This window comes from Streptomyces sp. NPDC020489, assembly GCF_044386545.1.
In the GTDB taxonomy this organism is placed as follows: domain Bacteria; phylum Actinomycetota; class Actinomycetes; order Streptomycetales; family Streptomycetaceae; genus Streptomyces.
Map to the genome: position 1 here is coordinate 57,208 of NZ_JBIRUZ010000017.1, position 55,912 is coordinate 113,119.

Consider the following 55,912-nt stretch of genomic DNA (forward strand, 5'->3'; position numbering starts at 1 on the left):
GCCGACCTCCAGGGCCAGACCCTCGGGCGCGGGCAGCCGGCGTACCTCGAAGCCCGGCCAGTCGGCGCGCAGCGCCTCCTCGACACCCCGGTCGCGGGCCAGGGCGAGCACGTGCTCCCGGTCGGGCGCCCGGTAGGCGATCCAGCCGCCCCAGGTGCCGGCGGCGAGGTCGCCGCCGGAGCCCTTGGGGTCGATCCGGGCGGTCGCGAGCAGAGCGAGCCGGAACCGGTCCTCGCGCGACAGCCGCAGCCCGCAGTACGACGCCACGGCCGCGACCGTCGCCACGGTCACCGCGCCGCTGGAGCCCAGGCCGTACTTGCGGCCGTTGTCGTGCAGGGTGCTGGTGACGGACACGCTCAACGCCGGGACGGGCAGGCCGCGTTCGGTGAGCAGCCCGGCCACGGTCTCGACGGCGGCGGCGACATAGCCGGTCGTCCCGTCGCCCCCGGTCAGCCGGCCGTCCTGCCACCGGTGGCGCACCGCGTGCGCGGTGAGGTCGGAGGCGATGACGACACCGGTGCCGTCGGCCTCGGTCACGGTGACGGTGATGTACCGGTCGACCGCGATCAGGATCGCCGTGCCGCCGGGTTCGACGACCGCGTACTCGCCCGCGACGTACAACTTGCCCGGCGCGTGCCGTACGACCGTGCGCGGGGAGGTCATCGTCCGCCCCCGGTGAGCAGGCGGGCGCCCGGGCCCGGTCCGGCGGTGTGCACCGCGACGTCGGGGGCGGCGGCGCGCACGGCGGCGGCCACCCGGTCGGCGTCCGCGCGCCGGCACAGCACCTTGACGTTGGGCCCGGCGTCCATGGTCACGTAGGCCGGGACGCCGTCGCGCCGCAGCTGCGCCACGCTGTCGAGGACCGTCAGGGACGCCGGTGACATGTACCGCACGGCGGGGCGGGCGGCGAGCATGGTGGCGTGCATGCCGAGCGCGTTGCGCTCCGCGATCTCGCCGACCGCGTCCAGGTCGCCCCGGCGCAGCGCCGCCCGCATCTCGACGAGGTCGGCCTTGCTGGAGTCGGCCCACGGCTCGAACAGCGGCGAGGTGTCGACGGTGCGGCGCATGGCCGTACGGCTGGACACCTCCTTGGGGCCCGCGTTGACGACGGCGACGACGAGCGCCGGGTCCAGGTCGGCGGCGGCGTCGACGGGCTCGGCGTAGGAGCTCAGGTCGTCGGTGCCGGCGTGCCAGACGGCGAAGTCGGCGAAGATCGACCGGGACGCCGAGCCGGAGCCGCGCCGGGCCAGCCGGGACAGCGACCGCGGGTCGCCGTCGAGTCCGTAGACGGCCGACGCGGCGACGGCGAGGGCGGCGAAACCACTGGCGGAGGAGGCGAGGCCGGCGCCGGTGGGCACGGTGTTCTCGGTGTCCACGACGGCCCGTGCCGTACTGCCCGCCCGCTCCCGCACGAGGTCCAGGAAGGCGCTGATGCGCCGGGCGGCCTCACCGGTGGCGCGCTCGCCGTTGAAGGTGATCGCGTCCTCGCCGGCCCCCGCGGCGAGCCGCACCCGGGTGGTGGTCGGGAAGATGTCCAGGGTCATCGACAGGCTGTCCGTGCGCGGCAGGAACAGCCGCTCGTCGCTCTTGCCCCAGTACTTGATGAGCGCGATGTTCGGGTGCGCGACGGCGGTGGCGTCCGTCACGGACCCGGCCTCGGCGCGCGGTCGCGCGAGCTGTTCAGTGCTCATGGGTGACGAGCCTCCTCAGCGGTACGACCCACGTCTGGACGGCGCCGGCCTCGTGCAGCCGCCCGGCGACCTCCCTGGCCTGCTCGGGCTGGGTGAGGGCGAGGACGCAGCCGCCCAGCCCACCGCCGGTGATCTTGGCGCCGAGGCTGCCCGCGTCGAGCGCGGCGGCGACCATGGCGTCGATCCGGTCCGTGCTCAGACCGGCCGCGCGCAGCAGCTCGTGATAGTCCGTCAGCCGCGCGCCGAGCTCCTCCGGCGAGCCGTCGGCGAGGGCCCGCCGGGCCTCCTCGACGAGCTCGGCCGCACGGCCCAGGAACCGCTCCTCGGCGCCCGCCTCGCGCCTGAACCCCTCCCGCAGCAGCTCCACGGCCTCCTTGGTGCTGCCCGCGGTGCCACTGTCGGCGATGATGAACAACCCGTCGCAGCCGATGGCCAGTTCCTCGGCCCGGCCCGCCTGGAACAGCAGCGGGCCCGGCGCGCCGACGGCCATGGCGTCGACGCCGCTGGCCCGGCCGTGCGCCATGTTCTCGGCCGTCTGCACCAGGTCGAACGCCGTGGACTCGGGCAGCTCACGGCCGAACAGGTCGGCCAGCGCCAGGACGATCGCCCGCGCGTTCGCGGCACTGGAACCGAGCCCGCGCCCCGGCGGGATCGCGCCGTCGAGGATGACGTCCAGGTGCGGGCTGCCCGGCACGCCCATGCGCTCCTTGAACGCCGAGGCCAGCTTCTGCAGACCGTCCGAGGCCAGCGTCACCACCGCCCGCGAGGCGGAACCGGTCATGGTGAAGGACAAGCCGCCCGGGGCGTCGGCGGAGTGGGAGGACCATCCGGCGTTCGCCGTGGCCGTCAGCTGCGGGATCGGCAGCGCGAGCGCCGGGGTTCCGTACACCACCGCGTGCTCGCCCAGCAGGATGGCCTTGGCATGGGCGCGACCGATGCCGACCGAGCGAGCCCGATGGTTGTCCGAAACCCCCTCCACTGAGGTCGGTAGAGTCAACGCACTCACTCCCCTTGTCGTTTCACGAAGTTCTTCGAGACGGGCGGTTGGATTTTCTGGCGCGGAGCAGAAGGCGGTGCGGGGGAATGGGACACCGTCACCGGGTTTCGGTACGACGCCTCATGGCGATCTCCGTGAGTTCCTCGATGTCGAACTCCGAGCGGCAGTTGGGCGCGCCATAGCGGGTGATCTTCCCGCGGCTCACCCATTTGCGGATCGTCGCTTCCGACACCCCCACGGCGAGTGCGGCGACATTCGTGGGAACAAGCCGGTGGCGTGGCGGTTTCGTCATGCCGAGACACCCTTTCGCTGCCGCTCCATGAGCTGCCGCAGAGTCAGCCATTCGTGCGTTTCCCAGGAGTGGCCCGCCGAGCAGGCGATGCTCCGGCTCCCCGGCTTTCCGGTGTCCTTCGGCGAGGCGCTGATCGTGCCGGCGCACCCGTCCACCACGCACTGCCGGATCAGGCTCTGCAACGCCCCGGGTTCGGGGTCGATCATGCCGCGCAGCTCGGCGACGAGGGCCTCCGCCTCGCTCGCGAAATCGGCGGCCGGGGGCTGGGCGGCCAGCCACTCCAGATGCCGGGTCAGAAAACGGGCCAGCTGCGGGACGGTGCGGGCCGGCGCGGTGACGCCGAGCTGCTCCACGACGATCTCCGCCCAGGACTCCAACGTCGCGAGGATGTTGTGACGGGCGTCCAGCACCGAGATGTTCAGGTGATCCCGCCGCCGACTCCCCGACACCCGGGTGGGATTGCTCCGCCGATGCGTCGGCGACACATGGTGCAACGACTCCTGGTGCAGTGCGGGAATGATGCGCAGATCACGTTCCACCTGGCTGATACAGGCGGCACAAAGGACGAAACCGGGGACGGCGCTGCTCTCATGAGTGTGATTTCTGGAGCACGGGTGAACCATCGACGAATCTCCTTCATGAGGCGGCTCGCCCTCCGCGACCGTGTTGCGCGAAATGGCCGGGTCGATCCGGTGACGCCTTTTTCCCGAACGTAGCGAGCGGTGCTGGAGTCCCGATACAGCCCCGTTCGCGGCCCGCCGGAGATGGCATGACACCGCCTGCCCGACAGTCGCCGGCCAGGGCCTCGGCAATTCCTCCAGCGGCTTTCCATCAAGGGCCGAGCAAGCGTTGAGCGCCTGCCCCGACCGTGGCGGAGGAAGGAGGCATTGTGGACGGTACGCATGGAGGCGGACGCGCAGTCGGCGTCGGACTCACCGCAGGGCCGCTCGAAGAGGCGGCCAGTCAGTTTGCCCAGGGCGATCCGATGCCATTCGGCTATCCGGACCCCCGGCAATCCACCCAGTCCGCCCGCGGAGACGGGGCGGCGCACCTGGAGGTCTGCCTCGTCGGAGCCGGCCCACGAGGCCTCTCCGTCCTGGAACGGCTGTGCGCACAGGAGCGGAAGTCGCCCCGCTGGGACGCCGTCACCGTGCATGTCGTCGACCCGGACCCGCCCGGCTCGGGACGGGTGTGGCGCCCCACCCAGTCCCGGCACCTGCTGATGAACACCGTGTCCTCGCAGGTCACGGTCTACACCGACGCCAGCGTCCGGATCGACGGACCGCTGGAGGAGGGGCCGAGCCTGTACGAGTGGGCCAAGGCGCTCGTCTCGCGCACCCTCGACGCCGTCCCGCCGGGCGGCTACGACGACGGGGTCCTCGCCGAGGCCCGCCGTCTCGGCCCCGACTCCTACCCCACCCGCGCCCTGTACGGCTGCTACCTGACCTGGGCCTTCCAGCGGGTCGTCGCCGGTGCGGCGGCACATGTGACGGTGCTGACGCACCCGGTGCGGGCCGTCGCCCTCGAGGACGACGGGCCGGCGGGGGAGCAGACCGTCGAGCTGGAGGACGGCACCCGGCTGACCGGACTGTCCGCGGTCGTCCTCGCCCAGGGCCACGTACCGGCCCAGCTCTCCGACACCGAACGGGAGCTGACCGAGTACGCGGAGCAGCACGGCCTGACCTACCTCGCCCCGGCCAACCCCGCCGACGTGGACCTGTCGGGCATCCGGCCCGGCGAGCACGTCCTGCTGCGCGGGCTCGGCCTCAACTTCTTCGACTACCTCGCCCTGTTCACCCACGGCCGGGGCGGCGTCTTCACCCGCGTCGACGGACGTCTGGTCTACCGGCCCTCGGGCCGCGAGCCCCGTCTGCACGCCGGCTCCCGGCGCGGCGTGCCCTACCAGGCGCGCGGCGAGAACGAGAAGGGCGCGCACGGCCGCTACTTCCCGCGGCTGCTGACAGCCGGATACATCGCCGCCCTGCGCGCCCGCGCCCCCCACCACGGGGCCATCGACTTCGCCGCCGACCTGTGGCCGCTCGTCTCCAAGGAGGTGTGCAGCGTCTACTACGCCGCGCTGCTGGAGTCACGCGGTGAACTCCCCGACACCGTCGAGGAGTTCGTCGAGGCCTATCTGGAGGCCGAACCGGGCGCGGACGAGGACGTGCTGCTCGACGCGGCCGGCATCGGCAGCGCCGAGCGCTGGGACTGGAAGCGGGTCGCCCGCCCTTACGGCGACCGGGTCTTCACCGACCAGGCCGCCTTCCGCGCCTGGCTGCGCGGCCACCTCGACGACGACGTCCGGCTGGCCCGCCAGGGCAACGTCAGCGGACCGGTCAAGGCCGCCCTCGACATCCTGCGCGACCTGCGCAACGAGCTGCGGCTCGCCGTCGACCACGCCGGACTGACCGCCGCGTCCCACCGCGACGACCTCGACGGCTGGTACACCCCGCTCAACGCCTACCTGTCCATCGGCCCGCCGGCCTCCCGCATCGAGGAGATGGCCGCGCTCCTGGACGCCGGCGTCCTCGACGTGACCGGCCCCGGCATGCGCGTCACCCCCGACCCCGACGACCCCTACGGCCCCTGTTTCACCGGCACGTCGAGCGAGATACCCGACGTGCGGGTGCGGGCCACGGTCCTCATCGAGGCCCGGCTGCCCGAGATCGACCTGCGGCGCACCGCCGACCCGCTGATGAACCACCTGCGGGCCACCGGCCAGTGCCACCCCTACCGCATCCCCGCCGGGGACGGCACGGGCGGCTCGGACTACGAGACCGGCGGCCTCGCCGTGTCCGAGCGGCCGTACCACGTCATCGACGCGCACGGCGTACCGCACCCACGGCGCTTCGCCTACGGGGTGCCCACCGAGTCCGTGCACTGGGTGACCGCCGCCGGCATCCGCCCCGGCGTCGGCTCGGTCACCCTGGAGGACTCCGACGCCATCGCGGCCGCGGTCCTCGCCCTGCCCGAACTGCCGCACCCGGTCACGGAGTCCCAGAACGCGAACGCGAGGGCGGGCGTATGAGCACGGTGCACACACCCCCGTGGGCGACAACCCTGCCCGACCACCTGGACGCCGGGCTGCTGTCGCCGGTCCGGGCGGGCACCCCCGTCGAGGCGGCCGTCGGCGACAGCGCCTGGCTCCAGGCGATGCTCGACGCGGAGGCGGGCCTGGCCCGCGCCCAGGCCCGCTGCGGCACGATCCCCGCCCAGGCGGCCGCGGCCATCACCGCCGCCGCCCGCGCGGAACTGCTCGACGTACGCGAACTGGCGCTGGCCGCGCGGGAGACCGCGAACCCCGTCGTGGGTCTGGTCAAGGCGCTGACCGCGGTGGTCGCCGAACGCACCCCGGAGGCCGCCGAGTACGTGCACCGCGGCTCCACCAGCCAGGACGTCCTCGACACCGGCGCCATGCTGGTGGCCCAGCGGGCGCTGCGCCTGATCGTCGCCGACCTGCGGGCGGTCGCCGAGGCGCTGGCCGGGCTCGCGGCCGCCCACCGCGACACGGTGATGGCGGGCCGCACCCTCGCCCTGCACGCCGTGCCCACCACGTTCGGGCTCAAGGCGGCCGGCTGGCGCGCCCTGGTGCTGGACGCCGTCGAACGCCTGGAACGGCTCGCCGACGGCGGGCTGCCGGTGGCGCTCGGCGGCGCGGCCGGAACCCTGGCCGGCTATCTCCAGTACGCCGGTGCGGACGCGGACCCCGCGGCCGTGCTCGACCAGCTGGGCGCCGCGTTCGCCGACGAGACCCAGCTGGCCGTCCCCGTCCTGCCCTGGCACGCCCTGCGCACCCCCGTCGCCGACCTCGGGGCCGCGCTCGCGCACACCACCGGGGCGCTCGGGAAGATCGCCGCGGATGTGCTGGTGCTGACCCGCACCGAGATCGGCGAGGTGGCCGAGCCCGCGGTCGCCGGGCGGGGCGCCTCCTCGGCGATGCCGCACAAGCGCAACCCCGTGCTCGCCACCCTGATCCGGTCCGCCTCCCTCCAGGTCCCGGCGCTGGCGGCCGTGCTGTCGCAGTGCCTGCCCACCGAGGACGAGCGGTCGGCCGGGATGTGGCACGCGGAGTGGCAGCCGCTGCGGGAGGCGCTGCGGCTCACCGGGGGCGCCGCGCACACGGCCGTCGAGCTCGCCCGGGGCCTGACCGTCCGCCCGGAACGCATGCGCGCCAACCTCCAGGCGACCGGCGGCCAGCTCGTCTCGGAGCGGGTCTCCGCGGTCCTGGCCCCGCGGATCGGCAAGACGGCCGCGAAGGAACTGCTGACCCAGGCCTCCTGGGTCGCCTCCCGCACCGGCCTGCCGCTGGCCGACGTCCTCGCCGACCTGCCCCAACTGTCGGGCGTGCTGACCCGCGAGGAAGCCGCCGCCCTCCTGGACCCGGCCGGCTACACGGGCGTCGCGGGCGCCCTGGTCGACCGAGCCCTGACCGCACCCCGACCCGGGCGGTCCCCGGCGCCCTGACGGCGCCCCGACCCGGGCGGTCCCCGGCGCCCTGACCGCACCCTGACCCGGGCGGGTCCCGGCGCCCTGACGGTGCCCTGGCCCGGGCGGTCCCCGGCGCCCTGACCGCACCCTGACCCGGGCGGGTCCCGGCGCCCTGACGGCACCCTCGGCCCGGGCGGGCCTCGGCGCCCTGACGGCGCCCTGACCCGGGCGGTCCCCGGCGCCCTGACGGCGCCCCGTTCCGGGCGGGTCCCGGCGCCCTGACGGCCGCCACCCGCCCGAGGGACGGCGGCGGACACCCTCCGCCGCCGCCCGCGGCGCCGGTCCGTCATCGGCGGTGCCGATCCGCTGTCCCCGGTGCCTGGTCCGTCGTCTGCGGGGCTCGGGCTGCTGTCCGCGGTGCCGGGCGCGTTCTCCGTCCGGTCGTGCCCGGCGCCCGATCCGCCGTCCGCGCCGCCGGTCCGTGGTCGGCGGTGCCCGTTCGCTGTCCGCGGTGCCGGTCTGTGGTCCGCGGTGCCGGTCCGCTGTCTGCGGGGCCGACCGCGTTCTCCGTCCGGTCGTGCCCGGCACCCGGTTCGCCGTCCGCGGCGCATGGTCCGCGGTGCCCGCACCCGGTTCGCCATCCGGGGCCCTTGATCCGTCGTGCCCGGCACCCAACCCCCCGCCCGTCGGCCCCCTTCCGCCCAATCCCCTGGTCCGGACCCTGGTCGCCCCTCGCGTGCCCCGCGCCCGCCCCACGCTCCACTCGAATCCCCCTCGCGGCCGTCTCGAATGTTGCTTGAGCCGGTGTCGAACCTGGTGGCTCGGGGCGTGGCGCGGCGCATGATGCAAGCACAACGCACTGGGGAGGCGGCCGAGTTGAGTCTGGACGCGCGTGTTGTGGAAAGGGGCGGGGGTCACGGGCACGGCCTGGTGATCGGCTCCAGCCTCGCCGGGCTCACCGCGGCCCGGGCGCTGGCGGGTTTCATGGACCGGGTCACCGTGATCGAGCGCGACTGGCTGCCCCGCGGCCCCGGTCGCCGCCGAGGGGTGCCGCAGGCACGGCACACGCACGGCCTGATGACCGCGGCCCAGCAGGGCCTGGAGCTGCTGTTCCCCGGCATCTGCGACGACCTCGTGCGCGCCGGAGCGGTCCGGGTGCGCATCCCGGAGGACATGCTGCTGCTCGGCCCGGCCGGCTGGCTGCCGCGCTGCGCCACGGACCTGTCGATGCTCAGCGCCGGCCGCGACCTGCTCGACTCGGTCGTACGGGACCGGCTGCGCGGCGACCCCAGGGTGACCTTCCTCCAGGAGCACGAGGTCGTCGCGCTGGAGCCCGGCCCGGAGGACACCGTCACCGGCGTCTGGGCGCGCCGCCGCAACCGCAGGGAGCCCGACGGCTGGAACCCCGAGCACCTCATCCGCGCCGACTTCGTCGTGGACGCCTCCGGACGCGGCTCCCAGGCCCCCGAGTGGCTCGCCGAGCTGGGCTACGAAAAGCCCGCGGAGTCGGTGGCGGCCACCGGGACGTCGTACGCCACCACCCTGTACGCGCCCCCCGTCGGCCATGTCGCCGACTTCACGAGCCTGTGGGTGATGGCCGCGCCCGGCGATCCGCGCCAGGCCGTGCTCAACCCCGTCGAGGGCGGCCGCTGGTCGGTGACGATCGCCACCGGCGACGGCACCCCGCCGCCCGCCGACCACACCGAACTGCTGGACGCCGCCGCGGCCCTGCGCCACCCGCTGCTGCGCGACCTCATCGCGACGGCCACCCCGCTCGGCCCCGTCTACAGCAGCGCCCGCACCGACAGCCGGCTGCGCCACTACGAGAGGCTGCGCCGCTGTCCCGACCAGTTCCTCGTGGTCGGCGACGCCCTCGCCGCCCTCGACCCGGCGCACGGCCACGGCATGACCCTCGCCGTGGAGTCCGCGCTGACCCTCCAGCACCTGCTCACCGCGCACGGCACCGCGATCGGCGTCAGCCACCGGCTGCGCCGGGCCCTCGCCCACCAGATCGCCCCCGCCTGGCAGGCGAGCACCCGCCCCCTGGGCGCGGCACGGGGACTGCGGGCCCGGTTCGGGCGGCGCTACGCGTCCCGGCTCGCGGCCGCCGCGACCACCGACCCGCACGCGGCGGCCCTGCTGCTCCACCAGGAGCAGGCCCTCGTGCCGCCCGTCGCGCTGCGCTCACGCGCGCTGCGCGTCGCTCTCGGCCCCCGGCAGGCCGTCACCGCCACGGCGCCGCCCAGCCTCACCCACGGGCCCGAGGCCCGCAGGCGCCGGCCCGTCCAGCCGCCGGTACCGGCCATCGGGGTCTCCACCGGGTCCGTCGCGCGGCCCCGGCCCACCGGCTCCTCGGCCCACTGGCCGACCGCGGCACCGGCCGGCGAACGGCGGGGGTCGTGAGCGCGCCGCGTTTCGGCCGAGTGGCGCGTAATACACCGTCGCGGCCGAAAACGTACCGCCATACGCTCGACGCCATGACAGCAGTGGATCAACTGACCGACAAAACGGCCTACTTGACCGCCGGCGTCCCACAACTCACTCGAGACTCGCTTGAGTTGCCACTTGAGTATCACTTGAGAGCGGTTGTTCTGTTTGCTGACGCGTGGATAGCGTTTCCACCGCTCCAGGGCACCGGCCGGCTTGCGCCGCGGCAGGCCACCTTGCCTGTGACAGCCGAGCGGCGAGGGGAGGGCGCGCGGGTATGAGCACGACCGAAAGGGCGCCGCACAGTGCGCGCACCGAACCGTCCAAGGGCGAACGAGTCGCCGACTGGGCGGACGGGCGGCTCGGGATCTACAACTTCCGCTTTCTGATTCGCAAGGTCTTTCCCGACCACTGGACGTTCATGTTCGGTGAGATCGCGCTCTACAGCTTCATCGTGCTGCTGCTCACCGGCGTCTGGCTCACGATGTTCTTCGACCCGAGCATGACGGAGACCGTCTACCACGGGTCGCACGAGCCGCTCCAGGGCATCCCGATGTCCCAGGCCTACGCGTCCACCCTGCGCATCAGCTTCGACGTGCGCGGCGGCCTGTTCATCCGGCAGCTGCACCACTGGGCGGCGCTGATCATGATCGCCACGCTCTGCATCCACATGCTGCGGCACTTCCTGACCGGATCGTTCCGCAATCCGCGTGAGGCCAACTGGCTCATCGGGTTCGTGCTGCTGGTCGTGGTCACCCTGGAGGGCTTCGTCGGGTACTCGCTCCCCGACGACCTGCTCTCCGGCACCGGTCTGCGCATCGCGGAGGGCGTCACGCTCGCCATCCCGGTGGTCGGCACCTACGCGACGATGTTCCTGTTCGGCAGCGAGTATCCGGGCCACGACATCATCCCGCGGTTCTACAGCATCCACATCCTGCTGATCCCGGGCATCGTGCTGGCGCTGGTGACGATCCACCTGATCCTGGTCTTCTACCACAAGCACACCCAGTTCCGAGGACCCGGACGCACCGAGAACAACGTGGTCGGCCAGCCCATGATGCCGATCTACGCGGCCAAGGCGGGCGGGTTCTTCTTCCTCGTCTTCGGCGTGCTCTCGATGATGGCGGCCATCGCCCAGATCAACCCGGTGTGGACCTACGGCCCCTATCGCTCCGACCAGATCTCCCAGGGCTCCCAGCCCGACTGGTACATGGGCTTCCTGGAAGGCGCCCTGCGGGCCATGCCCGCCTGGGAGTTCGTCCTGCCGGGCGGCTACACCGTCAACATGGGCGTCCTGCTGCCGGCGGTGATCCTGCCGACCGTCATGATGGCGGTGATCGGCCTGTGGCCGTTCCTGGAGGCCTGGGTCACCGGTGACAAGCGCGAGCACCACCTGCTCGACCGCCCGCGCGAGCGCCCCGCCCGTACCGCGTTCGCCTGCTCGTTCGTCTCCTTCTACCTGGTGCTGTTCTTCGGCGGCGCCAACGACGTCCTGGCCGAGCGGTTCCATCTGTCGCTGAACTCGATCACCTGGGCGGTCCGCATCGGCGTCTTCGTCGTCCCGGCGGTGACGTACGTCGTCACCCGGCGGATCTGCCTGGCCCTCCAGCTGCGCGACCGCGAGAAGCTGCTGCACGGCCGCGAGACCGGTCGGATCAAGCGGCTGCCGCACGGTGAGTTCGTCGAGGTCCACGCACGCCTCGACCGCGGACAGGAGTACACCCTGCTGTCCCGCGAGATCCCCGAGGTGCTGCCGGCCCCCGCGACCCACGACGAGGCGGGCGTGCCCAACCCCAACCTCCGCAAGGAGATGCTGCGGTACCGGTTCAGCCGCTGGCTGTACGGCAACCAGATCCCGCACCCGACCCCGCAGGAGATGCAGCACGCGCTGGAGCACTTCGACCACGCGCCGGCCGCTCTCCCCTCCGCCAACGGACACGGTTCCGCCAACGGACATGCCTCGTCCAACGGGCACGGCTCGTCCAACGGACACCGCGGCGCCGACGGCCAGGCGGCCGTCGGGGGACGGGAGTCGGACCAGGAAGTGCACTGACCCGGCGGCACCACGCACCACCGGGCCGGACAAGGCGGCGCGGGTGATCACAGGACGGTCACCCGCGCCGCCGTCGTTCCACCGCCGGCCGGGCACCCCGCCCGGCGCTCCCGCCGGAACACCCACGGAGGCCCGATGAACCGCACGTCATGGCAGCGGGACGCACCCGCGGCCGAGTCCATCACCGGGGCCCGCACCGGCCTGAGCCAGGACCTGCGCGGCCGTCAGCGCCGCTATGTCACCGCCATGCTGGTGCGCAGCGCCTGTGTGGTCCTGATGGCCCTCACCTGGGACCGCTGGCCCGCCGTCGCCGTGTGCGCCCTGGTCGGCGGCGTCGTCATCCCGTACGTCGCCGTGGTCGCCGCCCAGGCCGGCTGGCGCCAACAGCGGGGCGTACGGCCCGAGTTGGCCCGTATGGTCGAGGAGCCCGCGACCCGTGTCGTCCTCGAACCCACCCTGATCCTGCCGCCGGAGCCCGACCGGACGGGCTGACCGCCACGGCGGAGCGGCGGGTCACGCGCGCTCCGGATCGGCTGCGGCGCCGTCTGGGGGCGTCCCGGGCTTGGTGTGGAGGATCTCGCGGGCCTGCTCCGCGGCGCGGGCGATGCTCTCGGAGACGAAGTCGAGAAAGCGGGCGATGTTCTCCATGCGGACCGCGGCCGGGGTGCCCGGGCCGAGGACACCGACGCCCTCCCGCGCGATCTCGACGATCTGGGCCGTGGAGCGGGCGCTGGCCATCATGGACTGGTACCAGATGTCGTCGTCGACGACGTAGCGCTCGCGCCGGCGTTCGTCGCGCTCGCGGCGCACCATGCCCTGGCTCTCCAGGAAGGTGATGGCCTTGGAGACGGACGCCGGGCTGACGTTCAGGCGCTCGACGAGTTCGGCGGCGGTCAGGCTGCCGCTGTCGGTGAGGGTGATGCAGGTCATCACCCGGGACATCATCGTGGGCATGCCCGAGCCCATCATGACGTGGGTGAAGGTCTCCTCGTACTCGCGCACGGCCTCCGCGTCCCGCCCGTAGGTCGGCTGGGGTGCCCGCGGGTCCCTGGGGGCGGTCCGCCTGCGGCGGTGGGCGCGGCGTTCGGTGGCGCGGTGGGCCGTCTCGGCGCGGTAGGCGGCCGGACCGCCGTTGCGCATCACCTCGCGGGTGACCGTCGAGGTCGGGCGGTCCAGGCGCCGGGCGATCTCGGCGTAGGCGAGCCCGTCGGCCAGTCCCAGCGCGATCTGCTGACGTTCCTGCTGGGTGAGTCTGCCTCCGGGCATCGCGGGCTCCTTCGTGCTGCGTGAGGGCGCCAGCATAGCGTTCACGCCCAATCCATTGCAACGAACGCGCGAGGTGCGTTGCATTTGCCTGGAGGGTCACTGCAACGATTTAACGCCTCTGAACTGCTAGTTCTCTTATCTAGTGCAACAAGCTTGTTGCCTGACTTGTAAATGCAACGTAGCTTTTCACTCATCGGAAACAGCAACGACAAGCCGCAGGAGATCACCGTGCAGACCTTCGCCACCCCCGCCGCCGTCACCGCCGTCCTGGACATCCCGGCCGGACGCATCCAGCTCATCGCCGCCGACCGCACCGACACCACCGTCGAGGTCCGCCCCGCCAACCCCGCCAGGAGCCGGGACGTGAAGGCCGCCGAGCAGATCACGGTCAGCCACGTCGACGGTGTCGTGCGCATCGAGGCGCCGGAGGCCAAGAACGAGCTCTTCGGCCCCTCCGGTGCCGTCGAGGTCACCGTCCAGCTGCCCGCCGGCTCACACGTGAGGGCCACCGCCTCCCAGGGTGAACTGCGCGGCGTCGGACGGCTCGGCGACGTCACCGTCGACGGCGCCCAGGGCCCGATCAAGCTCGACGAGACCGCCGGCGCCCGCCTGACCCTCCAGGCCGGTGACATCACCATCGGCCGCCTCGGCGGCGACGCCGAGATCAGCACCCAGCAGGGCGACCTGACCGTCGCCGAGGCCGTGCGCGGCACCGTCTCCCTGCGCACCCAGTCCGGCGACATCTCGGTCGGGGCCGCGCGCGGCGTCTCCGCCGCCCTCGACGCCGGCACCGGCTACGGCCGTGTCGACAACTCCCTCAAGAACGACGGCGACACCGCACTGACCCTGCACGCCAGCACCACCCACGGCGACATCACCGCCCGCAGCCTCTGACCACCGCGCCCCTTGAGAAGGGACCCGACAAGACCGCGCACGCATCACGCGGCGCACGCAGCACAAAGGCGGCGTACCCCGACCCGGTGTCGGAGTACGCCGCCGTGTTCGTGCGAGGAGGCGGAGGGAGGCGGCTGGTTCAGCGCTTGGGCGTCTCCGTCGGCCGGTTCTGCCAGGGGCGGCACACGGCCAGGAAGCAGGCCATCGCCAGCAGCGCGCTGCTCAGCTGGACCACGGCCAACGGCGTCGCCGTCTCCTTGCCGGACATGCCCACCAGCGAGGAGGCGATCGCCCCCATGACGAAGCACGACGTACCGACCAGCGCGGACGCCGACCCGGCGGCGTGCGGAGTACGCATCAGGGCAAGGGCGTTGGTGTTCGGCACGATCAGGCCCAGCGACGAGATCATCACGAACATGCAGCTCGCGATCCCGATCGTGCCGGGCTCCCCGAAGACACCCGTCGTCACCATCAGCAGGGCCGTCCCGCCGGCCGCGAGCACCGCGAGCCCGCAGCCGAGGACCTTGTCCAGGCGGACCCGGCCCACCAGCAGCTTGCCGTTGATCTGGCCGAGCAGCAGCAGACCGAAGGAGTTGAGGCCGAACAGCAGCGAGAAGGTCTGCGGGGACGCCCCGTAGATGTCCTGGATGACGAACGGCGAGGCGGCGATGTAGGAGAACAGCGCCCCGTACGCGAAGCCGTTCACCATCAGGTACCCGGTGAAGACCCGGTCGATGAAGAGCCCTCGCATGATCCACAGGGCCCCGCGCACCCCGCCGTTCTGGCGCCGCTCGGGCGGCAGGGTCTCCGGCAGCCGGCGCCAGACCAGCAGCGTCAGACCGATGCCCATCGCCGTCAGGACGACAAAGATGCCCCGCCAGCTGGTGACGTGCATGACCTGGCCGCCGATCACCGGTGCGGCGATCGGGGCGAGGCTGGATATCAGCAGCAGGGTGGAGAAGAACTTGGCCATGGCGAGACCGTCGTAGAGGTCGCGTACGACGGCCCTGGCGATGACGATGCCGGCCGCGCCGGCCAGTCCCTGGAGCACCCGGAAGGCGATGAGCAGCTCGGCGTTGGGGGCCAGGGCGCACATCGCGGCGGCGACGACGTACACCATCAGCCCGGCCATCAGTGGTCCGCGCCGGCCCCATCGGTCGCTCATCGGCCCCACTATGAGCTGCCCGATGGCCATGCCGATCAGGCACGCGGTGAGGGTCAGCTGGACGGTGCCGGCGGTCGAGCCCAGGCTGCGGGTGACCTCCGGCAGGGCCGGGAGGTACATGTCCATCGACATTGGCGGCACCGCGGCGAGGGCACCGAGGAGGAAGGTGACCAAGACGGAGGTCCGGCGTGCCGACCTGTCGGCGCCGGCCGTGTCTCCTCTGGCCTTCGACGGGGACCGCAGCCCTGGGAATCGCCTGCCTTTGGCGGTGGCTTCCTCGGCTTGCTGAGACATGCGCCCTCCGCGTCAGTCGTTTCGTGGCTATGGCCGATGCTCGCAGCAGACCGCTACAGAAACGCCAGCGCGCGGGTGGCGCCTGAGGTGAGCCCATAGTCCGGCAAGGCCGTCGGTGTGCCGGGGTCGAGACTCGTCAGTGCGCTGCTCGAGTCTGCCTCGGGATGGCTCGGAACCCCTTGGAACGGCCTTGGCGCGGGAGTTCGGACGTGTCACTATTTCTGCACGCCTTCCCTGCCCAAAATCATTTCCGGGGCAGGGGATTGAGCAGGTGTCTTACGGTTCTGAACCGGTGAGACCGCGTCCGTGCCGAGTCCGGCACGGTTTCCTCTCGTATCGAATCCCCGCGCGCCGCGGTGTTTTCTCCCGTGTGCTGCGCTCTCTCCGGAAGCTGTGCGCGGATTCTTCACGTACAGAAGGCAGACTCTAGAGAAAGTAGAGCCCAGATATGCCCAGGCTATGCAAGCCCGCGGTGAGCGCGCCGGAACACATCATCACGATCGACGAGACGCTTGAGTTCGCTGCCCAAGCCCATGCGGGAAAGCCGCAGCTTCCCTTGGCGCTCCGGCTGATCAAGAACACCGGAGTGCTGAAGCGGCATATCGTCCAGCCCATCGAGAAGACCCTCAAGCACCCGGGCCTGACGGAGCGCAACCGCATCTACGAGGCCGAGTCCAAGAACCTCACCCCGCCGGTCATCGAAGAGGCTCTGCGCAACGCCGACCTGGCCGCCCGTGACATCGACGCGATCATCTACGTGTCGTGCACCGGCTTCAGCATGCCGTCGCTGACCGCCTGGCTCATCAACCACCTCGGCTTCCGCTCCGACACCCGCCAGATACCCATCGCCCAGCTCGGCTGCGCGGCCGGCGGCGCGGCGGTCAACCGTGCCCACGACTTCTGCCTGGCCCACCCCGGCAGCAACGTCCTGATCGTCTCCTGCGAGCTGTGCTCGCTGTGCTACCAGCCCGACGCCGACGACATCGGCTCGCTGCTGTCCGACGGCCTGTTCGGCGACGCGGTCGCGGCCGCCGTGGTGCGCGGCAACGGCGGTGTCGGCATCGAGCTGGAGCGCAACGCCTCCTACCTCATCCCGCACACCGAGGACTGGATCTCCTACGCCGTCAAGGACACCGGCTTCCACTTCCAGCTGGACCGCCGCGTGCCCGGCACGATGGAGCCGCTCGCGCCGGTGCTGCGCGAGTTCGCCAAGGACCACAGCTGGGACGCCGGCAAGCTCGACTTCTACATCGTCCACGCCGGCGGTCCGCGCATCCTGGACGACCTCGCCAAGTTCCTCGAGGTCGACCGCATGGTGTTCCGCCACAGCTGGTCCACCCTCACCGAGTACGGGAACATCGCCAGCGCCGTCGTCTTCGACGCGGCCCGCAGGCTCTTCGAGGAGGACACCCCGGTCCAGGACGCCACCGGCCTGATCGCGGGCTTCGGCCCCGGCATCACCGCCGAGATGGCGCTGGGCCGCTGGAGCGTCGACGGTCCCGAAGAGCTGGACTGACGTCCCACGGGCACGCACCGGCACCCTCACTCGAGTGAAACTCTGCGCGGACAAAGGAAGCTGACCACATGACTGGCCTCATCCTCCCGCCCGGTCAGGGGCGAAAGCTGATCACCAAGGCGCAGGAAGTGACCTTCAAGGCCACGAAGGAGCACGGCTCCTCGATATCGATATTCGAGGTGGTCGTGCCGCCCGGGTTCGATGTCGGTGCGCATGTCCACAGCGATGCGCAGGAGTTCTTCTACGTCCTGGAAGGGGAGCTCCAGCTCCTGGCCTTCGAGCCGACGAAGCGCACCGAACAGGACTGGCACGAATGGGAGTCGCCCGACGGGGACAAGGTCGTCCGCGCCACCGAGGGTGCCTGCATGTTCGTGCCACCCGGAACTCCGCATGCCTTCAGGAACGCCTCCGACAAACCGGCGCGCATGCTGTTCCAGTGCTATCCGTCACCCATTCACGAGCAGTACTTCGAGGAGATCGCGGAGATCTGGGAGAACGGCGGGATCAACCCCGACGCCATCGACGAGATGCGCAAGCGCTACGACGTCAGCCAGATCACGCCGCAGCGCTTCGAACCGCCTGTCCTTCTCGACTCCCTGTCCTCCGAATCGCGCGGAGCGTAAACAGAGATGAGCGACATCGAAAAGATCCCCCTCGTTTTCGCGAGCCTGGGGGAACAGGAACTGGCGGCGGTCGCCGAGGTGTTCGCCTCGGGGTGGCCCGCCGGCCAGGGACCCAAGGGCAAGGCCCTGGAGGCTCAGCTGAAGGAACGGTACGGGGCCGGTGACGCGGTCGCGGTGAGCAACTGCGGCGCCGCCCTGCACCTGGCGATGCTCGCGTTCGGCGTCAAGCCGGGCGACGAGGTCATCGTCGCCGACTACACCTTCCCCGCGCCCGCGCACGCGGTGTGCTACGTCGGCGGGACCCCGGTCTTCGCCGACGTGCGCCCCGACACCGGCACCGTCGACCCGGAGGCGGTCGCCGCCCTGGTCACCGAGCGGACCGTGGGCATCATCGCCGTCGACGTCGTCGGACTGCCCGCCGACTACACGGAACTTCAGGCCATCGCCGACCGGCACGGCCTGTTCCTCATCGAGGACGCCGCCTGCGGCGTCGGCGCCACCTACCAGGGCCGGGAGGCGGGCTCGCTCGCCGAGGTGGCCTGTCTGTCCTTCCACGGACGCAAGGGCGCCACCAGCGGCGAGGGCGGTGCCCTCATCGCCACCGATCCGGCCATCGGGGCCAAGGCGCGGCAGCTGGCGTCCTTCGGCATCGGCAGCATCTTCGACATGGGCCAGGTCATCGGCCTGCCCATCCCCGAGTTCACCGAGATCGGCTACAACTTCAAGCTCTCCGACATCGCCGCGGCGATCCTCCAGGTGCAGCTCGGCCGTATCGAGGAGCTGATGCAGCGCCGCAACGCCGTCGCCGCCCGCTACGCCGAACTCTTCGCCGACGAGGAGCTGCTGACGGTGCCGCACGTGCCGGCGGACCGCACCCACTCCTGGCAGTCCTACCTGGTGACCCTGGACCCGAGCGTGGACCGCGGCGCCGTCGCCACCGAGCTGCGCGCCCAGGGCATCGGCACCCTGCACGGCACCTGGGCCAGCCATGTGCAGCCCGCCTTCAAGTCCCGGCAGGTGTGCCCGGTCTCGGCGGACCTCTTCCAGCGCAACCTCGGCATACCCATGCACGCCGAGCTGACCATGAGCCAGGTCGAGCGGGTCTCCGAGGTGCTGCGCAGCGCGCTGCGCACCCACGCGAAGACCGGCCGAATCTTGAAGGGAGCGGCATGACGAACAACCAGCCTGCACCGGACGGTGTGATGAGGCTGATCAACGGCTACTGGAACACCGGTGTCATCGGCGCCGCGGCCACCCACTCCGTCTTCACGCACCTGGAGAACGGCGCGGGCACGGCCGCGGAGGTGGCGGCCCGGGCCCAGATCTCGGAGCGGGGCGCGCAGAGCGTGCTCGACGGCCTGGTCAGCGTGGAGCTGGTGGTCCTCGAGGACGGGCGCTACCGCAACACCCCCGCGGCGTCGGAGTACCTCGTCGAGGGCAAGCCCGCCTCGCTGGCCGGCTTCGCCAAGCTCAAGCTCCAGCACACCGGCAGCCTCGTCGACCTGCCGGAGGTGGTCCGCGTCGGCGGTCCGCTCGCCGGCGGCGAGACCGAGGTGGCCGACAACCCGCACTGGGAGGGCATCGTCCCGGCCATCGCGGCGGTGTCGGTGCCGGCCGCGGAGACCGGCGTCGAGGCGCTCGGCATCGCGGACGCCGGTGAGATCTCGATCCTGGACGTGGGCGGCGGCTCGGGCATCTACTCGTCGATCTGGCTGAAGGCCAACCCGGCGGCCCGCGCGACCCAGCTCGACTGGGAGCCGATCAACGCGATCGCCCACCGCCTGGTCGGCGAGCACGGTGTGGGTGACCGTTTCACCACCATCGACGGTGACTTCCACACCACCGACTTCGGCGACGGCGAGTACGACATCGCGGTGTACTCCCACATCGCGCACCAGGAGAACGCCGAGAGCAACATCGAGGTCTTCTCCCGGCTGCGCAAGGCCCTCAAGCCCGGCGGTGCCCTGGTGGTCGCCGACTACGTCGTCGACGACGACCGTGCCGCCCCGGCGTTCCCGCTGCTGTTCGCCCTGGAGATGCTCCTCAAGAGCAACGAGGGCGGCACCTGGCGGCGCTCCGACTACCGCGACTGGCTGATCAAGGCAGGCTTCGAGGACGTCTCCTTCCACGCCGCCGCGCCGGCCACGATGGTCATCGCCCGCTAGCAGCACGTCAGTCCGTCGTGCCGACAACCGAACGGTGGGGATATGCGGGGCAACACCGACCCGGCAGATCTTTCGATCATCGAGGAAGTCTCCCGACTGGTGGGGGTGGACTGCTCGCGTCAGACGGTCCGGTCGATCCTGGCCGCCTACGGGGACACCCTCGACCAGGCCGTGGCCGCCTTCCGGGTGGCCACGGGGGAGCGCAACGCCGGTGACCTCGACTGCCGTTACACCATGCTCCCGGCGGCCCTGGACCCGTACGCGGTCGCCGTGGAGCACGGGCTGGTCGAGGCGACGGACCACCCGGTCGGCAGCCTGCTGGGGGAGCTCCACGCGGGGTTCCCCATCGGGTTCAGCGGCATCGACTTCGGGGTCGTCGGCGGGTTCAAGAAGACCTGGTCCTTCTTCCCGCTGGACGATCTCAAGCCGCTGTCCGAACTGGTCGCGCTGCCGTCGATGCCGGCGGCCGCCGCGGCGAACCTGGAGCTGTTCACCCGGTACGGCGTGGCCGAGAAGGTGAGCCTGGTCGGCATCGACTACCGGCACAGGTCGGTGAACCTGTACTTCGGGGCGGCGCCCGCCTCGGTGTTCCGGCGCGAGACGCTCACCTCGCTGCTGGCGGAGGTCGGGCTGCCCGCGCCGAGCGAGCGGCTGCTGCGGTTCGCCGGCGCGGCGTTCGGCCTGTACGCCACCGTCACCTGGGACTCCCCGAAGGTCCAGCGGATCACCGTCGCCGCCATGATCGACGACCCGCTGTCCCTGCCGGTGCCGATCGAGCCGGACATCGAGCACTTCCTGAAGAACTCCCCGTACCGCACCGACGGCCACCAGTTCGTCTACGCGATCACCGTGGCGCCCGCCGGGGAGTACCACAAGCTTCAGTCGTACTACCGGTGGCGGTCCCAGGTGGAGACCACCCTGCTGGTGCCCGACAGCCGCTGACAGGTGACCGGGCGCCGCCTCCTCCAGCCGAATCCGTCGAAGGAAACCCTGATGAACATTGCCCTGTGGATCGTCGCGGGTGTGCTGGGCGCGGCCTGCCTGGCGGGCGGTCTCCAGAAGCTGGTCCAGCCCAGGCAGAAGCTGGCCGCGGCCGGCTACGGCTGGGTCGACGACTTCGGCTCCGGCACCGTCAAGACCATCGGCGCCCTGGAGGTGCTCGCCGGGCTGGGCCTGATCCTCCCGGCCGCTCTCGACATCGCGCCGGTACTGGTGCCCCTGGCCGCCACCGGACTGGTGCTGCTGATGATCGGCGCTGCCCTGACGCACCAGCGCCGCAACGAGAAGCAGGCGATCGTGGTGAACGTGGTCCTGCTCGCCGTCGCCGCCTTCGTGGCGTGGGGCCGCTTCGGCCCGCACTCCTTCTGAGGCGAACCCCAGGTCCTCGTACCCCGCACGGCCGGCGACCGCCCGAACGTTCACCGCCCATCACAGAAGGAGACAGCCCAGATGAAGGGCTCCGTGGCCTATCAATCGATACAGAAGCGCGGTCTTCACATCGGCCTCCTGCCGGAGATGGCCGCCGCCGTCAACCCGTCGACCCCGATCACCCTCGACCACGACCTGGGCGTCCTGCCCGAGGCCGGACGGCGTCTGACGGTGGCCCAGTACGCCGAGTACGTCGACGACCTGGCCGGCCGGCTGTGGGCGGCCGGGGTCCGGCCCGACGAGCGTGTCGTCATCTACAAGACGGCCAACGCCGACCACTGGATGCTTGCCGCCGCCGTCTCCCGCATCGGCGGCGTCGTCGTGAACCTGTCGCCGGCGCTGGACCCCACCACCGTGGGCGTCCTGCTGGAGCGGGTCGACCAACCGACCCTGCTCACCGACGGCGCCAAGCTCGACATACTCGCCGACGTGCCGCTCGACGACCTCACCCGGCGCGTCATCACCTCGGCCGACCACCGGCCCGGGTCGATCTCGCTCGCCGAACTCGCGGGCAGCCCCCGGGTCAAGCCCGTCGTACGGCCCATCGACGAGGCCGCCGTCATCACCCACACCTCCGGCACCACCGGCATTCCCAAGCTGGTCGTGCACACGCCCCGCACCCAGGGCATCCGCCTCGTACCGCAGTGGCGGCTGCTGTCGCTGATGCGGAAGAAGGAGACCGTCGCGATCAACGTGCCCTTCGTGCACTCGCGGATGGTCGCGGCGATGTCCCTGGCGCTGCTGAAGGAGTACCCGGTCCTGCTGATGCGGGAGACCGGCCCCGCCGAGGTCGCCGAGCAGTTCGTCAAGCACCGGCCCGCGTTCATCGAGGCGCTGCCCAACTCCCTGATGGAGTGGGAGGAGCTCGCCGACGACCCGCGCGCCCCGTTCGGCTCGGTGAAGGTCTTCAGCTCCACCTTCGACGCCATCCACCCCGGCACCATGAGCAGGCTCCTGAAGGCCTCCGACCGCCGGGGCGCCCTGTTCTTCCAGATCTACGGGCAGAGCGAGGTCGGCCCCGCCGTGGGCCGCGCCTACTTCCGCAACTCCGCGCACAAGGCCAACGGCCGCTGTGTGGGCTGGGCCATGCCGAAGGGCGCCGCGCGGATCCGGGTGGTCAGCAGGGACGGCAACACCCCCTCCGAGACCAACCCGGGCTACATCGAGGTCGCCTGGGACGGCATCGCCAAGACCTACTTCGGCGAGCAGGAGCGCTACGACGCCAACCGCGACGGCGAGTGGTGGCGCACCGGCGACGTCGGTTACCGCACCAAGTGGGGCTGTCTGCACATGCTCGACCGCGAGGTCGACATGATCCCCGGCGTCAAGAGCTCCCTGGAGATCGAGGACGTCGTGCTGGGCCAGCTGCACGAGCTGACCGAACTGGTCGTGGTGCAGGGCCCCGACTCCCGGCCCGTCCCGGTGATCTGCACCGTCGACGACAAGCCCCTGGACATGAACCGCTGGCGCGTCGCCGTCACCGCGTTCCCCCAGCTCGCCGACCCCGTCCAGATCCCGCAGGCCGAGCTGCCCAGGACCGCCACGCTGAAGGTGCAGCGCCTCGCACTGGCCCGGCGGTTCGAGGAGCAGCTCCAGAAGTCCGCGTAAGTGGTGATCGGCACGCCGTCACGGTCGTGGGGTCCGACGCCCTGACCCCCGGCCGGACGGCGGCCGAGCCGGCAGACGTGACGAAGACCGCCTGAACCGCCGCAGGCCGCGGCAGTGCCCCGTGAGCGGCGGGGCACTGCCGCGTTCACCGCATTCCCCTGTCCGTCCCAGTCACCTTGGAGAGTCATGTCCCGCCGCCTGTTCACCTCGGAGTCCGTGACCGAGGGACACCCAGACAAGATCGCCGACCAGATCAGCGACGCGATCCTCGACGCGCTGCTGCGCCAGGACCCCACCTCGCGCGTGGCGGTGGAGACGCTGATCACCACCGGCCAGGTGCACATCGCCGGCGAGGTGACGACCAACGCGTACGCCGACATCGCCACGATCGTCCGGGAGAAGATCCTCGACATCGGCTACGACTCCTCGGCCAAGGGTTTTGACGGTGCGTCGTGTGGTGTGTCGGTGTCGATCGGTGCGCAGTCGGCGGACATCGCGCAGGGAGTCGACGCCGCGTACGAGACGCGGGTCGAGGGCGACGACGACGAGCTGGACCGGCAGGGTGCGGGCGACCAGGGCTTGATGTTCGGGTATGCCACGGACGAGACGCCGAACCTGATGCCGCTGCCGATCGAGCTGGCCCACCGGCTTTCGCGCCGTTTGACGGAGGTCCGCAAGGACGGGACGGTCCCGTATCTGCGTCCGGACGGCAAGACGCAGGTCACCATCGAGTACGACGGTGACAAGGCGGTGCGCCTGGACACGGTGGTGGTGTCCTCGCAGCACGCGGCGGACATCGATCTGGAGTCGCTGTTGACGCCGGACATCCGGCACGAGGTCGTCGAGCATGTGCTCGCGCAGCTCGCGGATGAGGGGATCAAGCTGGAGACGGAGGGCTACCGGCTGCTGGTGAACCCGACCGGTCGCTTTGAGATCGGTGGTCCGATGGGTGATGCGGGTCTGACGGGCCGGAAGATCATCATCGACACCTATGGCGGGATGGCCCGCCATGGTGGGGGTGCGTTCTCGGGCAAGGACCCGTCCAAGGTGGACCGTTCGGCGGCGTACGCGATGCGGTGGGTCGCCAAGAACGTCGTCGCCGCCGGTCTTGCCTCACGCTGCGAGGTGCAGGTGGCGTACGCGATCGGCAAGGCCGAGCCGGTGGGCCTGTTCGTGGAGACCTTCGGCACCCACACGGTGCCCGTCGCCACGATCGAGGACGCCATCACCGAGGTCTTCGACCTGCGCCCCGCCGCCATCATCCGCGACCTCGAACTCCTGCGGCCCGTCTACTCGCAGACCGCCGCCTACGGCCACTTCGGCCGTGAGCTGCCGGACTTCACCTGGGAACGCACCGACCGCGCCGAGGCCCTGCGCAAGGCGGCGGCCGAGGACTGACGCCACCACCAGGACACCCCCGGCCCACCAGCCGGCGGGGAGCGGCTTCCCTACCCCCGCGCCGCCGCTCCCCGCCGACCAGGCCCCCGGGTCGCCCCGCCCACCCACCCCACCATTTTCGGCCACGCCACTTGAGCGTCACTAAAGGATCGGTCGGCGCCCGCTCGGCACGCAGAACCCCGCCCTCCGCCCTCCCGCACAATGGCTGCACAATTGCCCGCCCGAAATCCACGACAGGTGAAACACACCCGTGGAAAGGGGAGTTCACGGATGGCGGACGAGAGGGTCGACACCGGCATCGCGAGCCCCGGCACTCCGGATGCGTGGCGCATCGCGGAACTGGAACGCGAGGTACGCGAGCTTCGCCGTACGAACCAGGCGCTGCGCATCCGCGTGGCGAGAGAACACGCACGCGCACGCGACGACGCGACCACGGCACCCGGGCGAGCGGAGGACGCCCGGCGGCCCGCACCGCGCCCCATGGTCGCCTTCCGCGCCCTGGGTCCCATCGAGGCCGTCGTCGACGACCGCCTCGTCGACCTGGGCGCCCCCAAACAGCGCGCCCTGCTGGCCCTGCTGGTCAGCAAGGTGGGCCGACCGGTGGCCTGCGACGCGATCGTCGAGGAGCTGTGGACCGGACACCCGCCGCCGGCGGCCGTCTCCTCCCTCCACGCCTACGTCGCCAACCTGCGGCGGGTACTGGAACCCGGCCGCGCGCCCCGGACCCGGCCCACCGTGCTGCGCACCTACGGGCGCGGCTACCTGCTCGACCGCCGGATGGTCGAGGTCGACGTCCACCACTTCGACGAACGCGCCGCCGCCGGCCGGCAGGCACTGGACCGGGGCGACCCGCTGTCCGCGGTCCACGAGTTCGAAGGGGCGCTGGCGCTGTGGCGCGGACCCGCCTACGCCGAGGTCGCGGAGACCGCCTGCGTACGGCCGGACGTGGCGCGCCTGGAGGAGCTGCGGCTGTCGGTGGTCGAGGGGCGCTGCGCGGCCCTGCTCGCGGCCGGCGCCCACGAGATCGCGGTGGCCGAGCTGGAGGCCTTCGTCCAGGACCATCCCTTACGCGAGTACGGCTGCGAACTGCTGGGCCTGGCCCTGTACCGGGCGGGCCGGCAGGCCGACGCGCTGGCGGTCCTGCGCACCAACCAGCGCAGGCTCGCCGAGGAGCTGGGGATCGATCCCCGGCCGGCGCTGCAACTGCTGGAGCAGCAGATCCTCACCCACGCGCCGTCCCTGGACTGGCGACCGCGGCCCCGGGCGGCCATGCAGCCGGCCCGGCGCCCCACGCCCGCCACGGACCAGCACGCACCGCACTGGAACACCCGCCGCCCGCTGTCCGGGCACGGCGCACTGCGCCACTCACCCCTGCCGGCCGAGCTGTAGCCCACACGAAAGCACCACCCCCGGACGGATCCGGGGGTGGTGCTTTCGTGTTCTGCCGCGAGGGCGTGCAGCTCAGGCCACGCTCACGCCTTGGCGGTCTGGTTGGTGGGCGACTGCGTGCGGACCTCGGTGGTCTCGACGGCCGGCGCCTCCTCCGCCAGCACACCGGCGGCCTCCGCGTGCGCGTCCCGCTTCTCGGCGCTCACCTGGCCGAGCAGGAACAGGGCGATCACACCCGCGGCGGCGAGCACACCCGCGCCGACGTACAGCGCCAGCGCGAAGCCGTCGGAGGCGACCGCGGCCGGGTTGCCGTCGCCGGCGTGGTCGGTGATGTACCGCAGCGCGACGGGCACCAGGGTCGCGAGGCCGAGAGCCGCGCCGATCTGCTGCATCGACGTCTGCACACCGGAGGCCAGACCCGCGTCCTGCCCGGTGACCTCGTGCAGACCACCGTTGATCAGGACGGGGAAGCCCATGCCGTTGAACAGCGCGAAGACCACCAGGCCGGGCATGACCCCGCCGACGTAACTGGCGTCCGGGGCGAAGCCGCTCGCGGCGATGAACTGGCCGAGGGCGGAGCCGAAGAACGCGATGACCACCAGGGGCTTGACGCCGATGCGGGGCATCAGCGCGGTGGACACACCCATGCCCACACCCGTCGCGATGGTGAGCGGGATGTAGGCCAGACCCGTCTCCATCGGCGAGTAGTCGAGCACCTGCTGGAGGAACAGCGTCGCCACGAACGCGTAGGTGTAGAAGGACGCGAACGACATCATGCTGACGACGTTGCTCGTCACACGCGTGCGGTTGTTGAAGAAGCGCAGCGGGATCATCGGCTCGGGAACACGCGACTCCCACACGGCCGTGAAGATCAGCGCGGCGATACCGCCCGCCAGCGGCAGCAGCACGTTCGAGGAGCCCCAGGAGTCCTCGGCGGCCTCCAGCAGACCGTAGACGACGGCCACCAGACCGCCGGTGACGGTGACCGCACCGACCAGGTCCAGGCTCTGGCCGTCACGGCGGGCCATCCGGCTCTCCGGCATCAGGCGCGGGATCATCAGCAGCGCCAGCACCACGATCGGGATGTTGATGTAGAACACCCAGCGCCAGTCGATGAAGTCGGTCACCAGACCACCGACGACCGAGCCGACCGCACCGCCGAGCGCCGCCAGTCCGCCCCAGATGCCCAGCGCCTTGGCGCGCTCCTTGGAGTCGGTGAACAGCACGGCGATCAGACCCAGCGCGGCCGGGGCCGCGAGCGCCTCACCGAAGCCCTGCAGGAACCGGCCCGCGACGAGCAGACCGGGGCTGTTCGCGGCGCCGCACATGATGGAGGAGACGCCGAAGAGCAGAACACCTGTCACGAACACCCTGCGGCGGCCGAGCAGGTCGGCGATCCGCCCGCCCAGCAGCAGGAAGCCGGCGGCCATCAGCAGATAGCCGTTGACCACCCAGGCGAGCCCCTCGGTGGAGAAACCGAGATCGTCCTGGATGTTGGGGAGCGCGATGTTCACCACGGTGACGTCCAGCATGAGCATGAACTGCACCGCGGTGAGGACGGCCAGCGCCTTCCAGCGCCGGGGGTCGCCGCCGGTCCGGCCGCCTGCCGGGTCTAGTGAATCTTTGCTTGAGATACTCATGACGTTAGTGGTCTCCCAGGGATCCGGGGCCGGACGGTTCCTTCCGCTGGCCGGTGTGGTGACTAGCCGACGATGTAGCGCTGGACCGTGGGCGTGAGGAGCTCGACGATCTCGTCGATCGACGCCGACGCGATCGGCTCCACGCGCAGGACGTAACGCCACAGGAAAACGCCCCACAGCTGCGAGGCCGAGGCGTTGATGTTGATCGCCTTGATGCTGAGCTTGCCGGCGAGCTCGTCGATGCTCAGCGGGTCCTCGTCAAGGGCGACGCCCGCCTGCGCGAAGACCTGCGCGGAGAACAGGTTGCGCATCGGCTCCGCGCCCTCCTCGCTCGCGGTCGCGGTGCGCACGGCCTGGAGGAGCCGCGGCTGCCACTCGGGGTCCTCGAAGAACTCCAGAGTGAGCCGGACGATGTTCTCGGCAAGCTTCTCGCGCGGCCCGTTGTACGCTGCCGCGCCCGCCTTCGCGAATGCCTCGCCATAGGCGGTGATGATGGCCTGCTGTTCTTCGACTTCGGTCGCAGTAGACATGCGTGCTCACCCTCCAGGTGAAAACATCGGCTATCGCGGGAATGGTCACCCATTCCGCTTGCCGTCGACTTGCCAGGCACTTGGTGCGGACTTGACGCCCGCTGTCGGCACATCCGGACCCGAATGGATCGGCCCGGTTCGAATAGAGAATCGATCGTGAAGGGATCGAGTCGCGGCAAGACTTTGCCGCCGCCCGCTCGAGTCTCACCACAGAGCGGGTCGACTTGCGCTTTATGCCGCGGCGTCGTGCCGGTCGGCGGCGAAAGCGGCGTTCGAGGACCCTTGCGCCTTCTGGACGTAGGCGGCGAGCTTGTAGTACGCCTCGCCGGACGGCGCCAGCGCCACCGCGGAGACGAACTCGCGGCCCCCCTCGTACACATGGGGCACCTCGCGCGCGAACTTGTCGATGTCCGGGTCGAAGGGCGCCGGCAGCTCCTGCGGGTTCTTCGTCTTCACCGAGAAGCAGATGCGCTCGACCGCGGAGGAGTCCCAGTTGAAGGTGGGATAGATGGAGAAGGACCGCTTCACGAACTCCGCGACCCGCTCGTCCGGCTCCGGGAACCCCAGCGCGCGCACCAGCGCGAGCTTGGTCTCCGGCTCCACCGCCTGCATGGCGAGGTACACGTTCAGGGTGCGCTTGGGGTAGTTGACCCCGATGGCCGACACCGTGTGGTCCAGGCCGAGGCGGGTCAGGAGGTCCGCGTGCCCGGTCAGGGCGGGCGGCATGGACGGGATGCCCGCGAACTTCGCCGCCGGCGGGAAGTCGTCGAGCGGGAAGAAGGCGTACGACTTCTTGAAGCCGCCGATGATGCCGTACTCGACGCCGTAGCTGGCGATGGCGCAGCGCGCCTGGACCTCCGCCAGCAGCGAGCCGACCGGGTGGTCCGTCTCCTCGATGAGGCCGTGGGCCAGCGCGGTGGCGTAGGGGTCGGCGCCCTGGGGGGACACCGAGAAGTCGAAGTCGAGCTCCCCGCGATGGCTGTCACCGGCCGCCATGCTGAAGACGATGTGGGCCACCGGGAGTTCGTCCCCGAATGCCGTCACGGCCGGCGAGAGCTGCTCGGGTGAGAAAGGCACATCCAGCAGCCGGGCCATTTCCTCGACCGCCGAATAGACCTTGTCCAATCCAGCGGGTTCCGGCATGAGGTCCTCCAAGGGTCGGGTTACGTGCGCGACATACGGCACGACCCTCAGCCACCGCGCTCGGCAATGGCTCGGATTCCGGTCGAGCAGGCCCGCCCCTTTCTCCCGCGGGCCCCTTTCCCGCCGGTCACCTGCCGTTCCGCTTGGCTTCCACTCCAACCACGCTCCAGCTCCGCTGCATTCGCACCGCGCAATCTGACGCGGTCACCCCTTCGCGTTTGTCGCCACAGCGCAAAGCTCTGTCCAAGGAGATGTGTCGTGACCACTGAAGTGATCCCCCGGACCGTCCGGGCCCAGGAGTCGGCCGCCTCCGCCCGGCGCACCGTCGAGGAGTTGCTGGGGCGCGTACAGGACCGGCTCGTCTCCTTCCTCGCCGCCGAACGCGCCCGCTACGCCGAGGTCGACGAGCGGGCCGTCGTCGCCATCGACGCGCTGAGCGACCTGGTCGAGGCCGGCGGCAAGCTGGTCCGCCCGGCGTTCTGCATCGCCGGCTACCTCGCCGCGGGCGGCGACCGCGACGACCCCGGCATCATCGACGCGGCCGCGGCCCTGGAGCTGCTGCACATCTCCGCCCTCGTCCACGACGACGTCCTGGACGACTCCCGCACCCGCCGCGGCAAGCCCGCCGTGCACGTCCTGCACTCCACGCTGCACCGCAGCCGCGGCTGGCAGGGCGAGTCCCGCCGGTTCGGTGAGGGCGTCGCCCTCCTCGTCGGCGACCTCGCGCTGGTCTACTCCGACGAGCTGATGTCCGGCGCCCCCTCCGGCGGCCTCGCCGAATGGCACCGGCTGCGCTCCGAGGTGATGATCGGCCAGTACATGGACGTCGCCGCGGCCGCCGAGTTCTCCGTCGACCCGGCGCTGTCCCGGCTGATCGCCCTGATCAAGTCCGGGCGGTACACCATCCACCGCCCCCTGGTCGTCGGCGCGAGCGCGGCGGGCCGCGCCGACCTCGCCCCCGCCCTCGCCGAGTACGGCGAGGCCGTCGGTGAGGCGTTCCAGCTCCGCGACGACCTGCTCGACGCGTTCGGCGACGCCGCCCAGACCGGCAAGACCGCCGGCCTCGACTTCAGCCAGCACAAGATGACCCTGCTGCTGGGCTGGGCGATGCAGCGCGACGACCGCATCCGCGGCCTCATCACCGAACCGGGACACACCCCCGACGAGGTGCGCGCCCGGCTGCTGGACACCGGCGTCCCCGACGACGTCGAACGGCACATCGCCGGCCTCGTCGAGAAGGGCCGCGCGGCCATCGACGACGCGCCCATCGCCCAGGAGTGGCGCGCCGAGCTGTCCAACATGGCCCTGCGCGTGGCCTACCGCAACAAGTGACCTGCCCGAGCACGACAGTTGGAGGAAGAATGTCGGGAAGCACGCAGCTGGCGGACCTCCTGGCCGGTGTCGAGGAATCGGCGGGGCTCATCGACGTCGCCTGCGCGCGCGAGAAGGTCCTGCCCATCCTCGAGGCGTACGAGGACGCGCTCCCCCACGCCGTCATCGCCTTCCGGGTGGCGACCAACGCCCGCCACGAGGGGGAGTTCGACTGCCGCTTCACGATGCCCCGGACCATCGACCCCTACCTGCGGGCCCGCGACCACGGCCTGATCACCGAGACGGGCCGCCCCGCGGAGTCCCTCCTCGCCGACATCCAGCGCCACTGCCCCATCGACAGCTACGGCATCGACTTCGGGATCGTCGGCGGCTTCCGCAAGATCTGGGTGTACTTCCCCGGCGGCGAGGGCCAGAGCCTCGCCACGCTCCGCGACCTGCCGTCGATGCCGCCGAGCCTCGCCGAGAACTTCGCCTTCTTCGCCGACCGCGGACTGTCCGAGAAGGTCGACGTCGTCGCCATCGACTACCGCAGCAACACCGTCAACCTGTACTTCACCGGCTTCCCCGACGCACTGCACCACCCCTCGGAGGTCCTGGGCATGCACCGCGCCCTGGGCATGCCCGACCCCAGCGAGCAGATGCAGGCGTTCTGCGGGAAGGCCTTCGGCCTCTACGCCACGCTGAGCTGGGACTCCCCGCGGATCGAACGCCTCGCCTTCGGCGTGAAGACCCAGGACCCGCTGTCGCTGCCCGCCCGCCTCGGCCCGAAGATCGAGCACTTCCTCGCGCACATGCCCTACGGCCGCGAGGACCCGAAGATGGTGTACGCGGCGATGACGGCGTCCGGCGAGGAGTACTACAAGCTCCAGCCGTACTACCGCTTCCAGACCCGCAGCCGGCTGGACCAGATGCCCTCGGTCGAGGACGCCGCCGACGATGTCTCCGCAGCCGCGTAGCGCGAACGGCCCCCTGGAGTTCCGCTTCAGCCGGATGGAGCGGCTCCTCGGGGGCCACCCGGTCCGCACCGTGTCGGTGGACGGCGAGAGGGCCGAGTTCGTCACCGACCCGGCCCTGGTCCACCGCGTCCTGATCAAGGACGGCAAGCGCTACGGCAAGGGCGAGCTCTTCCAGAAGGCCAGGCTGCTCAGCCGCGCGGGGCTCCTCGCGCAGGACGACGTCCTGCACCGGCACTACCGGCGGCTGGCCCACCCGTACCTGCGCGGCGCGGCCGTCGCCGACCACACCCCGGTCATGGCGGAGGTCGCCCGCGACACCGCCGCCGCGTGGCGGACCGGACAGGAGGTCGACGTCCAGGCCGCGATGTGCCGGGCGGCCGCCGCGATCGCGCTGCGGACCCTCTTCGCCGGGCTCACCCGCGAGGCGTCGAGCAGGCTGGAGCGCCAACTCGCCGTCGTGGCCTGGGAGTTGATCAGCAAGCCGCTGTACGGCAACGCGGCGGCGCGGGCCCGGCGGCAGAGCACGTCCCGGCGCTCGGCGCAGGCCTTCGCGGACCTCCGCGCGCTCATCGCCGCCCAGTTGGACTCCCCGGACGCCACGGCGGGCTACCTCGCGGCCCTGCTGTCGGACCCCGGGCGCCCCGGCACCCCCGCGCTGAGCGCCGACGAGGTCTGCGGCGAGGCCGTGATGATGCTGACCGCGGCCACCGTCACCACCGCCTCGGTGATGTCCTGGGCCCTGTACACGCTGTCCGAGCACCCTCTGATCGAGGAGAAGGTCCTCAAGGACCTGGCCCGCACGGCCGCCGCGGGCGACAGCGACCGCGTCGGCCACGGGCACGGCCCGCCCGGCTACACCCTGCGGTTCCTGATGGAGGTGCTGCGCCTGTACCCGCCGGTGTGGATCACCTGCCGCAGGACCCTCGCCGACGTCACCCTCGGCGACCGCGCGCTGCGCGCCGGCACCCACGTGATGTTCAGCTCCTACCTCCTGCACCGCGACCCCGCCCGCTACCCGGACCCGCACCGCTTCGACCCCGACCGCTGGCTGACCCTGAGACCGTCCGCGCACGACGCCTCCTACCTCCCCTTCGGCGCCGGTGCCCGGGGGTGCGTGGGGGAGGCGTTCGCCTGGAAGGAGCTGGAGATCCTGCTCGGCGCGGTGGTCCGCGAGTGGCGGCTGACCCTCCCGCCGGGCGGCCGGGTCCGCGCGGCGGCGCACACCACCTTGCACCCCCAGCGGCTGCTCATGCTCCCCGAGCCGCGCTAGCCCGCCACCGTCCCCTCAGCAACCCGTTCCGCCTCCGTACCCGACAAGCGAGGAGTGCCGTCATGCCGACCCCGACGACACACGCACGGACCGCCGAACTCACCTCCCAGGCCTGGGCGGAGGCCCGCTCCATGGCGGGCACCGCCCCGGACCATGCCCCCCGCCCGTCCGGCCGCCTTGCCGCCGCCGCCCTGCGCACGCACAGCACCCTGTCGGCGAGCCTCGGCCACAGCGTCCCCGTCCCCTTCACCGCCCTCGGCCCGGCCGGCGGCGGGACCGTACGCCAACTCGCCGCGTTCCTCGCCGTCTACGCCGACCAGGACCGCCCCTGACACCGGACCGGGGCCGCGCCCCCCGACTCCCCGACCCCCGCCCCCGGACCGGTACCGCCCCGGACGCTCGACCTCCGCGGCAGGCCGGCTCGAACTCCCCTGGCGGGCACGGGACATGGGCCCGGCACCCGCCTAGGGTGGGGCTGCGAGTCGTCCCGCCCGTCTCCATCCCCCCGGAGACGGGCGGGCGTGTCGGCATGTCGTCGCACCCGCGGCCCCGGACCCCCGCGCCATGACGTACGCCCGCAGGGCAGGGCAGGGCCACGCCCGAGGACCTCCCGCCGTACGGGTGCCGCGACCGACAGCGCAGCCGCCGACCGCACGAGGTGCGAGGGCGACGGTGGCCCGACGCCCGCCCGGATCCAAGGAGGGGCCAGCATGAGCCGGTTCGAAGAGTTCCAGGAGGCGCGGCCCCTGCTGTTCTCGATCGCCCACCGGATGCTGGGCAGCGCGAGCCGGGCCGAGGACGCCGTGCACCAGGCGTGGCTGCGTTACGAGGCCACCCCCGAACAGCCCGCCTCGGGCCGCCGCTTCCTCGTCGCCGCGGTCACCCGGATCTGCCTCGAAACCCAGCGCGGCACCCGGCCGAGGCCGGTGGAACCCGCCTGGGCGCAGGCGGCGGCCGCGCTGTCCCTGCTGGAACGGCTCAACCCGCTGGAGCGCGCCGTGTTCGTGCTGCGCGAGGTGCTCGGCTGCGGCACCGCCCAGATCGCGGCCGCCGTCGGCTGCTCGGAAGCGGCCTGCCGGCGCATCACCGCCACCCTGTCGACGGCGCACGACGGCACCGGCGCCACCCCGCCCTGGCCGCGCCGCATCGCCGGCGCCGAGCACGTCGCCCGGGTCCTCGCCACGATCGTCCCGGCACTGGTCGGTGTCGGCGTCACCCTGGAACCGCAGGACGTGGACCACCGTCCCGGCGCGGTCTTCCGCGACCGCAACGGCACCGTCCTCAGCGCCCTCGCCCTCGACGTCCTCGACGGGCGGATCCACACCATCCGCTGGGTCAAGGACCCGGGCCCCGCCCCCGCGGACGCCCCCGCGCCGACCTGAACCGACATGCGAGACCCGGCCGGACGGGATCGTGAGGACCGTAGAAGAAAGAGGGAGGAGCCGGCGTGACACGGACCGAGGAGTTCGAGGAACTGCGGCCGCTGCTGTTCGCGATCGCCTACCGCATCCTGGGCAGCGTCAGCGAGGCCGAGGACGCGGTCCAGGAGACCTGGCTGCGCTGGAACGCCTCCACGACCGAGCCCAGATCGGCCAAGGCCTACCTGTCGACCACGGTGACCAGGATCTCCCTGGACGTGCTGCGCTCGGCCCGCGTCCGGCGCGAGACCTACGTCGGACCGTGGCTGCCCGAACCCCTGCTCACCGACTCCTACGAGGACCCGGCGCGCTCCGCCGAACTCGTCGACTCGCTGTCCACGGCGGCCCTGTTGCTGCTGGAGCGGCTCTCCCCGCTGGAGCGGGCGGTGTTCGTGCTGCGGGAGGTGTTCGCCTTCGGCTTCCCGGAGATCGCGGCCGCGGTGGGACGCTCGGAGGCGGCGTGCCGGCAGCTCGCGGTGCGGGCGCGCCGGCACATGGACGAGGGCCGGCCCCGGTTCGAGGCCGACCGCAAGGAGTGCGAGGAGCTCGCCGGGCGGTTCTTCGACGCCCTGAAGGAGGGTGACGTCGACGGTGTGCGCGAACTGCTCGCCGCCGACGCGCAGGTGGTCGGCGACGGCGGCGGCAAGGCCCCGCAGCTGGCCAGGACCGTCGTCGGCGACGACCCCGTGGCCCGGCTGCTCACCACCTTCTTCACCACCCTCGCGCGGGTGGACGTCACCCTGGAGGCCCGCGAGCTCAACGGCGAGCCCGGCGCGATCCTCCGCGACCGGGACGGCAAGGTCCTCAACACCTGGACGCTGGAGATCCGCGAGGGCCGGGTCCGGACGATCCACTCGGTGACCAACCCCGACAAGCTCGCCCACCTGGGCCCGGTGGCGGACGCCTGGGCCGTCAACCGCGAGGCCCAGCAGGCCCGCCGCACCGTGTGACCGGCGCCGTCGTCGCCCTCACGCCGCCCGGGGCGGGCGCCGGGCGACGGTGTCCTGGAGGTGGCGGCGGCGCAGGTCGCCGGCGTCCGTGCGGGGCAGGGCGCCCAGCAGGACCAGGTCGGCGGGGAGGTGGGCGGGCGGCACACCCCGGTCGGACAGATGGCCGCGCAGCTCCAGGAGGCTGGGCGGGGCGCCGTCGGGGACCACGACCGCGCAGGGCAGTTCGCCGTGCAGGGGGTCGGCGCGGGCCACCACCGCGGCCTCGGCCACCCGCGGGTGGCCCAGCAGCAGCGCCTCGAGCTCGGTGACCGGGACCAGGAACATCCCGCCGACCTCCTCGGTGCGCAGCCGCGGATGCCCCCACTCGTCGAGGTCCACGAGGTCCACCGCCTGCCCGGCCCCGCGCGTGCCGTCCTCGCCCCAGGTCAGACCGACCCCGCCGGTACGCCGCCACACCGCGAGCGGCGAGGCGGGCCCGCGCGGCCACCACCGGTACGGCCCGCCCTGCGCGGGCCCGTCCCGCCCGGTGTGGGCGGCGGCGCGCGGCAGGGCCCGCGGCGACACCCCGAGGGCCGCGTGGACCCGCCGGCCGAGCGCGGCCGAGGTGCCGGCCGGATCGGAGGTGAAGGCGTCGTGCAGCTCGACGGCCTCGCCCGGCCGGCGCTGCCGCGCGGCGGCGAGCTCCGCCCACTGCGCGGGCGTCGCGTGCACCTGCCGCACCCGTGCCGCGGCCAGCAGCTCCAGCGCGCTCTCCGCGTCCCACACGTCCTGGAGGACCACCGTCCCCCCGTGCGTGAGCGGGCCGATCACCGTGTGCAGCAGCGCCGGCAGCGACGCCAGCGGCAGCGCCGAGAACGCCGCCGCGTCCGGCCGTGACACCGGCGGCAGGCCGGCGTGCAGCGAGTTGGGGGTGTGCAGGGCCATGCTGTGCGCGGCCCCCAGACCGAGCGAGGTCACCGCCACGGCGAGCCGGTCCGCGGGCCGCGCCGGCACCCTGAGCCACCCGGCGGACCGGTACCGCTCGTGCGGGGTGGCAACGAAGTGCCGATGGAAGTCGACGGCACCGGCGTCCACCGTGTCACCCAGCACCACCCGGTGCCGCAGCCACGGCAGCCGGGGCGCGAGACCGGCGAGGACACGGCCCGGCGCGGTGCCCTCCCACCGGTCCGGCACGACGCACAGCCGCGCCTCGACCGCCCTCAGCACCGCCTCCAGATCCCGGGCGCCGTACCCCGGCATCACCGGCACGGCCACCGCGCCCGAGCGCAGACACGCCAGCAGCAGCGCCACCGACTCCCAGCGGTTGGGCAGCTGGAAGGCGACCGGGTCACCGGGGCGCACCCCGAGCGCCTCCAGGGCGTGCGCGAACCGGCCGGTGAACGCGGCGAGCTGGGCGTACGTCAGCCGTATCACCCGGCTCGCGGCGGGACGGCCGGCCTGGTGGGAGACGAGCGCGGTGCGGTGCGGATGCCGGGCCGCCCCCCGGTACACGTCGTGCAGCACGGTCTCGGTGCGCCACCAGCCACGCCGTACGAAGTCCCGCGTGACCTCCTGCGGCGGACGCAGGTCCCCAAGGAGCGGCGCGAGCGGGGTGAGCGGGGTGAGCGGGGTGAGCGGAGTGTCGTTGGGCGCCGCCATCACCGGCTCCTGCCCACGGCCCACGCGACCTGGACCCGGGAGGCGCAGCCCAGCTTCCGCATCACGTTGCGGACGTGGTTGACCACCGTCCACTCGGCGATGCCCAGGTGCTGGGCGATCTGCCGGTTCGTCATGCCGTCGGCGACCAGCAGCGCCACCTGCAACTGGCGCGGGGTGAGCGCGACACTCTCCGCGCCGTCGTCGCTCCCGCCCGGCTCGGCCGCGGCGCGCGCCTCGGCGGCCATCGCCTCCGGGCGCAGCCGCACGCCCTCGGCCCACACGGTGGCGAAGACCGCCCCGCCGAGCCGGCGGCGCAGTTCCTCGACGGCCTCCAGCAGCCGGTCCCGGCACTCCGACGCGATCCCCGCACCGGTGGCGCGGCGCAGCGCGCCGGCCGCCGCCAGCAGCCGGGCGGCGCGCTGCGGCTGACCGGCCTGCGCCAGGATGAGCAGGGCGAACATCTCCAGGACGGCGGGCAGTTCGGTGCGCTCGCCGATCGACTCGTACAGCTCGATGCTCTCCTTCAGCGCCGACCGGGCGCCGCCGTCGTCGCCCTCGTACAGGCGCAGCCGGGCACCGAGGTGGACGGTGCGGGCCAGGTCGCGGACGGCGCCGTTCTGCCGCTGGACGCGGCCGACCCGCTCCAGCAGAGCCCGCGCCTGCCGGGTCTCGCCGGCCGCGAGCAGCACCTCGGCGAGCGCGGCGGCCGCCTCGGCGGAGCCGGCGGTGTCGCCGTGGGCGTCGAGGGTGGCCAGCGAGGCGGCCAGCAGGGACTGGCCCTCGGGCCGCTCACCGCACCGGAACAGCGCGTGTCCGAGGCGGGCGGAGGGCAGGGCGGCGCCCGGCGCGTCCCGCAGCCGCTTGTACAGGGCGACGGCGCGGCGGTGGCGGTGGGCCGCCCCGTCGTGGTCGCCGAGGGCCGCGGCGAGCACACCGGCGCCGGAGTACAGCCGGGCCCGGGCGCGCAGCCACTCCTCGTCCTTGGCCCGCTCGCCCCGCCCGGCCTCCTTCAGGGCCTGCCCGGTGGCGTCGAACCAGCGCAGCCCCTCCTTCAACTCGCCGCGCACCAGCCAGGGTTGGAGGCAGGCCCCGACGAGTGCGGCCCGCTCCAGCAGGGCCGCGGCCCGGGCGTCGTCGTCCTCGCAGGCGCCCTCGTCCTGCTCCAGGTGGCGCAACGCGGCGAGGACGTTGTCGTGCTCGGCGACCGCGACCCGCAGCCAGTGCTGCTGCTCGGAGCCCTTCAAGCGGCCCTCCAGGGCGGGCAGCAGCCGCTGGTAGCAGCGGGCCTGCGCCCGCCGGGCGGCCGCCGCCTCCTCCTCACCGGCCTCGTCGAGGAGGGCGAGACCGTAGGCGCGCACGGTGCGCGGCATCGTCAACCGGCTGTCGGCGCGCGGCTGTTCGGCCAGGGCGAGCAGGCCGCGGTCGAGCATGGTCTCCAGTGCCACGGCGGTGTCGGCCGGCCCCAGGGGGGAGACCTTCTCGGCGAGGGCGAGGGTGACGCCCCCCGGGAACAGGGCGAGCCGGGCCAGCAGCCGGCGCTGCGGTCCGCTCAGGCCGCGGCAACTCCACTCGGCGATCGCGAGCGTGGAGCGCTGCCGTTCGGGCAGGTCGACGGGTCCGGGCAGGTGGCTGTCGCCGCCCCGCCGTAGCCAGGCGAGCAGTTCCTGCGGTGGATACAGCCGCAGTCGGCGCGCGGCGAGCTCCAGGACCAGCGGGACGCCCTCCAGCAGGTTGCAGATCTCCACGACCGCCCCGACGTTCTCGGGGGTGAGCGCGAAGGCGGGGTTGGCGCGCTGCGCGCAGTGCACGAACAGCTCGACGGCCGGATTGTCCTGGACCTCGGCGACGTCGGGCTCCGCCAGGGCGCCCGGCGGCGGCAGCGGCGGTACGGGCAGCACGCACTCGCCGTGGATCCGCAGGATCTCCTGGCCGGTGGCCAGAAGGGTGAGCAGGGGAGTGGCGGCCAGATGCCGGGCGAGCGCCGGTGCCAGCTCGGCCGCGACGTGCTCGACGCCGTCGAGCAGCAGCAGGGTGCGTTCGGTGACGTCCCGTACGGTCTTGTCGACGCTCTTAAGGACCGACTCCACGTCCACGCAGGACGGCAGGTCGAAGCTGTGGATGCCGCCGGGGAACAGCCCGGCGACCCCGGCGGCGGCCTCGGTCGCCAGCCGGCTCTTGCCCACCCCACCGGGTCCGGTCAGGGTGACCAGCCGCACGGCGGGGTCCTGGAGCCTGCCCTGGATCGCGATCAGGTCGAACTCCCGGCCCACCAGGGCGGCCGCCGGTCGGTACGTCCACAGATCCGTTGACATACGTGCCCCCGTACAGCCGCCCGGCCTCGTGCCTCGCCGGTTTCAGGACCTCCCACGCCGTGCGCGCCGGCCCGCGCGGGAAGCCTCCCCCGTCCCCGCGCGCCGGGCCGTGCTTCGAGCATCGCTGGACAGGCTCGAACGTGGCTCAAGACCGGGCGGAGACACCGGCGTCGGGGGCTGTGGCGGGCGCGGCGGGTTTCCGGGGGCCTGTGTGTGCGTACGCGGTTTGTGACACCGGCGTCGGGGTGGCGGGAGCGGCGGGTTTCCGGGGGCTATGTGCGCGTACGCGATCCGAGACACCGGCGTCCGGGGCGTCGCGGGCCCAGCGGGTTCCCGGCGGCCTATGTGCGCGTACGCGGTCTGAGCATGCCGCTCTCGTAGGCGATGGCGACGAGCTGGGTCCGGTTGCGGGCGCCGAGTTTGGCCATGGTGCGCCGTACGTGGGTCTTGGCCGTGACCTCGGCGACGACGAGGCGGTCGGCGATCTCCTGGGTGGACAGGCCGGTGCCGACCAGGGAGAGCACCTGGCGTTCGCGTGCGGTGAGATGGTCCAGCGAGGGTGTCTCGAGGACGTCGGGGCCGCGCAGGCAGGCGTCGATCAGCGGCAGGGTCAGCCGCGGTGAGACCACGGCACCGCCACCGGCGACCAGCCGCAGGGCGCGCGGCAGTTCGCCGATGTCGGTGTCCTGGAGCAGCACTCCGCGCGCGCCCGCTCGGAGCGCCTCGAAGGCGAGCCCGGTGGAGGCGGCGTCGGCGAGGACGACCACCCGGACGGAGCGGACGCCGTGGACGCTGCCGTGGCCACCGCCGTGCACGCCGCCGTGTACGCCGCGGCGGCCGACGAGCCGGCGGGTCAGCTGTGCGGTGTCCAGCCCCGGCAGCCGCAGCCCCGCCACCAGGATGCCTGGCAGCAGCCGCTCGGCCAGCTCCAGCGCCCGCCTGCCGTCACCGCACTCGCCCACGACCCCGATGTCGGCCTCCGCCGCGAGCGCCTCGCAGAGGGCGTCCCGGGTGGAGGGGTGGGGGTGGGCGAGGAGGACCTCGATGGCCATGCGGGGGCTCCAGGGGGTCGGCGCCGCAGTCCGGCGCGTGGGGGGCAACTTCCTTGACGGGTAGGTGAGTTGTGGGCAGGGGGTGTCAGTCGGGGGCCAGCGGGAGCACGGCGGTGGCGGTCAGGCCCCCCGAGGCGGCACGGCCGAGGTCCAGTCGGCCGCCGGAGGCCCGCAGCAGGGACAGGGCGATCGACAGTCCCAGCCCGCTGCCCTCATGTCCGGCGCCCGCCGCCCCGCGCCAGAACGGGCGCCCGGCGACGGCGAGTTCCGCGTCCGTCATGCCGGGCCCCTGGTCCGTGACGTCGACGCGCACCCGCGCCCCGTCGACGTGCACGGCACAGGTGACGGCGGTGCCCGGCGGGCTCGCCCGCACCGCGTTGTCGAGCAGGACGTCCAGGGCGTGTTCCAGCGCGCCGTGCCTCTGAAGGGCCGTCGCCGCGGTCCCGGTGACGTCGATGCGGACGCCCCGGGTGCCGGCGAGCACACTCCAGGCGTCCGCCCGGGCGGCGGCGACGTCGAGTACCTCGACCGGCTCGGGCGGCGCCTCCCGCCCCGCGGCACCCCAGTCCAGGATCTGGTTGAGCAGCGTGGCCAGCCGGTCCACCTCGCCCAGCACACCCGCGAGTTCACCGACCTCGGGCCGGCGCTCGGCGAGCAGGTGCAGCCGCAGCCGGATCGACGACAGCGGCCCGCGCAGCTGGTGCGCGGCGGCGGCCGCGAGCCCGTACGGGCTCGCGGCCACGTCGAGGCCGAGGTCCTGAGCACCGTACGGACGTACCCCCGCGTCGTCCGGACGGCCGGCCACCTCGTGCGGCAGGACGCTTTCCGTCTGCCTGCTCCCGCTCATCGCTTCGCCCCGGCGCCCAGGGCCGTGGGCACGGCCAGCCGGTAGCCCACGCCGCGGACCGTCTCGATCCAGCGGGTGCTGCCGAGCTTGCCGCGCAGGGAGCCGACATGGACATCGAGCGTGCGGGTGGAGCCGAACCAGTTCACGTCCCACACTCGGGCCATGATGTCCTCGCGCTGCATGACCGTGCCGGGCTCCTCCAGAAGCATCGCGAGCAGGTCGAACTCCTTCCGGGTGACCCGGATCTCCTCGTCGTCGACGAAAACCCGGCGGGTCCGCGTGTCCAGCCACAGTGGACCCGCCCGTAACCGGTCCTGGGCCGCGTCCGGCTCCCCGGCCGGCTCCTGCGGGGGGCGGCGGGTGCGGGGCTCCTGCGCGGGCAGCGACGCGACGTCGGCGGCCGCGCCCTCCGGGGAGCGCCCGCAGCAGCAGGCGCTGCGGCGCAGCACCGCCTCGATGCGGGCCAGCAGTTCATGCCGGCTGAAGGGCTTGGGCACGAAGTCGTCGGCCCCGGCGTACAGGGCTGTCACGCGGTCGAGTTCATGGTCGCTGCCGCTGAGCACGACGATGGGCACACAGGAGTTCTCCCGGATGCGCCGGCACACCTCGTGCCCGGCGAGGTCGGGCAGGCTCAGGTCGAGCAGGACGAGCTTGGTGCCCGGCAGACTCGCCAGGGCGTCGGTACCGGTGTCGCTGCGGCGGGTCTCGTGGCCGTGCAGATGCAGCATCTGCTGAAGTGCCTCGGCCGTCCCGTCGTCGTCCTCGACCACCAGGACATCCATCGCGCTCACGCTCCTCTCACGGAATTCGTACGCATGACCGGAGCTCTCGAGGTTGCGGAGCGGGCGAGACGGACGTCAACATTCCGGCAGGCCGTGGGCGAAACCGTGCGCTCGACCGGATGTTTCATGGCAGACCCCTGCCATGGCGGGCGGCGCGAGCGGCCCGATTGCCACGGACGCTGCGGACGCGGACCGGCACCTTGCTATGACACTGGGAAGATCACCGCCGCACACCCTGTTCGGGGGGCCGGACCGGTGGCACTGGACGGTCGCCGGGCCGGCACCGCGCTACCGGCTCTGGGGGCGAGGAGACCGTGCGCCGATGGCGTCATCACCGGCTGGGGTCTGGAGGCGAGGAGGCCGTGCGCCGGCACCGCACCCCCGCCGGCGTGCTTCACCGAAGTGATCGAATTTCCGGCACCCGAGGCAGCGCAACGCTGGTACGAATTTCCCGCCCATCAGGAGATGGTGCCCCTCCGCGTCCGCGGCACAAGGGCAGGATCCCGATCTTCGAAGGCGTCCCGGCTTCCTGACCTCGCCTTTTCACCCGGGCTCCCCCTCGTTGAATTCCACGGCCAAGGGGGAGCCTTTTTTCGGTTTTCGCGGATCAGGTCCGGCTCCAGCTGTTGTTGAACCATGGCGCGTGATGATGGCTCATTACGACCCCATGGCGAGCGCAGTCGCAGAATTCTCCGTCACGGGCCTGCGTCTGCCACTGGAGGACACATGTCGCAAGCCGCACAGACCACAGCGACCCCGGAAGCGCTCGGGGGAGCGACGTCAGCGACGTCACAAGCCGTTCTCGCGCGTTTCCGCGAATACATGGTGGGGCCCTCGCGCTTCATGACCCTGGTGTCCGTCTTCGAACTCGGTATCGTCGACCGGCTCCGGGACCGGCCCGGCCAGACCGCGGCCGAACTCGGCGAGGCCGTCGGCGCCAAGCCCGACGCCGTGGAACAACTGCTGTTCCTGCTCGTCAAGGAGGGCTTCGTCGCCTACGACGAGGCCTCCGGCGCCTACACCCTGGACGCGCTGGCAGCCGTCGCCGAAAGCGACCTCAAGCGCGCCCTTGCCTACATGAACCTCATCAAGGTCACCGCACTGCGGCAGCTGTTCTACCTGACCGAGTCGGTGCGCACCGGCACGGTCGTCGGCCTGAAGGAGCTCTACGGCGCCGAGGGCACCCTGTACGACGCGGTCGCCGACCACCAGGACCTCGACGACTCCTGGCTGAAGCTGATGAACACGGTCACCGCCAACATCGACCCGTGGTTCTTCGCCCACATAGACATCCCGGCCGGCTCCCGGGTCCTGGACGTGGCCGGCAACACCGGCCTCGGAGCGATCCACACCTACCGGCACAAGACCTCCGAGGGCCTGAAGGTCACCACTTTCGACCTGCCGGACAAGGAGCCCAGGGCGCTGGCGAACTTCCGCGCCGAAGGTCTCGAGGAGCACCTGTCCTTCATCGGCGGCAACGTCTTCGACGAGATCCCCAAGGGGTTCGACGTCGTCCTGATCAAGCACTTCCTGGACATGTTCGACAAGGACAACGTGCTCAGGATTCTCCAGGGCGTCCACGACGCGCTGGAGGTCGGCGGCCAGATCAACATCCTGGTGCCGGTGTACCCGGAGAACATCAAGGAGACCGACAACTACAACGTCGACTTCTTCCCGGCCTTCTTCATCGGCGCCGCCATGGGCCAGGGCGGGCCGCAGAAGCTGTCGGTCTATCAGAACCTTCTGGAGCAGGCCGGGTTCAAGGTGGATCAGGCGATCACCAAGGACGCTTCCGAGGTTCCCCCGGACGTCATCCCGGTCCAGGCGATCCTCTCCGCGACCAAGCTCGCATAACACCGCCCGAGGGGGCACACCGGTGCCCCCTCGACCTTTTGCGGAGCCCGAGCAGATGCATGTTCGGGAACGTGTCACCCCCGCTCCCGGCAGATTCCAAGGAGAAGAAGCACTCGCCTGGTAACACCTGTTACCATCCCTGTATGGCAAAGACGCAACTCGGTGCCCGCGTCGACGACGAGGTCGCCGAACTCGCCAAGGCTCGAGCCAAGGACCGCGGCCTGAGCGTCGGCGACTACATCGCCGCCCTCGTCCGCGAGGACACCGACGGCCTACGCGCCCGCGGCCTCGACGCCGCCCGCCGCTTCCTCGACGAACACCAGGCCCTCTTCGACGAGGCCGAGGACGCCGACCGCGCCGCTCCAGGAGCCCACGCCGCCTGATGGACCTGCACATCGACGTCCCCTGGATCCTGCAAGTCGCCGAGATCGCAGGCGCCCGCGACCCCGCCCCCGACGACTACGGCATCCCCGTCGCCGCCGTGGCCGCCCACCGCGCCGAACTCCTCGACCAGCCGGTCTACGACGGCCCCTACGCCCGCGCGGCCGCCCTCATCCACATCCTCGGCCGCTGCCGCTGGCTGGAACGCTCCAACATGGCCGTCGCCGCCGCCACCGGCGTCATGTACCTGGAAGCCTCCGGCATCCCCCTCAAGCCCACCCGCGACGACGCCATCGCCCTGCGCGACCTGCTCCGTGACCCCGCCTGCACCACCGCGAGGATCGCCGCCCACCTGCGCACCTGGCCCACAGCCACCTGAAAGGCACCACCATGGCGCGCGCAGGACTGACCGCACCACGCCTCACCGAAGCCGGCGCCGACCTGGCCGACGAGATCGGCTTCGACCAGGTCACCGTCTCGGAGCTGGCCCGCCGCCTCGACGTCAAGGTCGCGAGTCTGTACTCGCACGTGAAGAACTCCCACGACCTGAAGACCAGGATCGCCCTCCTCGCCCTGGAGGAACTGGCAGACCGAGGCACCACAGCCCTGGCGGGCCGAGCAGGCAAGGACGCCCTGACGGCCCTGGCCGACGTCTACCGCGACTACGCCCACGAACACCCCGGCCGCTACGCCGCGGCCCAGCTCCGCCTCACCCCCGAGGCCGCGGCAGCCAGCGCGGGCGCCAGACACGCCCAGATGACCCGGGCGATCCTGCGCGGCTACGACCTGACCGAATCCGACCAGACCCACGCCGTCCGCCTCCTGGGCAGCACCTTCCACGGCTACATCACCCTGGAAATGGCCGGCGGCTTCAGCCACAGCACCCCCGACCCCCAGGAAACCTGGACCCGAATCCTGGACGCCCTGGACACCCTCCTACGCACCTGGCCGACCACTTCACCACCTGACACCGACAGATAACCGCCCAGCACGCGGGCCCCGTACACGCCCCAGGCCGACCGACGTCGTGCCCGTGCTGACGCGCTCAGACCGTCCCCGCCGGACGGATCCAGTGCATGATCGGGTGCGCCGCTCCCGCGACGGGCAGAGCCCGCGCCGAACCCCTCTATGGCCAGGTCACCGCGGTGACCGCGGTGACCGCGTACATCCGAGCATCAGTTGGAACGAGCCGGCTGTGCCCCGGCGGGGCCGCCCGCCCGCAGCGGGAAGCCGGCCCGCGCGGAGCGGATCGAGCAGCTCGCCGACGAGGTCGCCGCACGGCCGGCGGAGGGAGGACAGGAGGAGCATCGGCGGTCCACACTGGGGCAGGCGACCGAGCGAGGAGGGGGGGGGACCCATGAGCATCGCCATGGCAGATCACGCCGGACCCTGGACCGTGGACGAGGTGCTCGCCCTCCCCGAGGACCGGCGCTACCGGTACGAATTGCTGGGGGAAAGTCTCGTCAAGACGCCCGCGCCAGGCCTCCGTCACCAGCGGGCGAGCTACCGACTCCACGTTGCCTTGGACGCCGCAGTACGGGCCGCGGGCGCCCCCGTCGAGGTCCTCGAAGCGGTCAACATGATCACCGCGGAGGGCCTCTTCGTACCCGACATCGTCGTCGCCGATGCAGGCGCCACCGCCGACGACACTGCCGGCATCGATGCCGACGCCGTGCATCTTGTCGTCGAACTGGTCTCGCCCGGCAATGCCCCGATGGATCGCACGGTCAAACCGATGGAGTACGCACGAGCCGGCATTCCCCACTTCTGGCGCCTGGAGTTCGACCCCGCCCCCCGGCTGATCATGATGATCCTCTCCGGCGGCCGCTACATCGAGCAGGCTACGGCCCTACCTGGTGCTGTGACCAAGGTCGATGAGCCGTTCCCCTTCGCTATCGATCCAGCAGGCATCGCCCGGCAGTAAGACAGCCTGCGCCCCTCCGTCACGGCCCCCGGTTGGACGGCGTCACAGAGTTTCAGGCGGCTTCGGGCGGCCTTCAAGAAGCCATGGCCACGGCGGTCAACAAGCTGTACTGACGGGGTGTCCGGCGCAGGAGGCCGGGGCCGGTCCTTTTCCGTCGCGGGGGACGGAAAAGGGTGGCCCGCCGCGTCTCACGCGTGACGTGATCGGAACTCGGCTTTACAGGGCGCCCTCGTCGGCGAGACCGCTCGTGTCGAACTCGGCATCGGGCATCGGCGGACCGCCGAGGAAGCCGTTCATGAGGTCGGCGAGATCGAGCGTCGTGGCTCCGGCCGGAGCGGTGGGCTTGGTCCCCTCGCGCATCCGCACTGTCAGGCCGAGCTTCTTCACCTTGGCGTTCTCGGCCAGCTTGGCGAGGTCGAGGTCCACCTGGGCCAGCTCGCCGTTCTTGAGTGTGAAGTCGGCTGTCACCTTGGCGTTGGGAGCGTCCTTCAGGTCCTTGTCCGTCGGCAGCTCCATGCCCATCGGCAGGTCCTTCACCAGGGGGCGGATCTCGCCGAACAGTTCGGTGACCAGCGTGCGGAAGGGGGCCGTGGCGGTGACGTGCTCGGTATCGCCCCCGTCATCGGTCGTCTTGAACTTCACCTCACGGGCGATGACGTCACGCAGGGCCTTGACGAGCTTCTTCTGCGTCTTGGCGTCGAGGGACGGCGCGGGATCACCCTCGGCTTCCTCACCCTCGGCGGCGGCCTTGTCCATCTCCTCGGTGTTGAACTTGACCCACTTGCCCTCAAGGACGTCCTTCATCGCCCCGGCCTCCGGGGGCAGTTCGTCGGCGTCCGGCAGGGGGCTGCCCATCGTCTTGCCCAGGACGTCCGTGTCGGCACGGAGGTAGGTGTAGTCGCCGATCACTCGGTACTCGACAAGGTCGCCGTCCGCGGTGCCGACCTTCACGGCCGTGCCGACGAGGTCCTTCTCGCCGGACTTGTCGAGCGGCTTCCTCGACTGCACGGTCACGGTGATCTTCGCGTCGCTGAGCAACTCGGCAACCTCGTCCGGGATCTCCTCCCCGGGTTCGGGGTCGGACGAGGCGTCCAGCGCCTTCAAGGACGCGGCGTCGGTGTTCAGGTCGACCTCGAAGGAGAGCGTGTTCTTCTCGCCGAGCTTCTCGAAGGCCTGCTCGAGCTTCCTGCCGGCAGACAGCTGCTCCACCGTTCCACAGGCGGCGGAACCCGCGAGGACGGCACCGACGACGGCGGTGGCGGTCAGGGTCTTGCGTATGGCGTTGATGATGTCTCTCCTCGTGGCTCCGATCACAACGTGACCGCTCAGAAGACTCACCACCCACCCACAAGGTTGCCCTGCCCACCGCCACACCCCAAGGCCCCCCAACGCGACGCCCTCACCGAGCCAACGAAAGCGACCGCAGCCGACCAGACCCCAGAGATGTCCCCCCACCTCGGGCGAACTGTCACCCACTGCCGGCTGCCCCCCACACCAGCGCAGTGCCCCCAACCATCCGGTTCTGCTGGCGGCTGCCACACCGCGGAGAGTTGATCAGGCCGCGAGCACCTTGGACAGACCTCATCCTCGTCGCCCACTCCGTCGCATCCTCCAACACGGTCGTGGGGCTACACCCATCCGAGATGCCAGTCCCTTCGGTCCCTCGACACGGCTGATCCGCCAGAGTCTGGAGGCCTTCGTCCGAGGGGCGTCAAGGAATGACTCCGGCAGCGCGGGCGTCGGTCAGCCACGTGGGGAACTCGTGCAGCAGCCGGTCGTACAGCAGCTGATCGTCAACGGCTTGAGGACCGCGGCCGGCGTGGAAGAAGCCCGCGTTGTCGACGACGCGGGTAGCCGGGACGGCCAGGGTGTCGAGCTTGCGCAGGAACGCGAACTCGTTGTCGTCGGGATCACCGAACCCGACGAACTGCCAGAACAGCGGAAGCCGGGCGGCCTTGCACAGGTAGCGCTCGACCGCGATACGACTCGTGGGCCCGCCGTCCGTCTGGAACACCACCAGGGCGGGGGAGCAGCTGCCGGATTCGAGGTAGTGGTCGATGACCGCGTCCATGGCCCAGTGATAGTTCGTGCGGCCCATGTGCCCCAGGTTCTGATGCAGCTTCTCGATGCGGCCCTGGTGCCGGCCCAGCGTGAGGTCAGTGGCGCCGTCGATGTCGGTGGAGAAGAACACCACCGGCACGGTGCCGTCGTCGTCGAAGTGCGCGGAAAGCGTCAGGACCTGCTCGGCAAGATGCTGGACGTTGCCGTCCCGGTAGTACGGCCCCCACGTCCTGGAAGACCTGGTGCAGCGGGAGCTGACCGCTGAGGAACGTGAGCAGCGCGTACAGCAGGCCCTGGAGGAGGTCCGACAGGCCACCGGCGTGACGGTGAGCGACCACGCCCGCGCCCAGGCCCGGGCGTTCCTCGAGGACCGCAAGAGCGAGCGCCACGCCTCGTGATCCGTGTCCTGTTCGACCACACCGACTGAACGCGCAGAGCCCCTCCTTACGAGGTAGGGGTTGAGTCGGGCGTAGCGGTGGGACGGCCCCCGTGTGCCTTCGCCTGACTGGCAGGGCCCCGAGCACTCGCAGGCTTCACCGGCGCCAGGAAGTCCCGGCGGGCCGGCGGAGCTTCCCTGGGGTCGGGACTGGTCGCCGCGTCGGCACCGCGATTGTCGCGTACGGGGCCGGACCTGGGGGACGGCCGAGCTTCTGGACTTTCTGCACCCCTTTTTTAAGCACGCGTACGCGCGAGAAGTACCGCGATCAGTTGAGGGGCTGCGCTACCCGATCGCCCCGCCCGGCGGATAGTCGGGCACCGTGACGTCCTGGACCTCCTGCTCGATGGCCCACTCCCGGACCCGCTCCCGCTTCCGCTGGATTGCAGCGGCCCGTTGGCTTCCGTCTCCAGCTGCAGCACGAACGCGCGCACCTCTTCCGTCCGGAGGGGCGCCCCGGACCCGAGCTGTTCGGTCACCCCCAGACCAAGGTGAGACCGCGCGGCTGGACATGGCTCTCCGAACAGCGGCACACCTGCGCGCGGGCGTCCGAACAAGATTTTTCGGAACTGTGTAAAGGAACTGGCCGCCGTATGTCTCTCAGCACGCGTACGGCCGCCGCTGCTTCGGGGTGAGGCGCTGGGCCGCAGACTGGAGGAGGTCCGGTGGAACTGACGGGAATCGGCATCGTGGTGTTCCTGATCCTGCTCTTCGCAAAGCCGCTGAGCAGCGTGTTGAAGAGCATCGCGTTCCGTAACCGCGCAGCAGGCAAGGCCAAGATCATCCGTGCGAAGGACGGGGCCGGGCAGGCGCCGAAGAGGCGCCGGACGGGGAAGCGGGGGCGACGTGGCTGATCGGGACAGGCCGCGGTCGCGGCACGCCGAGGCGCTGGCGGAACTGGTCGAGGAGCGGTACGACCAGATGATCCGCTACGCGCCAGCCGGTTGCGCACCCGCGACGTACCGCAATCGTCGGCGGACCCCGAGGACGTCGTGCAGAACGCCCTCAAGTCTGTGCTGGCTGTCACTGACCCGATTGGCAACGTGCGCGCCTACGTCTACACATGTATGGGTAACGAGATCAAGCGGGCGGCAGGCCGTCAGGCCGAGGGCAGGGGCTATGCCTCGCTCGACGCGGACGTGCGGCTGGAGAACGAGCCGGCGGCCCCGCCCGGACAGGACGTCGAGCTGCGGCACTTCATCGACGAGGCACTGGCGGACCTGCCGCTGCAGCAGCGCAGGGCGATGCTGCTGACACGGGAACTGGGCATGACCCAGGCGGAGGCGGCCCAGGTCATGGGGACGAGACCGGCGACAGTGGGCGTCCACGCCCACCGGGCGATCAGAGCGTTGCGCGTGGCACTGGTCGGCATGGGAACGGCCCTGATCTCATGGGCCACCGGGAGCATGGCGTTCAGCAGGCAACAGATCATCCCCGGTGCCGGCCCCGAGATCGACTCGACCGTGTATTCCGTGGCGATGAGCATGCTCATCACAGTCGGTCTCATCTGTGTCGGGTTGGGGGGGACCCTCTCTGGCTACCGCCTGAGATTCCTGCGCTTGGGGGATGCACTCAAAGCGTGGGGCCTTCGGCGAACGCCAGACGACGAGGAGGTCCCCATTTTTCGCGACGTCAAGGAGCCGCCCAGCGACACCCACACGCGCACGGTGCCTCGCGCCGAGGCGCCGGCTCGCCAGGAGGTGGTCATAAGGCAGGCCTTTGAGCCCCTAACGCGCGCCGAGAGGATCCGGCGCACGGGTGCAGCCGCCGCGAGGGTCCGCGCTCAGGCCGGGAACCCGCCTGATGGTGACGACTTCACTGGGCGAGGCTGAAGTCCCGTAACTGGGGGAACGACCTTCCTTCACGGCCGTTCCCCCAGTGTTCGGTCATCCAGCAGCACCGAGAGCGTCACAGTTATGCCGGTAACAGTGAGAGCGGTCGGGGCGTCCGAGAGCCTGCAACCAATGAACGGGCTGTACTGCTGGTTCAGAACGGTGGCTCGTCGGACCAGAGAGCGGAGGGCGTCACCCATGGGTCGGTCGCCCCCCCAGGCCCGGCCGCCCTGGATCGTCATCCACGAGCCGTTGTCCCAGACCGAGCCGATACGGACTAGTTCAGAACGGCGGTTCGTCGGACCAGGGGGTAGAGCTCCCCCACGAATCTCCCGATCGGGAGCCGCCCTGGATCGTCATCCAGGAGCCGCCATCCCAGTACGGGTGTGGGTCGTGGCCCAGGACATGGGCTACGCGGAGCCGGTGTCGGCGGTTGGGCTGCGCTCGTGAGCGGAAGGACGGCCACCCGTAGTACTGCGGGTCAGGGCGGATTGCGCGTTCCGGAGGCGTGTAGATGACTCGGTAGTACGGCAGTGTGTCCAGGAAGAACAGCACCCCAGGGGTCGAGAGCTGGAACCCTGCGGGGGTCACCTCGATCAGGTAGTCGTTGAACGCCTTATGCAGGGCAACGACGACGTCGCCGGACGTGGAACGGAGAGCGGAGCCGGGGGGCCCGGCGAGATAGAGCCTGGCCAGGCTATGCCAGCAGGACTGTGACATGGGGTTGACCAGGTACCGCTCCAGGATGTCGGGGACTCTCTCGACGTCCTCCGCGATCCGGTTCGAGATGGTCTCCAGCTCGCGCTCGTACAGGTGGGTTGGCCTGGAATGCGCGGTGAAGTCTCGGCGCGCTTGCAACTGCGCCTGCTGCTGGGCAAGTTGGCGCAGGTCGGTGAGCAGTATGTTGACCACTTTGCTCACCGTCGAGGAGGCTACGTCGTATGTCGCGGCCAGCGCCTGGGCGGGCAAGGAGGTGTCCTGCAGGGGCTGGTAGGGGCCGGGCTCCAGGGCCTGGGCGAGAACCTCCCGGAGCGTGCCATCAGCGGCCTCCCGCCGTTCCTGGACCGCGGGGATCCGCCGGATGGCCTCGTGCAGTTGCATGTGGTCCACGGTCAGCGCGGTCGCCAGGTCCCAAAAGACCCCCGGGCGGCGCCTGGGCAGCACACCGCTCGACTCGATCCTCCGGTAGGTGTTCACCGCCAAGCCCAACATGGCCGCGAGTTCGGAGAGGGTCAGGCCGCGTGCCGCGCGGAGATCGGACAGCCGGGCCCGGCGCTGCAGATCGAAGGCCGGCACGCCGACGGCACGTGCCAGCTCCGCAAGCCGCTGAGGGGAGGGGCTGCTCCGCCCGTGCTCGTAGTCGAGGATGAGCGTCTTCGACGTGCCGACCCGGCGGGCGAGGCAGGAAACGGTGAGCATGTGCGCATGGCCGTGGTCGCGGCACGGCGCGGCGAGCCGCGCGGCACGCAGTGCCGCTCCGTCGAACCCCTCGACACCTCGTGCCATCGCCTCAGCTCCTGTTCGCCCACCCCAGCCGGTACTGTTTAGTATCAATAGAGGTTACGCGAAACGCGTGATATTACGGGCGTGGTGGGCGTCGTACCGGCGATTCGGTACTGTTAAGACTCAAAATACGGTTGGCACGGGGCGAGCCAGTCCGCATGCTTGAGGCCGTCGCCTTGCCAGGCGCGCAAGCTGGAGTCGCCTCACGTACGTGGGTTCGCGCTTCCCGCCGACTTGAAAACACAAGATGCCGCATGCCCTCCCCAGCCACGGTTCGAGCACACGGCACCTTGCTTGTCCGACCAAGAAGCGGTCTCGGCTGTTCGCGCAGCCGGGGCCGTTTTCGTTACTCCCAGAACTTCTCGAACAGGACGCGAAGCCCGGCCCCGAGGGCCGCCTTCAGTCCCAGTCCGACGAGTCGTCGGTAGCGACGCTTCTTGTCGGGCTCCTTCTCGCCCTTCCCGTCCTCCGGGGGCGAATCCCCATCCTTCGGGGGCGAGTCGGTGTCCGACATTGGCCTACCTCCTTTCCCGGGTTCGGTCGACCCGATCGATGACGACCGGCCCCTTGACGGGAAGAAGGTGGGCACCATCGTACCGGCTGTGACGGACCTCAATTCCGACTGAATAACGACACCGTCGTTCTACGCGCAGAGACCCTCGCCCAGCAGCAACTGTCGTGCCTGGCAGGGCCCCTGACCGGGTGTCACCCGCCGTCACTAGTCATACTTTTGGTGGCCTCCGGCGGTCGGGAACCGGGCCCGGATGCGAGACGTTTCGAATAACAACGGTCACCACCACCAGAACTATGTCCTTTTCCCCGCTGGCTCCCGGTAAGTTGCCTTACCCGGGGCCAGAACTGCCACCCAGGGAGCCGCCCGTGGAGAGCTTCTCCACCGACGTGGAGACCTCCGTCTCCACGTCCGTACCGACCGGCGAGCTGTCGGCGGCCGCCCGCGCTGCGGTCGCCGAGGGAATCCCGGCCGAGACTCGCCGGGGCTACGCCGGCGACTGGCAGCGGTTCACCGCATGGTGCGCGCGCACCGGCCGACGGGCGCTGCCCGCGACCGGTGACACCCTCACCGAGTACCTGACGCACCTCAAGACCGAGGACAAGAGCCCGGCCACCATGGACCGGGCGCTGGCCTCCATCGCCGTGGCGCACGCTGCCGCCGAGCTGCCCAAGCCCTCCACCGTCGGCGCCCGCCGGGTGCTCAAGGGCCACGAGAGGGAGCGCAAGAAGAGCAAGGACCCGCGCCGATCGCCCCGCCGGGCCGCCGCCGCCACCCCGCCCGTGCTGCGCAAGATGGTCGCCGCCACCGACACCACCACCGCGATCGGCCGCCGCGACGTCGCCGTCCTACTGCTCGGCTTCGCGCTCGCCGCCCGCCGCTCCGAACTGCGGCTGCTGGACTGGGCCGACGTCGCCGAGGTTGAGGAGGGTCTGGCCGTCGAGATCTGGCGGCCGAAGGTCAACCACGAGGGCCCGCTCGGGGTGCCGTACGGCTCCAACCCGGCCACCTGCCCGGTCCGCGCGCTCCGCGCCTGGCGCCACCACCTCATCGAGACCGGCCGCCCGCCCGCCGGACCGCTGTTCCTGCGCATCGACCGGCACGGCCGCATCGCCCACCCGATGCGCCGCAACGGCAAGCCGATCGGCGACCCCACCGGCCGGATCTCCGGCGAGGGCATCGGCGACGCAGTGGCCCGGGCCGCCGCCCGCGCCGACCTGACCGCCCCCGCCGGGCTGCTGCCCGACCTGCCGCCCCGGTGGAGCGGGCACAGCCTGCGCCGCGGCTTCGCCACCGCCGCCAAGCAGGCCGGCAAGGACCTCATCGAGACCGGCCGCCACGGCGGCTGGGCGGACGGCTCCAAGTCCCTGGCCGGGTACTTCGACCAGGCCAGGATCTGGGACGAGACCAACCCGCTGTACGGCATCGGCCTGTAGCTGGACACCCTTCCTGGCCGCGCGACACCAGTCACAGGTACTAACCCGACCGTTGTCCAGCGACCGATCGGTTCTTGGACAGCACTATTGGGGCCCTGTCAGGAAGTCACGACAGAGTTTCCGAATCTCTTCCACCAGTTCTTTGACCCGGTCGGCCTGGCCGTCCTCGCGATCCGCAACCGCGTCAAACGCTGACGGTCCTGCTCCAGCCCGGCGAAGCCCTCTGCACGATGCCCGAACCGTCCCGGCTGCGTGCCCTACTTGCCTGTACCAACGATCATGCCTGTGAACTGCACAGAAAGCCTCGACCCTAGGTAAAGCGTACGGCCGCGGCTAGGAGGCGAAACGCCCTGGCTCCGGCGGCTGCGATGCCGGAGGACGTTGTCGCCGGGTGGCTATCCGAGCCAGGTGATGTTCAGGACGGACAGACGCCGCAGGGGCACGTTTACCCAGTAGGTGAGGGAGAGCTGGCCGACGGACGCGTAGCGCACATCCTCGCCCTCGAGGTCGTCGGCGTTCCACTGACCAAAGCCCCATGGGTCGTCGGCGGCGGCGTCCAGGACGTCCCACACCATGTCTTCGGCGTGCTCGGGCAGAGTGGTGAGGACCTTCGCGGCCTGGGCGGAGAAGCGGACCGCGTACGGCTGCCTGGTCACCGGCGCCGCCCGCGGAGCTCCGCCATGTCGATGAATTCGCTGTCGTCGTAGCCGGAGGCGACGAACGTGTCGAGTGCCGGGGCGGCAGCGATACGGCCCTGCCATACCTGGATGACTTCGTACAGGGCGGTGAGGGAGAACGTGCGCCGTGATTCCTCGAGGGCGGCCGCCCACTCGCGCTCGAAGGCCGGCACCCAGGTGTCGGCTCGCCGGTCGGCGCGCAGCTGCGCGAGGAGTTCGGCCGGCTCTCCGGGCGCGGGGGCGTAAGGCGTGACGGGTGCGTGGTCGGGCTGCGCGCTCATCTGGTCCTCCCGGCGGGTCGTCACCTCACGGTACGCGCGCCGGTGGGCCGTGGATGCGGGCATGGACGGATCCCCTTCTACAGGATCAGCGGGCGGGCGAGGGTCTGGGCATGTTGGCGCAACTGCTCAGGTTCTGCGACCGACTGCCGCAGTGTTCCCGCTGCCGGGGCGACCTCATCATGAGCGGTGTGGCGCCGCAGGACGATGAGCACGGGCGGCCCGTCCATCTGGAGTTGTGCCTGGCCTGCGGCACCGGCGACGTCGGCCGGCCTCCTCATCCGGTGGTTTGGCGAGTGTCAAGCCGACGCACCGGCTCGTGGGAAGCGTTGGGGGCTGACCTAAGGACTTTCGTCGCATCCGGAGAAATGTGATCCGGAACACATCGTGGAATTGTGCATGCAATTTCACGTTCGCGCAAAGCGGCTCTTGATTCGTTCGTTTCGATGAAAGACCAGTTCATTAACGGTGGCGCGGGGAGCGCGCGGGGTGGCGAAGTGTGGCGCTACGCGATAGCAAAACGCGCCGCCTTGTCCCGAAAGCGGAAAGTTACCTTCCATTAAAACAAGGTGCTCAAAGACCTGCACGAATCCCCTGCGTCGTCGGCTTATGTGTTCCCCAGAGCAACGTGCTCTAGGTGTTTGCCCGCCCGACGGGGGACGGCGCGGTCACAACACCGCTTGAAAAGAAGGAAGACAGTCACTGTGAACTACGTCGACGTCAGCTTCATGCTGGCCTTCGCCGCCGCGGCGCGCCCGTTCGCGCCCGACGTGTGGTTCTTAGTGCGGCGCCTGTTGGGCGCCGGAGTCCGGCTCGGCGCGCAGGCGCTGGCCGAACATCAGCCTCCCTCCCCTGCCCTCCCCGCCCCGGCATCCCTGAACAAGGGGGGCCACCGGTGAACAGTCAGCACCCCGATCCAGCAGGCCGCACGATCGACCACGACACCTTGAAGATCCCGCCCGACTTCGAGGCCTTCCAGGCCCGATACGACCGTGCCTTTGTGGAGTACAGCCGTATCCATCTCGGTGATGCGGCCGCCGCCCGCCGGCTGGTCGACGCCACGTTCCTCTACCTGGCCGTCATCTGGCCCAGGCTGCGCACCATGGCCGACCGGGGCTCGCAGGCCTGGGCGCTGTTCAAGCAGCGCGTCCACGCCGAGCTCGACGCGCAGGGACTGAGCCCGGCCATCACCGAGAACCTGGCATTCGCCCGCGCCATACGGGCAGCCACCGAGCCCCTGCTGGAAACCTTCAGGACGTCCTTCCACGCCGAGCACAGCCGTGAGATCGCCGAGCTCGAGGAAGGACTCGGCATCTACCACCACATGGCACGGCTGAGCGAGCGGCAGTTCGACATTCTCGTGCTCCGCGACGCGCTGGGGTTCACCACCAAGGACACCGCGCTGATCATGGGCATCAACGAGGCCACGGTCCGCTCCACCCACCGCACCGCCAAGCTCCGCATGGCCTCAGCCATGAGACTCCGCACCGACGACATGCCCGAGACAGACAAGGA

53 protein-coding genes and 1 pseudogene (2 of these 54 running past the window's edge) are annotated in these 55,912 nt (G+C 71.3%); 33 read left to right on the forward strand and 21 right to left on the reverse strand.

Annotated elements, in window-relative coordinates; translation table 11 throughout:
- From ACH41F_RS35190 to ACH41F_RS35210, 5 genes are all read right to left on the reverse strand, one after another.
- Positions 1-663: the 5' portion of a phosphomevalonate kinase gene (locus tag ACH41F_RS35190; protein WP_391243339.1), read on the reverse strand. 438 nt of this gene lie to the left of the window's left edge; the window shows 663 of its 1,101 coding nt (coding positions 1-663); the start codon lies at positions 661-663; its stop codon lies off the left edge, out of view.
- Entirely contained in the window at positions 660-1,691 is a 1,032-nt protein-coding gene (gene mvaD / locus ACH41F_RS35195) for a diphosphomevalonate decarboxylase (protein WP_391243342.1), read from the reverse strand. The genes ACH41F_RS35190 and mvaD overlap by 4 nt, the downstream gene beginning before the upstream one ends.
- Positions 1,681-2,688, reverse strand: a complete 1,008-nt coding sequence (gene mvk / locus ACH41F_RS35200; protein ID WP_398839059.1) for a mevalonate kinase — start codon at positions 2,686-2,688, stop codon at positions 1,681-1,683. The genes mvaD and mvk overlap by 11 nt, the downstream gene beginning before the upstream one ends.
- A 97-nt stretch (positions 2,689-2,785) precedes the next feature.
- The gene (locus ACH41F_RS35205; protein WP_391243348.1) at positions 2,786-2,980 is read right to left on the reverse strand and encodes a hypothetical protein; all 195 of its coding nucleotides are present in this window, start codon (positions 2,978-2,980) and stop codon (positions 2,786-2,788) included.
- Positions 2,977-3,519 (reverse strand): hypothetical protein, encoded by a 543-nt coding sequence (locus ACH41F_RS35210; RefSeq protein ID WP_391243351.1) that lies wholly within the window; start codon positions 3,517-3,519, stop codon positions 2,977-2,979. The genes ACH41F_RS35205 and ACH41F_RS35210 overlap by 4 nt, the downstream gene beginning before the upstream one ends.
- Positions 3,520-3,965: 446 nt before the next feature.
- Here ACH41F_RS35210 and ACH41F_RS35215 point away from each other — a divergent pair, with 446 nt between their 5' ends.
- From ACH41F_RS35215 to ACH41F_RS35235, 5 genes are all read left to right on the forward strand, one after another.
- Entirely contained in the window at positions 3,966-6,008 is a 2,043-nt protein-coding gene (locus tag ACH41F_RS35215; RefSeq protein ID WP_398839061.1) for an FAD/NAD(P)-binding protein, read from the forward strand.
- Positions 6,005-7,444, forward strand: coding sequence for a 3-carboxy-cis,cis-muconate cycloisomerase (pcaB, locus tag ACH41F_RS35220; protein ID WP_398839062.1), 1,440 nt, complete (start codon positions 6,005-6,007; stop codon positions 7,442-7,444). Before ACH41F_RS35215 ends, pcaB begins: the two co-directional genes overlap by 4 nt.
- 894 nt (positions 7,445-8,338) lie before the next feature.
- Complete coding sequence (locus ACH41F_RS35225) at positions 8,339-9,811, forward strand: NAD(P)/FAD-dependent oxidoreductase (RefSeq protein ID WP_398839063.1); 1,473 nt, start codon at positions 8,339-8,341, stop codon at positions 9,809-9,811.
- 301 nt (positions 9,812-10,112) lie between these two features.
- The gene (locus ACH41F_RS35230) at positions 10,113-11,888 is read left to right on the forward strand and encodes a cytochrome b N-terminal domain-containing protein (protein ID WP_391243363.1); all 1,776 of its coding nucleotides are present in this window, start codon (positions 10,113-10,115) and stop codon (positions 11,886-11,888) included.
- Between the two features lie 135 nt (positions 11,889-12,023).
- Complete coding sequence (locus tag ACH41F_RS35235; protein WP_391243365.1) at positions 12,024-12,380, forward strand: DUF3099 domain-containing protein; 357 nt, start codon at positions 12,024-12,026, stop codon at positions 12,378-12,380.
- A gap of 21 nt (positions 12,381-12,401) precedes the next feature.
- Here ACH41F_RS35235 and ACH41F_RS35240 read toward each other — a convergent pair whose 3' ends face one another.
- Entirely contained in the window at positions 12,402-13,154 is a 753-nt protein-coding gene (locus ACH41F_RS35240; protein WP_398839065.1) for a helix-turn-helix domain-containing protein, read from the reverse strand.
- A 228-nt stretch (positions 13,155-13,382) separates the two neighbouring features.
- Here ACH41F_RS35240 and ACH41F_RS35245 point away from each other — a divergent pair, with 228 nt between their 5' ends.
- On the forward strand, positions 13,383-14,048 hold the full coding sequence (locus tag ACH41F_RS35245; protein WP_398839251.1) for a DUF4097 family beta strand repeat-containing protein: 666 nt from the start codon (positions 13,383-13,385) through the stop codon (positions 14,046-14,048).
- Between the two features lie 139 nt (positions 14,049-14,187).
- On the opposite strand, the gene ACH41F_RS35250 is transcribed toward ACH41F_RS35245, so the two are convergent.
- Positions 14,188-15,507, reverse strand: a complete 1,320-nt coding sequence (locus ACH41F_RS35250) for a multidrug effflux MFS transporter (protein WP_398839067.1) — start codon at positions 15,505-15,507, stop codon at positions 14,188-14,190.
- 448 nt (positions 15,508-15,955) lie between these two features.
- On the opposite strand from ACH41F_RS35250, the gene ACH41F_RS35255 reads away from it, so the two are divergent.
- The 9 genes from ACH41F_RS35255 to ACH41F_RS35295 all read left to right on the forward strand — a co-directional run bounded on the left by ACH41F_RS35255 (position 15,956) and on the right by ACH41F_RS35295 (position 25,634).
- Positions 15,956-17,023 (forward strand): 3-oxoacyl-[acyl-carrier-protein] synthase III C-terminal domain-containing protein, encoded by a 1,068-nt coding sequence (locus ACH41F_RS35255; protein ID WP_391243374.1) that lies wholly within the window; start codon positions 15,956-15,958, stop codon positions 17,021-17,023.
- 68 nt (positions 17,024-17,091) lie between these two features.
- Entirely contained in the window at positions 17,092-17,646 is a 555-nt protein-coding gene (locus ACH41F_RS35260; RefSeq protein WP_391243377.1) for a cupin domain-containing protein, read from the forward strand.
- A 15-nt stretch (positions 17,647-17,661) separates the two neighbouring features.
- Positions 17,662-18,819 (forward strand): aminotransferase class I/II-fold pyridoxal phosphate-dependent enzyme, encoded by a 1,158-nt coding sequence (locus ACH41F_RS35265; RefSeq protein WP_391243553.1) that lies wholly within the window; start codon positions 17,662-17,664, stop codon positions 18,817-18,819.
- On the forward strand, positions 18,816-19,811 hold the full coding sequence (locus ACH41F_RS35270) for a methyltransferase (protein WP_391243380.1): 996 nt from the start codon (positions 18,816-18,818) through the stop codon (positions 19,809-19,811). Before ACH41F_RS35265 ends, ACH41F_RS35270 begins: the two co-directional genes overlap by 4 nt.
- 42 nt (positions 19,812-19,853) lie before the next feature.
- Entirely contained in the window at positions 19,854-20,753 is a 900-nt protein-coding gene (locus ACH41F_RS35275; protein WP_391243383.1) for an aromatic prenyltransferase, read from the forward strand.
- A 51-nt stretch (positions 20,754-20,804) separates the two neighbouring features.
- Positions 20,805-21,179 (forward strand): DoxX family protein, encoded by a 375-nt coding sequence (locus tag ACH41F_RS35280; RefSeq protein WP_391243386.1) that lies wholly within the window; start codon positions 20,805-20,807, stop codon positions 21,177-21,179.
- A gap of 81 nt (positions 21,180-21,260) precedes the next feature.
- Positions 21,261-22,847: an AMP-binding protein gene (locus ACH41F_RS35285; RefSeq protein ID WP_391243388.1), complete on the forward strand. Its 1,587-nt coding sequence runs from the start codon at positions 21,261-21,263 to the stop codon at positions 22,845-22,847.
- Positions 22,848-23,033: 186 nt separating this feature from the next.
- Positions 23,034-24,245, forward strand: a complete 1,212-nt coding sequence (gene metK, locus ACH41F_RS35290; protein ID WP_398839070.1) for a methionine adenosyltransferase — start codon at positions 23,034-23,036, stop codon at positions 24,243-24,245.
- Positions 24,246-24,515: 270 nt separating this feature from the next.
- On the forward strand, positions 24,516-25,634 hold the full coding sequence (locus tag ACH41F_RS35295; protein ID WP_398839072.1) for a BTAD domain-containing putative transcriptional regulator: 1,119 nt from the start codon (positions 24,516-24,518) through the stop codon (positions 25,632-25,634).
- Positions 25,635-25,717: 83 nt separating this feature from the next.
- Here ACH41F_RS35295 and ACH41F_RS35300 read toward each other — a convergent pair whose 3' ends face one another.
- The 3 genes from ACH41F_RS35300 to ACH41F_RS35310 form a co-directional block, all read right to left on the reverse strand.
- Entirely contained in the window at positions 25,718-27,274 is a 1,557-nt protein-coding gene (locus ACH41F_RS35300; protein WP_391243397.1) for a DHA2 family efflux MFS transporter permease subunit, read from the reverse strand.
- A 62-nt stretch (positions 27,275-27,336) separates the two neighbouring features.
- On the reverse strand, positions 27,337-27,804 hold the full coding sequence (locus ACH41F_RS35305; protein ID WP_391243400.1) for a hypothetical protein: 468 nt from the start codon (positions 27,802-27,804) through the stop codon (positions 27,337-27,339).
- Positions 27,805-28,035: 231 nt separating this feature from the next.
- Entirely contained in the window at positions 28,036-28,947 is a 912-nt protein-coding gene (locus ACH41F_RS35310; protein WP_391243403.1) for an aromatic prenyltransferase, read from the reverse strand.
- Positions 28,948-29,205: 258 nt separating this feature from the next.
- Between ACH41F_RS35310 and ACH41F_RS35315 the strand changes: the two genes are divergently transcribed.
- From ACH41F_RS35315 to ACH41F_RS35340, 6 genes are all read left to right on the forward strand, one after another.
- Positions 29,206-30,279: a polyprenyl synthetase family protein gene (locus tag ACH41F_RS35315; protein WP_391243406.1), complete on the forward strand. Its 1,074-nt coding sequence runs from the start codon at positions 29,206-29,208 to the stop codon at positions 30,277-30,279.
- Between the two features lie 29 nt (positions 30,280-30,308).
- A complete protein-coding gene (locus ACH41F_RS35320; RefSeq protein WP_391243409.1) occupies positions 30,309-31,235 on the forward strand; it encodes an aromatic prenyltransferase in 927 nt (308 codons plus the stop codon).
- Positions 31,216-32,505, forward strand: a complete 1,290-nt coding sequence (locus ACH41F_RS35325; RefSeq protein WP_398839075.1) for a cytochrome P450 — start codon at positions 31,216-31,218, stop codon at positions 32,503-32,505. Before ACH41F_RS35320 ends, ACH41F_RS35325 begins: the two co-directional genes overlap by 20 nt.
- A 62-nt stretch (positions 32,506-32,567) precedes the next feature.
- Positions 32,568-32,837, forward strand: coding sequence for a hypothetical protein (locus tag ACH41F_RS35330; RefSeq protein WP_398839076.1), 270 nt, complete (start codon positions 32,568-32,570; stop codon positions 32,835-32,837).
- Between the two features lie 378 nt (positions 32,838-33,215).
- Entirely contained in the window at positions 33,216-33,887 is a 672-nt protein-coding gene (locus tag ACH41F_RS35335; protein ID WP_398839078.1) for a sigma factor-like helix-turn-helix DNA-binding protein, read from the forward strand.
- Positions 33,888-33,952: 65 nt separating this feature from the next.
- Positions 33,953-34,873, forward strand: a complete 921-nt coding sequence (locus tag ACH41F_RS35340) for an RNA polymerase sigma-70 factor (RefSeq protein WP_398839080.1) — start codon at positions 33,953-33,955, stop codon at positions 34,871-34,873.
- Between the two features lie 18 nt (positions 34,874-34,891).
- On the opposite strand, the gene ACH41F_RS35345 is transcribed toward ACH41F_RS35340, so the two are convergent.
- From ACH41F_RS35345 to ACH41F_RS35365, 5 genes are all read right to left on the reverse strand, one after another.
- The gene (locus tag ACH41F_RS35345) at positions 34,892-36,511 is read right to left on the reverse strand and encodes an AMP-binding protein (protein ID WP_398839082.1); all 1,620 of its coding nucleotides are present in this window, start codon (positions 36,509-36,511) and stop codon (positions 34,892-34,894) included.
- The gene (locus tag ACH41F_RS35350) at positions 36,511-38,823 is read right to left on the reverse strand and encodes an ATP-binding protein (protein WP_398839084.1); all 2,313 of its coding nucleotides are present in this window, start codon (positions 38,821-38,823) and stop codon (positions 36,511-36,513) included. Before ACH41F_RS35350 ends, ACH41F_RS35345 begins: the two co-directional genes overlap by 1 nt.
- A 341-nt stretch (positions 38,824-39,164) precedes the next feature.
- On the reverse strand, positions 39,165-39,875 hold the full coding sequence (locus ACH41F_RS35355) for a LuxR C-terminal-related transcriptional regulator (RefSeq protein WP_398839086.1): 711 nt from the start codon (positions 39,873-39,875) through the stop codon (positions 39,165-39,167).
- Between the two features lie 85 nt (positions 39,876-39,960).
- Positions 39,961-40,722, reverse strand: coding sequence for a sensor histidine kinase (locus ACH41F_RS35360; protein ID WP_398839087.1), 762 nt, complete (start codon positions 40,720-40,722; stop codon positions 39,961-39,963).
- Positions 40,719-41,504, reverse strand: coding sequence for a response regulator transcription factor (locus ACH41F_RS35365; RefSeq protein WP_398839253.1), 786 nt, complete (start codon positions 41,502-41,504; stop codon positions 40,719-40,721). Before ACH41F_RS35365 ends, ACH41F_RS35360 begins: the two co-directional genes overlap by 4 nt.
- Before the next feature lie 843 nt (positions 41,505-42,347).
- On the opposite strand from ACH41F_RS35365, the gene ACH41F_RS35370 reads away from it, so the two are divergent.
- The 5 genes from ACH41F_RS35370 (at position 42,348) to ACH41F_RS35390 (ending at position 45,663) form a co-directional block, all read left to right on the forward strand.
- A complete protein-coding gene (locus ACH41F_RS35370) occupies positions 42,348-43,358 on the forward strand; it encodes a methyltransferase (protein ID WP_398839089.1) in 1,011 nt (336 codons plus the stop codon).
- 143 nt (positions 43,359-43,501) lie between these two features.
- Positions 43,502-43,741, forward strand: coding sequence for a hypothetical protein (locus ACH41F_RS35375; RefSeq protein WP_079307222.1), 240 nt, complete (start codon positions 43,502-43,504; stop codon positions 43,739-43,741).
- A complete protein-coding gene (locus tag ACH41F_RS35380; RefSeq protein WP_398839092.1) occupies positions 43,741-44,118 on the forward strand; it encodes a fic family toxin-antitoxin system, toxin component in 378 nt (125 codons plus the stop codon). Before ACH41F_RS35375 ends, ACH41F_RS35380 begins: the two co-directional genes overlap by 1 nt.
- An 11-nt stretch (positions 44,119-44,129) precedes the next feature.
- The gene (locus ACH41F_RS35385; RefSeq protein WP_398839094.1) at positions 44,130-44,720 is read left to right on the forward strand and encodes a TetR/AcrR family transcriptional regulator; all 591 of its coding nucleotides are present in this window, start codon (positions 44,130-44,132) and stop codon (positions 44,718-44,720) included.
- Positions 44,721-45,096: 376 nt separating this feature from the next.
- Entirely contained in the window at positions 45,097-45,663 is a 567-nt protein-coding gene (locus tag ACH41F_RS35390; protein ID WP_398839095.1) for a Uma2 family endonuclease, read from the forward strand.
- 216 nt (positions 45,664-45,879) lie between these two features.
- On the opposite strand, the gene ACH41F_RS35395 is transcribed toward ACH41F_RS35390, so the two are convergent.
- Positions 45,880-46,872 carry a hypothetical protein gene (locus tag ACH41F_RS35395; RefSeq protein WP_398839255.1) on the reverse strand — a complete coding sequence of 331 codons (993 nt, stop codon included), beginning with the start codon at positions 46,870-46,872 and terminating at the stop codon, positions 45,880-45,882.
- Between the two features lie 502 nt (positions 46,873-47,374).
- Positions 47,375-47,944 (reverse strand): annotated as a pseudogene (locus tag ACH41F_RS35400) (VWA domain-containing protein); the annotation flags it as partial.
- A gap of 22 nt (positions 47,945-47,966) precedes the next feature.
- Between ACH41F_RS35400 and ACH41F_RS35405 the strand changes: the two are divergent.
- The 3 genes from ACH41F_RS35405 (at position 47,967) to ACH41F_RS35415 (ending at position 49,992) form a co-directional block, all read left to right on the forward strand.
- The gene (locus ACH41F_RS35405) at positions 47,967-48,122 is read left to right on the forward strand and encodes a hypothetical protein (protein ID WP_398839265.1); all 156 of its coding nucleotides are present in this window, start codon (positions 47,967-47,969) and stop codon (positions 48,120-48,122) included.
- A gap of 703 nt (positions 48,123-48,825) precedes the next feature.
- Positions 48,826-49,014, forward strand: a complete 189-nt coding sequence (locus tag ACH41F_RS35410) for a hypothetical protein (protein ID WP_398839096.1) — start codon at positions 48,826-48,828, stop codon at positions 49,012-49,014.
- A 90-nt stretch (positions 49,015-49,104) separates the two neighbouring features.
- Positions 49,105-49,992 (forward strand): sigma-70 family RNA polymerase sigma factor, encoded by an 888-nt coding sequence (locus ACH41F_RS35415; RefSeq protein ID WP_398839098.1) that lies wholly within the window; start codon positions 49,105-49,107, stop codon positions 49,990-49,992.
- Positions 49,993-50,274: 282 nt separating this feature from the next.
- Here ACH41F_RS35415 and ACH41F_RS35420 read toward each other — a convergent pair whose 3' ends face one another.
- Positions 50,275-51,498: a helix-turn-helix transcriptional regulator gene (locus tag ACH41F_RS35420; protein ID WP_398839099.1), complete on the reverse strand. Its 1,224-nt coding sequence runs from the start codon at positions 51,496-51,498 to the stop codon at positions 50,275-50,277.
- Positions 51,499-51,841: 343 nt separating this feature from the next.
- Complete coding sequence (locus ACH41F_RS35425) at positions 51,842-52,009, reverse strand: hypothetical protein (RefSeq protein ID WP_398839101.1); 168 nt, start codon at positions 52,007-52,009, stop codon at positions 51,842-51,844.
- A 365-nt stretch (positions 52,010-52,374) separates the two neighbouring features.
- On the opposite strand from ACH41F_RS35425, the gene ACH41F_RS35430 reads away from it, so the two are divergent.
- On the forward strand, positions 52,375-53,442 hold the full coding sequence (locus tag ACH41F_RS35430) for a tyrosine-type recombinase/integrase (protein ID WP_398839102.1): 1,068 nt from the start codon (positions 52,375-52,377) through the stop codon (positions 53,440-53,442).
- 395 nt (positions 53,443-53,837) lie between these two features.
- On the opposite strand, the gene ACH41F_RS35435 is transcribed toward ACH41F_RS35430, so the two are convergent.
- On the reverse strand, positions 53,838-54,098 hold the full coding sequence (locus ACH41F_RS35435; protein ID WP_398839104.1) for a hypothetical protein: 261 nt from the start codon (positions 54,096-54,098) through the stop codon (positions 53,838-53,840).
- Positions 54,095-54,400 carry a DUF6247 family protein gene (locus ACH41F_RS35440; RefSeq protein ID WP_398839257.1) on the reverse strand — a complete coding sequence of 102 codons (306 nt, stop codon included), beginning with the start codon at positions 54,398-54,400 and terminating at the stop codon, positions 54,095-54,097. Before ACH41F_RS35440 ends, ACH41F_RS35435 begins: the two co-directional genes overlap by 4 nt.
- A gap of 179 nt (positions 54,401-54,579) precedes the next feature.
- Between ACH41F_RS35440 and ACH41F_RS35445 the strand changes: the two genes are divergently transcribed.
- From ACH41F_RS35445 to ACH41F_RS35455, 3 genes are all read left to right on the forward strand, one after another.
- Positions 54,580-54,771: a hypothetical protein gene (locus tag ACH41F_RS35445; protein WP_398839260.1), complete on the forward strand. Its 192-nt coding sequence runs from the start codon at positions 54,580-54,582 to the stop codon at positions 54,769-54,771.
- A 330-nt stretch (positions 54,772-55,101) separates the two neighbouring features.
- Positions 55,102-55,296, forward strand: a complete 195-nt coding sequence (locus tag ACH41F_RS35450; RefSeq protein WP_398839105.1) for a hypothetical protein — start codon at positions 55,102-55,104, stop codon at positions 55,294-55,296.
- A protein-coding gene (locus tag ACH41F_RS35455) for a sigma-70 family RNA polymerase sigma factor (RefSeq protein WP_398839107.1) crosses the window boundary here: on the forward strand, positions 55,293-55,912 show its 5' portion. It continues 4 nt past the right edge of the window; 620 of the gene's 624 nt are visible here — the first part of the coding sequence; the start codon lies at positions 55,293-55,295; the stop codon falls past the right edge of the window. The genes ACH41F_RS35450 and ACH41F_RS35455 overlap by 4 nt, the downstream gene beginning before the upstream one ends.

Excerpts from the sequence above, each read along its gene's own strand:
- mvaD (WP_391243342.1), bottom strand. The coding sequence starts at position 1,691 with ATGAGCACTGAACAGCTCGCGCGACCGCGCGCCGAGGCCGGGTCCGTG.
- ACH41F_RS35205 (WP_391243348.1), bottom strand. The coding sequence starts at position 2,980 with ATGACGAAACCGCCACGCCACCGGCTTGTTCCCACGAATGTCGCCGCA.
- ACH41F_RS35215 (WP_398839061.1), top strand. The coding sequence starts at position 3,966 with ATGCCATTCGGCTATCCGGACCCCCGGCAATCCACCCAGTCCGCCCGC.
- pcaB (WP_398839062.1), top strand. The coding sequence starts at position 6,005 with ATGAGCACGGTGCACACACCCCCGTGGGCGACAACCCTGCCCGACCAC.
- ACH41F_RS35230 (WP_391243363.1), top strand. The coding sequence starts at position 10,113 with ATGAGCACGACCGAAAGGGCGCCGCACAGTGCGCGCACCGAACCGTCC.
- ACH41F_RS35235 (WP_391243365.1), top strand. The coding sequence starts at position 12,024 with ATGAACCGCACGTCATGGCAGCGGGACGCACCCGCGGCCGAGTCCATC.
- ACH41F_RS35240 (WP_398839065.1), bottom strand. The coding sequence starts at position 13,154 with ATGCCCGGAGGCAGACTCACCCAGCAGGAACGTCAGCAGATCGCGCTG.
- ACH41F_RS35250 (WP_398839067.1), bottom strand. The coding sequence starts at position 15,507 with ATGTCTCAGCAAGCCGAGGAAGCCACCGCCAAAGGCAGGCGATTCCCA.
- ACH41F_RS35255 (WP_391243374.1), top strand. The coding sequence starts at position 15,956 with ATGCCCAGGCTATGCAAGCCCGCGGTGAGCGCGCCGGAACACATCATC.
- ACH41F_RS35260 (WP_391243377.1), top strand. The coding sequence starts at position 17,092 with ATGACTGGCCTCATCCTCCCGCCCGGTCAGGGGCGAAAGCTGATCACC.
- ACH41F_RS35270 (WP_391243380.1), top strand. The coding sequence starts at position 18,816 with ATGACGAACAACCAGCCTGCACCGGACGGTGTGATGAGGCTGATCAAC.
- ACH41F_RS35275 (WP_391243383.1), top strand. The coding sequence starts at position 19,854 with ATGCGGGGCAACACCGACCCGGCAGATCTTTCGATCATCGAGGAAGTC.
- ACH41F_RS35280 (WP_391243386.1), top strand. The coding sequence starts at position 20,805 with ATGAACATTGCCCTGTGGATCGTCGCGGGTGTGCTGGGCGCGGCCTGC.
- ACH41F_RS35285 (WP_391243388.1), top strand. The coding sequence starts at position 21,261 with ATGAAGGGCTCCGTGGCCTATCAATCGATACAGAAGCGCGGTCTTCAC.
- metK (WP_398839070.1), top strand. The coding sequence starts at position 23,034 with ATGTCCCGCCGCCTGTTCACCTCGGAGTCCGTGACCGAGGGACACCCA.
- ACH41F_RS35295 (WP_398839072.1), top strand. The coding sequence starts at position 24,516 with ATGGCGGACGAGAGGGTCGACACCGGCATCGCGAGCCCCGGCACTCCG.
- ACH41F_RS35300 (WP_391243397.1), bottom strand. The coding sequence starts at position 27,274 with ATGAGTATCTCAAGCAAAGATTCACTAGACCCGGCAGGCGGCCGGACC.
- ACH41F_RS35305 (WP_391243400.1), bottom strand. The coding sequence starts at position 27,804 with ATGTCTACTGCGACCGAAGTCGAAGAACAGCAGGCCATCATCACCGCC.
- ACH41F_RS35310 (WP_391243403.1), bottom strand. The coding sequence starts at position 28,947 with ATGCCGGAACCCGCTGGATTGGACAAGGTCTATTCGGCGGTCGAGGAA.
- ACH41F_RS35320 (WP_391243409.1), top strand. The coding sequence starts at position 30,309 with ATGTCGGGAAGCACGCAGCTGGCGGACCTCCTGGCCGGTGTCGAGGAA.
- ACH41F_RS35325 (WP_398839075.1), top strand. The coding sequence starts at position 31,216 with ATGTCTCCGCAGCCGCGTAGCGCGAACGGCCCCCTGGAGTTCCGCTTC.
- ACH41F_RS35330 (WP_398839076.1), top strand. The coding sequence starts at position 32,568 with ATGCCGACCCCGACGACACACGCACGGACCGCCGAACTCACCTCCCAG.
- ACH41F_RS35335 (WP_398839078.1), top strand. The coding sequence starts at position 33,216 with ATGAGCCGGTTCGAAGAGTTCCAGGAGGCGCGGCCCCTGCTGTTCTCG.
- ACH41F_RS35345 (WP_398839082.1), bottom strand. The coding sequence starts at position 36,511 with ATGGCGGCGCCCAACGACACTCCGCTCACCCCGCTCACCCCGCTCACC.
- ACH41F_RS35350 (WP_398839084.1), bottom strand. The coding sequence starts at position 38,823 with ATGTCAACGGATCTGTGGACGTACCGACCGGCGGCCGCCCTGGTGGGC.
- ACH41F_RS35355 (WP_398839086.1), bottom strand. The coding sequence starts at position 39,875 with ATGGCCATCGAGGTCCTCCTCGCCCACCCCCACCCCTCCACCCGGGAC.
- ACH41F_RS35360 (WP_398839087.1), bottom strand. The coding sequence starts at position 40,722 with ATGAGCGGGAGCAGGCAGACGGAAAGCGTCCTGCCGCACGAGGTGGCC.
- ACH41F_RS35365 (WP_398839253.1), bottom strand. The coding sequence starts at position 41,504 with ATGGATGTCCTGGTGGTCGAGGACGACGACGGGACGGCCGAGGCACTT.
- ACH41F_RS35370 (WP_398839089.1), top strand. The coding sequence starts at position 42,348 with ATGACCCTGGTGTCCGTCTTCGAACTCGGTATCGTCGACCGGCTCCGG.
- ACH41F_RS35375 (WP_079307222.1), top strand. The coding sequence starts at position 43,502 with ATGGCAAAGACGCAACTCGGTGCCCGCGTCGACGACGAGGTCGCCGAA.
- ACH41F_RS35380 (WP_398839092.1), top strand. The coding sequence starts at position 43,741 with ATGGACCTGCACATCGACGTCCCCTGGATCCTGCAAGTCGCCGAGATC.
- ACH41F_RS35385 (WP_398839094.1), top strand. The coding sequence starts at position 44,130 with ATGGCGCGCGCAGGACTGACCGCACCACGCCTCACCGAAGCCGGCGCC.
- ACH41F_RS35390 (WP_398839095.1), top strand. The coding sequence starts at position 45,097 with ATGAGCATCGCCATGGCAGATCACGCCGGACCCTGGACCGTGGACGAG.
- ACH41F_RS35420 (WP_398839099.1), bottom strand. The coding sequence starts at position 51,498 with ATGGCACGAGGTGTCGAGGGGTTCGACGGAGCGGCACTGCGTGCCGCG.
- ACH41F_RS35425 (WP_398839101.1), bottom strand. The coding sequence starts at position 52,009 with ATGTCGGACACCGACTCGCCCCCGAAGGATGGGGATTCGCCCCCGGAG.
- ACH41F_RS35440 (WP_398839257.1), bottom strand. The coding sequence starts at position 54,400 with ATGAGCGCGCAGCCCGACCACGCACCCGTCACGCCTTACGCCCCCGCG.
- ACH41F_RS35445 (WP_398839260.1), top strand. The coding sequence starts at position 54,580 with ATGAGCGGTGTGGCGCCGCAGGACGATGAGCACGGGCGGCCCGTCCAT.